At 42.1% G+C, this 48,090-nt stretch carries 51 protein-coding genes (1 of these 51 running past the window's edge); 6 read left to right on the top strand and 45 right to left on the bottom strand.

The window, feature by feature from the left end:
* On the top strand, nt 1-1,091 hold the 3' portion of the coding sequence (locus L1267_RS02950; protein WP_135923896.1) for an EAL and HDOD domain-containing protein. Its footprint begins 133 nt before the window's first position; only the last 1,091 of its 1,224 coding nucleotides appear in the window; its start codon lies beyond the left edge, outside the window; it ends in the stop codon at nt 1,089-1,091.
* Between the two features lie 66 nt (nt 1,092-1,157).
* On the opposite strand, the gene L1267_RS02955 is transcribed toward L1267_RS02950, so the two are convergent.
* The 10 genes from L1267_RS02955 to ccmA are packed head-to-tail and all read right to left on the bottom strand — an operon-like array spanning nt 1,158 to nt 8,870.
* Nucleotides 1,158-1,889 (bottom strand): MlaA family lipoprotein, encoded by a 732-nt coding sequence (locus L1267_RS02955; protein ID WP_135923895.1) that lies wholly within the window; start codon nt 1,887-1,889, stop codon nt 1,158-1,160.
* 9 nt (nt 1,890-1,898) lie between these two features.
* Complete coding sequence (gene ccmI, locus L1267_RS02960; protein ID WP_235382066.1) at nt 1,899-3,158, bottom strand: c-type cytochrome biogenesis protein CcmI; 1,260 nt, start codon at nt 3,156-3,158, stop codon at nt 1,899-1,901.
* The gene (locus L1267_RS02965; RefSeq protein WP_135923893.1) at nt 3,159-3,620 is read right to left on the bottom strand and encodes a cytochrome c-type biogenesis protein; all 462 of its coding nucleotides are present in this window, start codon (nt 3,618-3,620) and stop codon (nt 3,159-3,161) included. It lies immediately after the preceding gene.
* Nucleotides 3,617-4,189, bottom strand: coding sequence for a DsbE family thiol:disulfide interchange protein (locus L1267_RS02970; protein WP_135923892.1), 573 nt, complete (start codon nt 4,187-4,189; stop codon nt 3,617-3,619). Before L1267_RS02970 ends, L1267_RS02965 begins: the two co-directional genes overlap by 4 nt.
* The gene (locus L1267_RS02975; protein ID WP_235382067.1) at nt 4,186-6,141 is read right to left on the bottom strand and encodes a heme lyase CcmF/NrfE family subunit; all 1,956 of its coding nucleotides are present in this window, start codon (nt 6,139-6,141) and stop codon (nt 4,186-4,188) included. The genes L1267_RS02970 and L1267_RS02975 overlap by 4 nt, the downstream gene beginning before the upstream one ends.
* Before the next feature lies 1 nt (nt 6,142).
* Complete coding sequence (ccmE, locus tag L1267_RS02980) at nt 6,143-6,622, bottom strand: cytochrome c maturation protein CcmE (RefSeq protein ID WP_135923890.1); 480 nt, start codon at nt 6,620-6,622, stop codon at nt 6,143-6,145.
* Nucleotides 6,619-6,822, bottom strand: a complete 204-nt coding sequence (gene ccmD / locus L1267_RS02985) for a heme exporter protein CcmD (protein WP_054553244.1) — start codon at nt 6,820-6,822, stop codon at nt 6,619-6,621. Before ccmD ends, ccmE begins: the two co-directional genes overlap by 4 nt.
* Nucleotides 6,823-6,824: 2 nt before the next feature.
* Nucleotides 6,825-7,562 (bottom strand): heme ABC transporter permease, encoded by a 738-nt coding sequence (locus L1267_RS02990; RefSeq protein ID WP_135923889.1) that lies wholly within the window; start codon nt 7,560-7,562, stop codon nt 6,825-6,827.
* Nucleotide 7,563: 1 nt separating this feature from the next.
* Complete coding sequence (gene ccmB / locus L1267_RS02995) at nt 7,564-8,250, bottom strand: heme exporter protein CcmB (protein WP_135923888.1); 687 nt, start codon at nt 8,248-8,250, stop codon at nt 7,564-7,566.
* The gene (gene ccmA / locus L1267_RS03000; RefSeq protein ID WP_135923887.1) at nt 8,250-8,870 is read right to left on the bottom strand and encodes a cytochrome c biogenesis heme-transporting ATPase CcmA; all 621 of its coding nucleotides are present in this window, start codon (nt 8,868-8,870) and stop codon (nt 8,250-8,252) included. The genes ccmB and ccmA overlap by 1 nt, the downstream gene beginning before the upstream one ends.
* A 102-nt stretch (nt 8,871-8,972) precedes the next feature.
* Here ccmA and fliK point away from each other — a divergent pair, with 102 nt between their 5' ends.
* Together fliK and L1267_RS03010 are read left to right on the top strand one after the other, a co-directional pair.
* Nucleotides 8,973-11,606 (top strand): flagellar hook-length control protein FliK, encoded by a 2,634-nt coding sequence (gene fliK / locus L1267_RS03005; protein ID WP_235382068.1) that lies wholly within the window; start codon nt 8,973-8,975, stop codon nt 11,604-11,606.
* 5 nt (nt 11,607-11,611) lie between these two features.
* On the top strand, nt 11,612-11,920 hold the full coding sequence (locus L1267_RS03010; RefSeq protein WP_135923886.1) for an EscU/YscU/HrcU family type III secretion system export apparatus switch protein: 309 nt from the start codon (nt 11,612-11,614) through the stop codon (nt 11,918-11,920).
* Between the two features lie 30 nt (nt 11,921-11,950).
* On the opposite strand, the gene L1267_RS03015 is transcribed toward L1267_RS03010, so the two are convergent.
* From L1267_RS03015 to L1267_RS03165, 31 genes are all read right to left on the bottom strand, one after another.
* Nucleotides 11,951-12,355 carry a DUF2802 domain-containing protein gene (locus tag L1267_RS03015; RefSeq protein WP_135923880.1) on the bottom strand — a complete coding sequence of 135 codons (405 nt, stop codon included), beginning with the start codon at nt 12,353-12,355 and terminating at the stop codon, nt 11,951-11,953.
* Nucleotides 12,356-12,370: 15 nt separating this feature from the next.
* The gene (locus L1267_RS03020) at nt 12,371-12,868 is read right to left on the bottom strand and encodes a chemotaxis protein CheW (protein ID WP_054553251.1); all 498 of its coding nucleotides are present in this window, start codon (nt 12,866-12,868) and stop codon (nt 12,371-12,373) included.
* Nucleotides 12,869-12,889: 21 nt separating this feature from the next.
* Entirely contained in the window at nt 12,890-13,648 is a 759-nt protein-coding gene (locus tag L1267_RS03025; RefSeq protein ID WP_199527888.1) for a chemotaxis protein CheW, read from the bottom strand.
* Nucleotides 13,649-13,650: 2 nt separating this feature from the next.
* Entirely contained in the window at nt 13,651-14,421 is a 771-nt protein-coding gene (locus L1267_RS03030) for a ParA family protein (protein WP_135923878.1), read from the bottom strand.
* Nucleotides 14,422-14,432: 11 nt separating this feature from the next.
* Nucleotides 14,433-15,392, bottom strand: a complete 960-nt coding sequence (locus L1267_RS03035) for a flagellar motor protein MotB (protein ID WP_135923877.1) — start codon at nt 15,390-15,392, stop codon at nt 14,433-14,435.
* Between the two features lie 4 nt (nt 15,393-15,396).
* The gene (locus L1267_RS03040) at nt 15,397-16,161 is read right to left on the bottom strand and encodes a flagellar motor protein (protein ID WP_135923876.1); all 765 of its coding nucleotides are present in this window, start codon (nt 16,159-16,161) and stop codon (nt 15,397-15,399) included.
* Nucleotides 16,154-17,293, bottom strand: a complete 1,140-nt coding sequence (locus L1267_RS03045; RefSeq protein ID WP_235382069.1) for a protein-glutamate methylesterase/protein-glutamine glutaminase — start codon at nt 17,291-17,293, stop codon at nt 16,154-16,156. The genes L1267_RS03040 and L1267_RS03045 overlap by 8 nt, the downstream gene beginning before the upstream one ends.
* A 63-nt stretch (nt 17,294-17,356) precedes the next feature.
* Nucleotides 17,357-19,633 carry a chemotaxis protein CheA gene (locus L1267_RS03050; RefSeq protein WP_235382070.1) on the bottom strand — a complete coding sequence of 759 codons (2,277 nt, stop codon included), beginning with the start codon at nt 19,631-19,633 and terminating at the stop codon, nt 17,357-17,359.
* 15 nt (nt 19,634-19,648) lie between these two features.
* A complete protein-coding gene (locus tag L1267_RS03055; protein ID WP_138557430.1) occupies nt 19,649-20,416 on the bottom strand; it encodes a protein phosphatase CheZ in 768 nt (255 codons plus the stop codon).
* Nucleotides 20,417-20,433: 17 nt separating this feature from the next.
* Nucleotides 20,434-20,817, bottom strand: coding sequence for a chemotaxis response regulator CheY (gene cheY / locus L1267_RS03060; RefSeq protein WP_016708035.1), 384 nt, complete (start codon nt 20,815-20,817; stop codon nt 20,434-20,436).
* Nucleotides 20,818-20,857: 40 nt separating this feature from the next.
* A complete protein-coding gene (locus L1267_RS03065) occupies nt 20,858-21,568 on the bottom strand; it encodes an RNA polymerase sigma factor FliA (protein WP_135926251.1) in 711 nt (236 codons plus the stop codon).
* 26 nt (nt 21,569-21,594) lie between these two features.
* Entirely contained in the window at nt 21,595-22,455 is an 861-nt protein-coding gene (locus L1267_RS03070) for a MinD/ParA family ATP-binding protein (RefSeq protein WP_135923872.1), read from the bottom strand.
* Nucleotides 22,448-23,929, bottom strand: coding sequence for a flagellar biosynthesis protein FlhF (gene flhF, locus L1267_RS03075; protein ID WP_135923871.1), 1,482 nt, complete (start codon nt 23,927-23,929; stop codon nt 22,448-22,450). The genes L1267_RS03070 and flhF overlap by 8 nt, the downstream gene beginning before the upstream one ends.
* Nucleotides 23,930-23,949: 20 nt before the next feature.
* The gene (gene flhA, locus L1267_RS03080) at nt 23,950-26,061 is read right to left on the bottom strand and encodes a flagellar biosynthesis protein FlhA (protein ID WP_235382071.1); all 2,112 of its coding nucleotides are present in this window, start codon (nt 26,059-26,061) and stop codon (nt 23,950-23,952) included.
* Between the two features lie 71 nt (nt 26,062-26,132).
* Nucleotides 26,133-27,263: a flagellar biosynthesis protein FlhB gene (gene flhB / locus L1267_RS03085; protein ID WP_135923869.1), complete on the bottom strand. Its 1,131-nt coding sequence runs from the start codon at nt 27,261-27,263 to the stop codon at nt 26,133-26,135.
* Between the two features lie 9 nt (nt 27,264-27,272).
* The gene (gene fliR / locus L1267_RS03090) at nt 27,273-28,052 is read right to left on the bottom strand and encodes a flagellar biosynthetic protein FliR (RefSeq protein WP_135923868.1); all 780 of its coding nucleotides are present in this window, start codon (nt 28,050-28,052) and stop codon (nt 27,273-27,275) included.
* The gene (gene fliQ / locus L1267_RS03095; protein WP_054553264.1) at nt 28,053-28,322 is read right to left on the bottom strand and encodes a flagellar biosynthesis protein FliQ; all 270 of its coding nucleotides are present in this window, start codon (nt 28,320-28,322) and stop codon (nt 28,053-28,055) included.
* Between the two features lie 40 nt (nt 28,323-28,362).
* The gene (gene fliP / locus L1267_RS03100) at nt 28,363-29,103 is read right to left on the bottom strand and encodes a flagellar type III secretion system pore protein FliP (protein WP_135923867.1); all 741 of its coding nucleotides are present in this window, start codon (nt 29,101-29,103) and stop codon (nt 28,363-28,365) included.
* Nucleotides 29,104-29,107: 4 nt separating this feature from the next.
* On the bottom strand, nt 29,108-29,491 hold the full coding sequence (fliO, locus tag L1267_RS03105; protein ID WP_135923866.1) for a flagellar biosynthetic protein FliO: 384 nt from the start codon (nt 29,489-29,491) through the stop codon (nt 29,108-29,110).
* Entirely contained in the window at nt 29,488-29,889 is a 402-nt protein-coding gene (fliN, locus tag L1267_RS03110) for a flagellar motor switch protein FliN (protein ID WP_135923865.1), read from the bottom strand. The genes fliO and fliN overlap by 4 nt, the downstream gene beginning before the upstream one ends.
* A gap of 22 nt (nt 29,890-29,911) precedes the next feature.
* Nucleotides 29,912-31,003 carry a flagellar motor switch protein FliM gene (gene fliM, locus L1267_RS03115; RefSeq protein ID WP_135923864.1) on the bottom strand — a complete coding sequence of 364 codons (1,092 nt, stop codon included), beginning with the start codon at nt 31,001-31,003 and terminating at the stop codon, nt 29,912-29,914.
* 9 nt (nt 31,004-31,012) lie between these two features.
* Nucleotides 31,013-31,534 (bottom strand): flagellar basal body-associated protein FliL, encoded by a 522-nt coding sequence (gene fliL / locus L1267_RS03120; RefSeq protein WP_135923863.1) that lies wholly within the window; start codon nt 31,532-31,534, stop codon nt 31,013-31,015.
* Nucleotides 31,535-31,609: 75 nt separating this feature from the next.
* Nucleotides 31,610-33,823 carry a flagellar hook-length control protein FliK gene (locus L1267_RS03125; protein ID WP_235382072.1) on the bottom strand — a complete coding sequence of 738 codons (2,214 nt, stop codon included), beginning with the start codon at nt 33,821-33,823 and terminating at the stop codon, nt 31,610-31,612.
* Between the two features lie 100 nt (nt 33,824-33,923).
* A complete protein-coding gene (gene fliJ, locus L1267_RS03130; protein ID WP_063706592.1) occupies nt 33,924-34,379 on the bottom strand; it encodes a flagellar export protein FliJ in 456 nt (151 codons plus the stop codon).
* Nucleotides 34,379-35,698, bottom strand: coding sequence for a flagellar protein export ATPase FliI (gene fliI, locus L1267_RS03135; RefSeq protein ID WP_442960547.1), 1,320 nt, complete (start codon nt 35,696-35,698; stop codon nt 34,379-34,381). The genes fliJ and fliI overlap by 1 nt, the downstream gene beginning before the upstream one ends.
* Nucleotides 35,699-35,730: 32 nt before the next feature.
* A complete protein-coding gene (gene fliH / locus L1267_RS03140) occupies nt 35,731-36,549 on the bottom strand; it encodes a flagellar assembly protein FliH (protein WP_135923860.1) in 819 nt (272 codons plus the stop codon).
* A gap of 3 nt (nt 36,550-36,552) precedes the next feature.
* Nucleotides 36,553-37,593, bottom strand: a complete 1,041-nt coding sequence (gene fliG, locus L1267_RS03145) for a flagellar motor switch protein FliG (protein WP_036970138.1) — start codon at nt 37,591-37,593, stop codon at nt 36,553-36,555.
* A complete protein-coding gene (gene fliF / locus L1267_RS03150) occupies nt 37,586-39,301 on the bottom strand; it encodes a flagellar basal-body MS-ring/collar protein FliF (protein WP_235382074.1) in 1,716 nt (571 codons plus the stop codon). Before fliF ends, fliG begins: the two co-directional genes overlap by 8 nt.
* 20 nt (nt 39,302-39,321) lie before the next feature.
* Nucleotides 39,322-39,654 carry a flagellar hook-basal body complex protein FliE gene (gene fliE, locus L1267_RS03155; protein ID WP_135923858.1) on the bottom strand — a complete coding sequence of 111 codons (333 nt, stop codon included), beginning with the start codon at nt 39,652-39,654 and terminating at the stop codon, nt 39,322-39,324.
* Nucleotides 39,655-39,823: 169 nt separating this feature from the next.
* Nucleotides 39,824-41,227 carry a sigma-54-dependent transcriptional regulator gene (locus L1267_RS03160; protein ID WP_135923857.1) on the bottom strand — a complete coding sequence of 468 codons (1,404 nt, stop codon included), beginning with the start codon at nt 41,225-41,227 and terminating at the stop codon, nt 39,824-39,826.
* Nucleotides 41,224-42,336, bottom strand: a complete 1,113-nt coding sequence (locus L1267_RS03165; RefSeq protein WP_135923856.1) for a sensor histidine kinase — start codon at nt 42,334-42,336, stop codon at nt 41,224-41,226. Before L1267_RS03165 ends, L1267_RS03160 begins: the two co-directional genes overlap by 4 nt.
* A 128-nt stretch (nt 42,337-42,464) precedes the next feature.
* Between L1267_RS03165 and L1267_RS03170 the strand changes: the two genes are divergently transcribed.
* Nucleotides 42,465-43,052: a DNA-3-methyladenine glycosylase I gene (locus L1267_RS03170; RefSeq protein ID WP_135923855.1), complete on the top strand. Its 588-nt coding sequence runs from the start codon at nt 42,465-42,467 to the stop codon at nt 43,050-43,052.
* Nucleotides 43,053-43,105: 53 nt separating this feature from the next.
* Here the strand turns inward: L1267_RS03170 and L1267_RS03175 are convergent, their stop codons facing one another.
* Complete coding sequence (locus L1267_RS03175) at nt 43,106-44,545, bottom strand: sigma-54 dependent transcriptional regulator (protein WP_235382075.1); 1,440 nt, start codon at nt 44,543-44,545, stop codon at nt 43,106-43,108.
* A gap of 293 nt (nt 44,546-44,838) precedes the next feature.
* Between L1267_RS03175 and fliS the strand changes: the two genes are divergently transcribed.
* Nucleotides 44,839-45,240 (top strand): flagellar export chaperone FliS, encoded by a 402-nt coding sequence (fliS, locus tag L1267_RS03180; protein ID WP_138599045.1) that lies wholly within the window; start codon nt 44,839-44,841, stop codon nt 45,238-45,240.
* Complete coding sequence (locus L1267_RS03185) at nt 45,240-45,527, top strand: hypothetical protein (RefSeq protein WP_235382076.1); 288 nt, start codon at nt 45,240-45,242, stop codon at nt 45,525-45,527. The genes fliS and L1267_RS03185 overlap by 1 nt, the downstream gene beginning before the upstream one ends.
* An 80-nt stretch (nt 45,528-45,607) precedes the next feature.
* On the opposite strand, the gene fliD is transcribed toward L1267_RS03185, so the two are convergent.
* The 3 genes from fliD to L1267_RS03200 form a co-directional block, all read right to left on the bottom strand.
* Nucleotides 45,608-47,014, bottom strand: coding sequence for a flagellar filament capping protein FliD (gene fliD, locus L1267_RS03190; RefSeq protein WP_235382077.1), 1,407 nt, complete (start codon nt 47,012-47,014; stop codon nt 45,608-45,610).
* A gap of 40 nt (nt 47,015-47,054) precedes the next feature.
* Complete coding sequence (locus tag L1267_RS03195; protein ID WP_235382078.1) at nt 47,055-47,477, bottom strand: flagellar protein FlaG; 423 nt, start codon at nt 47,475-47,477, stop codon at nt 47,055-47,057.
* 126 nt (nt 47,478-47,603) lie between these two features.
* The coding region (locus tag L1267_RS03200) for a flagellin (RefSeq protein ID WP_268842560.1) at nt 47,604-48,090 on the bottom strand (487 nt) is incomplete at its 5' end.

Raw genomic sequence — 48,090 nt, forward strand, 5'->3', positions numbered from 1 at the left:
TTGAAGGCAGCCAATTTAACTTTGGTTTGGAAGACTTAACAGACAACAAACCTGCTTATATAAACTTTACGTTAGAAACATTACAAAAGGGTTACCCGTTATTATTAGGTAAAGACAATGTTGTAGTTGAAATTCTTGAAACTATTCAACCAGGTAAACGATTACTGGCTCTTGTCAAAGATTTGAAAGAAAGAGGCTATACGCTAGCACTTGATGATTATATTCACCAACCAGTTTGGCGTCATTTTTACCCGTATATTGATCTTATAAAAATCGATTTTCTAACCTGTACACCTGAATCTCTGCAGACGGTGATTGAAGCTATAAAGCCTCACCCACACATTAAGTTGTTGGCAGAAAAAGTTGAGACCCATGAGAAGTACCAACTGGCCATCGATATGGGTTTTAGCTACTTTCAAGGCTTCTTCTTTTCGAAACCTGAGATGGTGCAAAGCAAAACTTTACCACCGTCTGAGATGGCATTAGCTGAGCTTTTGTATGAAACATCGAGTATTGACTTAAATCTTAAAAAAATCACCGATGTATTTGAAAGAGATGTTAACTTATCTTACAAGTTACTGCGTTATTCAAACTCTGCAGCATTTAAACGTCGTGCTGAAATCAGCACCATCAAACAGGCACTTATCGTTTTAGGTAGCGAAGAAATTAAACGTTTCTTATCGCTGTTATTCGCCGCACAAGTGGCTGCAGATAAGCCTGCTGAACTCATCCGCTTATCACTCACGCGAGCTCGCTTTGCTGAGCTGTTAGCTATCAGTCATGGGCAATTACGCGATACTGGAATGGCATTTTTGACCGGTATGATGTCGCTTATGGATGCAATCTTAGATGAAGATATGCCAAGCGTAATGGGCAAATTACCGCTAACAAATGAAATTAAAGGTGCCCTTCTTCATGACGAAGGTTTATTAGCAACGTATTTACGCCTTGTGAAGTTTTACGAGCAAGCTGACTGGGAAAGTGCCAAAGAGATCCAACAACAACTCGGCCTCAAACCCGAAGAGGTGCCCGATGCATATCACGATGCATTGAACTGGTCGAATGAACAAATGTCTGTATTCGGCGACTAATGTTCGAAATGTGAATACAAAAATGCCAGCAATATAGCTGGCATTTTTTCGTTGTGGTCAACGCTATTAAAGGTTTTCTAAGAAGTCTTCATCAAAATCGTCTGGCTCTTTTTCCATTGGTGGATTGCCATCATGAAGCTCATATAATTGACGCTGGAAATAGATATCTTTAACAAATATGTACGGGTCAAGTGACTCATTTAATAGACTTTCTTGAGGTATCAAAGAAGCACGCGCTTCAACCGCTTTCAGTGCAAACACTAAAATGGTTTGAGGTGTTGTTAACGCTATTTCAGGTAATACTATGTTATCAACTACATCACCCGTTAAATTTCGTACTGTACTTGGCCCCATGCCAGGTATCATCAAGTAGGCACCATCTCCTACTCCCCACACACCTAGCGTTTGGCCAAAATCTTCATCAACGATCTCTAGCCCTAATGAAGAGGCCACATCGAAAAAGCCAAATAAGCCAACCGTCGAGTTCACTAAGAAACGCGCAAGGCTGATCCCCATATTCCCTGGTTTGCCCTGCAAACCAGCGTTAACCATATCAGTTGGTGCAGTAATATTATCAGTAAAGTTAACAATACTGCGCCTAACAGGCATAGGTGTCACTGTAACATAGCCCACCGCAGCAGGGCGCAGAATATAAGCATCAAGCACATCCATATTAAAGTCATACATAGGACGATTGAATGACTGCAATGGATCTCGCTCATCCGCTTTTTCTTCGGGTACTTGTGCGCATCCTGCAAGTACAGCAAAAAAAATTAAAAATATACTATGCCTAAACATTGGCTATCCTTAAGGTATTAACTCATTAATTAGCAACGAATATTCTTTAACGTTAGTACGCTCCAAGACATCCGACTTGCCTTCCAACTCGCCGCTAGAAGTTACCACAGTTGCATCTTTCGATAAACGCGCGGTTAAAATAATTTGCTCAACACTCGATAAATTCAGGCCATCAACCATTGCGTTAGCATCACTTAACGTCACTGTTAGTGGAAAGCTATATTCTGTCATTTTTACCACAGCTAATGGCATTTGCGGACCACTGGCTGCTTTTGCAAAAACAAATAACGTGCCGTTTTGTGGCTGTGAGTCAGCAAGTGCTGGGTCCAAATCAACTGTGATGCTAATTTCACTGTTTGAAGCATCAACTACTTCTGTATTTGTGACTTGCTCATTATTTAAATGGGCATCAATTTCAGCAATACGCTCTGCAATCATGCTATAACGAGGGTCATTTTGCTCCATGCTCGCTAGCAGTACTTCAAACGCGGTTTTAGCTTGCAGCCAATCTTTACGCTCGTAGGCAATTAGGGCCAACAATGAGATTGCATCAATATTGGTTGGCTCTGCTTTTAACACTTTTGAAAGCATAGTCGCAGCCTGAGACATGTTCGCGTCATTGCCTTCCATCAGCAGAACTTGCGAGTAGCTGATCAGCACTTGCTTGTTATCCGGATTCATTTTCAATACTTTATCAAATGACTGCTTTGCCATATCAAATTCATTTAACGACATCGCAACACGTCCAAGTAGCATCCAAGCTACTTCGTCATCACCACTTTGATCAAGTTTAGTACGCAGCGCTAATGCAAATGCTTGAAGTTCATTTGCAGTCAACGGCTCACCATTTTGCATCACAGCTCGCTCACCGTATGACTTTAGATTTGCCATTGCATCATGCCAGCCTTTTATTTGCTGCTGACTGCCAGTGTAGGCATAGAAAATAGCTGTTAAAACGATTAAAAAGCCTGCTCCTGTTAAAGCAAATATACGATTGTTACCTTTGCTGTTTAAGGCTTTTTCTGGTGATAACTCATTAAGTAAACGACGCTTTTGCTCAACAACTGCCTCGTCATGCATTTGTGCATCGATACGTTGATTTTCAAGATCGTCTTTAAGCTCATCTAAACGTTGGTAATAAATTCGGATCAATTCCGAGTTTGCATTGTGATCAAGGCGTTGAATACGTTCGCGTTTAAAAAACGGCACGACAACAAACAGCAATGCAATCAGTGTGAGTAAAACAAAAGAAGCCCACATTAATGCCATTTAGCTTTGCTCCTGACGTTGATTTTGTTCAATTAGTTTTGCAAGTAATTTCTCGTCTTGCTCAGTCCATGTTTGCTTTACTGATGCTTTACGCTGACGCAATACAATAAAGCCAAAGCCAAGCACCACAATGAGCACTGGTAAAACCCAAAGCACAAGTGTTGCTGGAGTGACAGGCGGATCGTAATGAACGAAGTAACCGTAGCGGTCAATCATATAGTCAATCACTTCGTCTTTTGTTTTGCCTTCTTTTACTAAGGCTAATACTTTATCGCGCAAGTCTTTGGCAACAACGGCGTCTGAGTCGGCAATATTCTGATTTTGACATTTAGGGCAGCGTAACTCTTTAGTTAATTCACTAAAACGCGTAGCTTGCTCTTTATCATCGAACTGGTACTTGTCTTGCTCTGCAATTGCACTAAAGGCGATCAGCAAGCTTGCTAGAAGAATAACGAATCTCATTGCTGTAATTCCTGCATTAACGGTGCAAATTTAGCACGCCAAACACGTGGATTAATATCACCGGTGTGATGAAGCAAAATTGTGCCCTGCTTATCAACTAAAAATGTTTCAGGCGCACCAGATACCCCTAAATCAAGGGCTAATGTACGCTTTAAATCCAAAATATTGAACTGATAAGGGTCGCCAGCGCGATTTAGCATGCTGGTTACATCTTCACGTAACGCATTAATATCAAACTGGCCATCAAAGTCAGGGTCATAACCTTGCTCGTAATATAAGCCAATAATCTTAACGCCCTGCTCTCTAAGCTCTGTTAAATAACCTAACTCAGCTAAACAGGTCGGGCACCATGTGCCCCACACATTCAGCAGGTATACTTCGCCTTTCAGATCGGCATCTGTCCAACGCTTTGACTCATCCATCAAATCAGGTAGGTTAAATGTTGGCATAGTCTGACCAATACGCCCTGTTTGCAGCTCACGCGGGTTTGCAAACAAGCCTTGATATAAAAACACACACAACAAAACGAAAACCAATAATGGCGCTAGCGCTAACAATTTGCGGTTCATGCTGAAGCCTCCTGCTTAGTCGATTTCTGGCGATAGCGTTTATCACCAAGCACTAAAAAGCCTGCCAGTGAAATCAAGATGCCACCGAGCCACATCCAACGAACATACGGTTTATGGTAAATACGTAACGACCACGCACCTTGGCTTAATTGCTCACCTAGCGCTAGATACAAGTCACGGGTGAAGCCTGCATCAACAGCTGCTTCTGTCATAAATTGCATGCCAATGTCATAACGGCGTTTTTCAGCATGTAAAACCGTCACTTGTTTATCGTTTTTCATCACGGTGACAACCCCAGCATGGCCACTGTAGTTAGCCCCGCGAATAGACTTAACACCGTCAAAGCGATACTGGTATTCATTTAAAGCCACTGTGTCACCCGGTTTCATTGATACATCACGCTCAACCGAGTAAGCAGAGGTTAACGTGACACCTGCAATTACAAACGCTAAACCAATGTGACCTAAAACCATTGCCCAATAGCTTAGACCTAATCGCTTAAAGCCTTCACCTATGGTTTTATGAATAGTTACTTTTGCAGCTAAATCTATCAGTGTAGTAACAAAAATCCATACTGCTAATGCGGTTGCAATAAAGGTAATTGGCGCAATTACGTCGTAGCTAGAATATAACCATGCACCGGTAACAACCACACTGACCACAGCCGATAATAACAGCTTGTTCTGTAGCATTGACCACTTGTTTTGCTTCCAGCGTAACAGCGGACCTATCCCCATTAAGATAGCAAATGGCACGAGTAAAATAGCAAACATCTTATTGAAGAATGGTTCACCTATCGAGATACTGCCTAAGCCAAGTTCTTTGTGGATCATTGGCAATAATGTACCCAACAATACAATCAGCGTTGCCACAACTAAGAAAATATTATTTAGCCAAAGCGCAACTTCACGCGAAGCAAACTTATAACGGCCTTCACTTTTCACCTGTGATACACGCAGTGCATATAGCGATAAACCACCGCCAACAACAATGGCCAAGAAAGCTAAAATAAACATGCCGCGATTAGGGTCTGACGCAAAAGCATGCACAGATACAATAATGCCCGAACGAACAATAAAGGTACCCAGTAAGCTTAACGAGAATGCTGCTATAGCTAGTAATACGGTCCAAGACTTAAATACACCACGTTTTTCTGTGGTTGATAATGAGTGCAACAACGCGGTTGCCACAAGCCAAGGCATTAGTGATGCGTTTTCAACGGGATCCCAGAACCACCAGCCACCCCAGCCGAGTTCTGAGTATGCCCACCAACTACCAATGGTAATACCGAGTGTTAAAAAGCCCCATGCAGTCATTGTCCAAGGACGAGACCACTTTGCCCAAGTATTATCAAGTTTGCCTGTAAGTAACGCCGCAATGGCGAATGAGAACGACACAGATAACCCAACATAGCCCATATAGAGCAATGGCGGGTGAATGATCATACCTGGGTCTTGCAGTAATGGGTTTAAATCGCGACCTTCAACAGGGAAATACGGTAATAAGCGCTCAAATGGGCTCGACATTAATAAGGTGTACAGCATAAAGCCAACACCTAAAAAGCCTAGCACGCCCAGTACACGAGCACGTAATACCCAAGGTAATGATTGTGAGCGCATAGCAACAACCGCTGTCCAACCTGCTTGCATCACTAACCAAAGTAAAATTGCTCCTTCATGGCCACCCCATGTTGAGGTTATTTTGTAGTACCAAGGTAAGGTGCTACTTGAGTGATAAGCAACATACGAAACGGTAAAGTCGTCGGTTAAACTGGCATAAATAAGTGCTGCAAAAGATAATAGTACGAATACGAACTGACCAATTGCCAGTGATGGGGCTGCACGCATTAACCTTAAATTGCCGGTATGCGCCCCCCACAAAGGAAAAATACACAGTAGAACACTGAGCACCATGGCCAGTGTTAAAGAAAAATAACCGAGTTCTGGGATCATATTAATTGCCGTTATCTAAGTTATAGGTCGGTTTTTCGTGTTTGATACCCTTCACAGCTTCTGCGACTTCTGCTGGCATGTATTCTTCATCATGCTTTGCAAGTACCTCAAAGGCATCAATTTCATTCGCTTTCACTAACACGCCCTGCGCCACAATCCCTTGGCCTTCACGGAATAAGTCCGGCAAAATTCCTTGATAATTAATTGTCACCATAGGGCCCGTATCGATTAACTTAAAGCTTACCTTTAAGCTTGATTCGTCACGGACAACTGAGCCTGGCACAACCATGCCGCCGATACGTAGTTTTTGCCCAATATGCGGTTTTTCTTTATTAGGCCCTTTTCCATCAACCAATTCACTTGGTGTATAGAATAAATTAATGTTTTCTTGCAGTGCATACAGCACTAAACCAATCGTTGCACCCACACCAAAAATAATGGCTACAACCGCTAATAAACGCTTTTTACGTCTTGGATTCATTGCCCTGCCTCTTGCTTCGCTTTCTTAATGCGCTCTTCACGTTGTGCTTGCTGCTTTACTGAAGAGAAAATACGTTTTGTGTCGTTTAACGAACTAAATAAAATACCAAGTAAAATTAATGCACAGCTGCCAAACGACAGCCAAACATAAAAGCCATAGCCACCCATGGCAATAAAATCTGCAAAAGAATCAAACTGCATGATTAACCTCGCTCAAGCATATCACGCACCCAAGGGCGGTGCTTTTCACGTTGTAAAATTTCGTTCTTAAGACGTATTAACGTCACCGTACCGACGAACGCTGCGAATGCCACAATATTCACCATCAGTGGCCAAAACATGCTTGGATCAATGGCTTTAGTATCAAACTTTGTAATGGTTGCACCTTGATGCAAGGTATTCCACCACTCAACCGAGAAGTGAATAATCGGTAAATTGATCACCCCGACAATCGCTAAAATACAGGCTGCCCGACCCGCCGCTTTTTTATCTTCAAAAGCATGATAAAGCGATAACACACCAAGGTATAAAAATAACAGAATGAGCTCAGAGGTTAGGCGTGCATCCCACACCCACCAAGCGCCCCACATAGGTTTACCCCATGCAGCACCGGTAATTAATGCTATCGCTGTCACACATGCCCCAACAGGTGCAATTGCAATCACTGCGAGTTCTGCATTACGTAATTGCCATACTAGTGCGATCACTGCAGCAATCGCCATAGAAGAGTAAGCGCCCATAGATAAAATAGCTGAAGGCACATGGATAAAAATAATTCGGTAGCTGTCTTTTTGTTGGTAATCGGCTGGGGCATAAGCAAGCCCCCAGACCCATCCAACAATCATACAGACCACCGTAACGACGGCGAAATAAGGCAGTAAGGTGTTACACAATTGGTAAGCACGATCTGCTTTTGCGTAGGGATGTAACCACTTCCACATATTAACTTACACTCACTTTCAATGCTGACGATATGGCAATTGGCGCCGCTATAATCGCTACGATTAGCATGGCACCAAGAATTGCAAGCTGTCCGCTATAGGCAAGCTCCATAGAGCTGGTATCGATAGCCGAGGTTGCAAAAATTAGTACAGGGATATACAAAGGCAAAACAAGTAAACTCATTAAAATGCCACCTTTTTGTAATCCCACAGTCAGTCCAGCACCAATGGCGCCAATGAAACTCAGCAATGGCGTCCCTAACAATAACGTCAGAACGGTTGCTAACAGCGCTGAACTTTCTAAATTCAATAATAAAGCAAATACCGGAGTCATAAGCACAAGAGGCAGCCCCGTAATCACCCAATGAGCCGCAACTTTAGCAAGAACGGTCAGTGGTAATGGGTATGCCGAAGCGATTAACTGCTCTAATGTTCCGTCGTGATAATCATCACGAAATAACTTATCTAAACCTAACATGGTCGAGAGTAATGCTGCGACCCAAATAATGCCTGGCGCCATACGAGCAAGTAGACCGGGCTCAGGGCCAATTGCTAACGGAAAAAGTGTAATTACAATAAGAAAAAACAAGATAGGGTTAACGATTTCAGCACGCTGACGAAACGCTAATTTAAGATCTTTAGAAAAAACCGCAGAGAATAGTTGCCAATACGAGTGCTGCTTTACCATCAGTGGCGATACTCCAAAGTCACTGTTTTAAGGTCACTAAAATGTGCCGTTAAATCTTGGTGGGTGGTTAATAAAATAGCTCCACCCGCATTAAGATGCTCAACAAATCGCTCTTGCAAAAACGCCACCCCACTTTTATCAAGCGCAGTAAAAGGCTCATCTAATATCCACAGTTTGGCGTTATTTAACCAAAGACGAACCAATGCAACACGACGCTGTTGTCCTGCTGATAACATGCGCACAGGTACGTCTTCAAGACCCACTAGACCTATCTTAGCTAAGACCGGATATAAGTCTTGCTTGCTATCATAGCCGTTTATTTTCAGCCAAAAAGCAAGGTTCTCAAGTGCCGTAAGTTGACTATTTACACCTGTCTTATGACCGATAAATAATAACTCATCAGCAAATTCATCATAGTATTTTGCGATAGAACGTTGTTGCCATAATACCTCACCTTCATCAGGCATAGCGAAACCTGCGATAATACGCAATAATGATGTTTTACCAGCCCCATTTGGACCAGCTAACTGCATAATTTGCCCAGATTTTAAGCTGAAATTAAGATCCGCAAACAAACAACGATCTTGCTTGATGCAGGTGACGGCCTTAATGTGTAACAAGATGACGATTCTCTATACCCAAAATTAGGCGTTAGTCTACCATAATGATAGGGTAATACGAATATTGCTTTAAAACGATTAACTTATATTTGATCTAAAATAATGAATAAACAAAGCCAGTTGACTCTCAGCACCCAGCTTAATATTGACCCTAAAAGTATTAGCAGTGCTTCACAACATTCATCAAGCGAGGCACTAAAAATGCTCGCTGATCAGAGTCTAACTGCCCGTAATATCGTGATTAGCAAACACAGTGTGCAGATGGATGTATTAATCAACAATGCATGGCAAACATTGCGTTTATCTACTGAGCAAGAAAATCCCAAAACTGAACGATTCTTATCGGCAAACATCCAATTAAGTAATGATGGCAAAGGGCTCACTATTACACCTCTGCCTATCACAATTACACTGGGTAAAAGTCAGCAAATGCAAGCACTTCTTAACTTGTTCACACAGGGGAATGCAAATACAAACATGCCCTACCCGGCAACTATTGCCAGCAATCAGCCAATATTGCAACTGCCATCACTAAAAACAGAGTTTGCCCTTAACAACACCTTGGCAACACTGTTAAAAACTGAAGCGCCACTCAAAGCAATCTTGTTGCCAGCTACAAATCAGCAAAATAGTTTTAACTTAAACATCATTAATCGCTTTGGGGATTCACTGCATCAACAAAGTGTTAGCCAACAAAAAGTCGCTGATTTAGTCGCTAAACTAGTCCCAGAAATAGACTTAAAACTCACCGGCCAACAGCTACAATTGAGTTTAGCAACCAAACAAAATAGCGAGTTAACGCTGCCACTTGCAGCAATCCCCCCAAAACAAGCAAAACAAATTCAAGCGCATTGGCAATTTAATCCTCATACGCTAAAACTGCTATCACAGCGCGTAAAAGAGACCATTGAACTTGTCAACAAAGCGCCTATACAACATTTGTTATTAAAAAACTCACTCTCAGATACATTTACACATGCTCTTAAAAGCCAACCACTTGACAGTAAGACAACGCCTTTGGCTCCATCAAGTAGTAATGATTCACCAATACGCTCTTGGTTAAAAGACAGTTTTGCCGATTTGAAAACCCGTATTAGTGATGCAGTGCGTTACTTTGAGCGTTTACCAGCAACAACAAAATCAACAGCTAACTTATCTGTTAGTCAAACGCCGGGCATAAGCAACAGTGTAAGCCAGCTAGGGTATAATGCTAAACAAATCAATATAATTAAGCTCGCGTCTTTAGACCCAAATTGGTCGAGGTTAATGCACCCTAACTCGCCTTTAAAACAACAGCCGGGCCCACTTTTGCCTACCATCAATAACAATGTGCAGTTGCCCGCCACAAAGTCTGCTGGCGAACAACCTATGTTGCCTGTCAGCTTTAATAAGTCGGCGCCGCTAATTCAATTGTTTCAGCAACTTAAAGTAAGTCTTGAACCATTAATAAATACGCCCGCAATCAATGACAAAGCAGCACTCATTAGTAGCGCTCAAATAGCCGAAAAGCCTCCTACAACTTCAGCGGCAAATGCTATAAATAAGGCGAACTCTATACCCGCTCAAGCTTCAAACATCGCCACTAATATTGATAACGCAGTATCGAAAGACAATCCAGCGCTTGCAACTAAGGCGATTAAACAAACTGTGAGTGGTGATCAGTTGCAATCCTTAGCGAGAATAAAGGGCGTAATTACAGAGCAAACGACAAATCATTTAAAAGTTAAAGCGGAACTGCCTGCATCAATAACAAATCAGGTTTCTTCTCTCGCTCCTTTTTTAGCAGCAAAAGAGCCTAATTTACGCCAACCCCTACTCGCTATTAGGCCTATTGAAGCTGCACTAATAGCCAAGTTAGTGCCAATGCCACAGAGTCAAAAGCCCACAAGCACGCCACTACCTGTGCAGTTGAGTGAAAAGTTAGTCGCTCTTAGTGAGCAAAGTACGTCTTCTTCTGTTGATCTAAATAGGTTAGTTAATCAAGCATTTAACCGCATGATTTCAAGTCAAAACATACACCCAGCAACGATCGAGCGTGAACTACTAAGTATACTTAGACCAGCATCTTTAACACCACAAAACCAACAAGCAAGTTTTAATCAAGGTCTAGAGCAACTAGCAGTAACCGCTTTGGCTGCACCTATTATTAATCAGGCCCCCACTAATTTAAACTTTAACAACCAAACAGGTCTTGATGCTTTATTGCAAGTGCTAGTACCCAATTTTAAAGCCGTTAATGGCAGTAAGTTACTGGAGCAATTACAACAACCCAATTTGCAAGCCTTAGCGGGTGAGTTAAGCCAAGTAAAGAATACTCTCACGCAAGTACAAACGACGCCGATAAACCAACAGCAAGATAGTAACCCGCTTGCACAATTTTTCTTACCGATGAAACTCCCAGCAGAGGCAGGGCAAACAGAAATCAGCTTAGGCCAATATAAAAAGCCGAGCAAAAACAAGCTTGAAAGTAAAAATGTATGGTTTGTTAGGCTAAACTTTGACTATGCGCAGCTTGGTAAATTACAAGTTACCGCAGAGGTTATGGACACAGCGGTAGATTGCCAATTATTAGCCTCTTCACAAGAGGTCACGGCTCTTGCACATCCGCATTTAGAAACGCTGCGTCATAAGCTAGCAAGCCATGGTCTAAATGTTGGTGAGCTTAATTTGCAACAAGGTACGCCAAGTCATCAAGCCTTTTACAAGTCACATGCGATTATTAACATCAAGGTCTAAATTTTATGAGCGAACAATATCAACATAAATCTGCTATTGGCCTACTTTACGAAGCGGGCAGTTCGCCACGAGTAACCAGTAAAGGCTTTGGTGAACTTGCTGACGAAATTGTTAAACTTGCCGAACAAAAAGGCATTTTAATACATCAAGACGCTGACTTAGCACAAACCTTATCGCACCTTGAGTTAGGTGAAGAAATACCAAAAGAGCTTTACTATGTCATTGCTGAATTAATTGCATTTTCGTATGTATTGCGTGGTAAATTTCCACCGGGTTGGCAAGATTTTCAGGGTAAGCTCAACATTCAAGCTTAGGGCTTAGAAGTGTTCCAATAAAAAAGCGCCTCATTGGGCGCCTTTTTGTTTATGAAGAGACATAAGAAGTTCAGCTTCGGCTCTGGGTAACTCGCATTCACGAATTATTTCTTCTAAATCAGCACCTAGCTCAACCATTTTAACCGCTCGCGAATAGATTTTCGCATTCGGGTCATCATATTTTTGTGCGTCTTGTAGTTGCTCAAGTTCTCTACTTTTTTCTTCAACAGCTACAACACGTTTGCCAATACTGAGCATTCCCGCACGCATTTCTGCAACTTCACTGCGTAATATACTCAATTGTTGTTGAGCATCTTGCAGCTGTTTTTGCTTAGCCTGAATTGCGGCAGCTTGTTTATTGTTATTGACAAAAATAAGCCCCAAACACACTAAAACTAGTAAGATTGAGGCACCAAACAAAGAGTATAACAGCATATAGTTTCCAAGCGTTTATAGTGCGCTCAGCTCGTCCCACTCATCGTCATTTAAAAGCTTGTTAAGGTCTACCAAGATCAATAACTCACCATCACGGTTTGATACACCTTGAATAAACTTAGCACTTTCTTCTGTGCCAATATTTGGCGCACTGTCAATTTCTGAGCTGCGTAAGTAAACCACTTCAGCGACACTATCAACTAAAATACCAATAACTTGTTTTTCAGCTTCGATGATGACAATACGTGAGTTGTCGGTAACTTCTGCGCCCATCAAACCAAAACGTGCACGGGTGTCGATCACTGTTACAACATTACCGCGAAGGTTAATAATACCCAACACATACGAAGGTGCGCCTGGAACAGGAGCAATCTCGGTATAGCGAAGCACCTCTTGTACTTGCATTACGTTAATGCCGTACGTTTCTTCTTCAAGCTTAAAGGTTACCCACTGTAACACTTCATCGTTGCTATCAGCATTTTTATTAGCTGACAGTAGTCTTTCTTCACTCATGCTATTACTCCGTAAAAATAGTTACTGCTCACGGCTGTCTAAGCCCTGCTCTAGCAATTGATATAAATTTTCAACGTCAATCAAGGCGCACATTTTCTCTTTGATAACACCGGCTAACCATGGCCGCTTACCTGATTTTGCTCGCCATTTTACATCTTCTTTTTGAAGCGTAATATTATTTACGAGCTTTTCTGCCAATAATCCCCATTGACTATCACCTAAAGTGATTAAATACTGATAATTTAATGCTTGTTCTAATCTTTCATCATATTTTTCTGGCATAACCCAACGTGCAGTATCAACAACATTGAGCTTTTCATCTCGGTTAAGCATTACGCCTTTAAACCATTTTGGTTTACCAAACAATTGGTTAACCTCTGTCAGTTGATGAATTCCCCCTAATGCTTTTAGTGGTACTGCTAAGGTTAAACCTGCAACTTCAAAAAACAGTGCCTGAAACTCGCCATCAAAGTAATCTTCTTGGCGCTCAGACGATGTCTTAGCAATAATATCTGCATTAGATTCTGCAACTATATCTTTGATATTAGCTTGGTTCTCGGTTTTCTCAAGCTCTTTAGTTGACTCAACACTCGGTAAAGGCGGTTCAGCAGCAATTACTGTGGAGGTAATCTTTTCTTCTTGCTTTTGTTCAGGCTCATTAACCTGCTCGAGTAATTTAGCTACGGGTTCAAGATTCTGCTCGCTAGGTTCATCTTCACACAGCAAAGCACCCAAATATTGGGTCATCACTTTTTCATTAGCAAATAAATGCTTACTCATCATTAACCTTGTGCAACTAAATAATCAAGCAAGGCGCGATAGGCAAATACACCTCGAGAACGAGGGCAAAATTGAATCGGCACTTGTTGTGCTAAACTAGCATCTCTAAATTTTGTATCGACTGGGACAACACCCGACCATACTTTGTCTTTGTAATTATCCTGCAGAGTTTTATACGCTTCAAGTGATGCTTTAGTCCGTTTGTCGTACATTGTAGGAATAATAGTATATTGATACTGCTTTGACTGCGATGTTTGCATTAATTCCATCGTCCGCATCATTCGGTCAAGGCCTTTAAGAGCCAAAAACTCAGTCTGTACTGGCACCAAAATACGCTCACTGGCTGCCAAGGCGTTAACCATCAACACCCCTAGTACTGGTGGGCAGTCAATAATTGCATAGTCATAATGGTCACTAATTTTTGCCAGCGCTTTCTTAAGAATTAAGCCCATACCATTCTTATTACCCATGCTTCTATCAAGTGTCGCAATTGCCATAGTGGCAGGTAAAATATCAAGGTTTTCTAATGTTGAAGGGCATAACGCTTGCAAAATTTCTTCACTTGCCATGCTGTTGCCGCGTGCAAAAATATCATACACGCTAACCTCAAGCTCTTCAGAATCAATACCAAAATAATAAGTTAAAGATGCATGTGGATCGGTATCAATAAGTAAAACACGCTTACCTTGTAATGCAAGAATACCCGCAAGGCTGACAGCTGTTGTTGTTTTCCCTACGCCACCTTTTTGATTTGCTACTGTCCAAACTTTCACATCACACCTTATTATTGTTCATTGCGCGTGGTTATTCGAATGCCACCATGAGGTAATTGAATCACTTTAATGGTGTTATCATTGCTTGGCAACTCAATTTCAGGAGCTTGTTGCTGCGGCTTTTCAGTGTCTTCATCACTAGGGGTTGTCGGTTCTGGTGGTAAACCATATTTAGAAAGCGCAACCACCACTTTACGGTTTTCAGCTCGGCCTTGTTCTGTATCGTTACTCGCAAACGGTGAATATTGTCCGTAGCCTTCAATCGCCATACGTGCAGGGTTGATACCTAAGTTTTCAAGTTCAACTAGCACAGAAGTGGCACGTGCAACCGACAATTCCCAGTTAGAACGAAACATTTCATTGCGAATACCTTCGTTATCGGTATAACCACGTACACGAATATAGTTATCTACAGGGGCAATTATATCTTTGACTAAGCTTACAACTTGCTTGGCTCGTTGCTGAGCCACCGCACTTCCAGAAGAGAACAGCATACCCGAACTCAATTCTATAATTAGCCAATCTTGATGTAACTCAAGACTTGCCTCACCATCGCGAATTTCATCTATCAGTGCAGACTGTAACTTGGTAAGAAGGCTATCGAGTGGTTTACCTAGGTGCTTCTTATCAATATTACTGGTCTCACTTTGCCCATCAAGTAGCTCTGGGCCTTGTTCATCTTTACGGATGCTTTCTCCGTATAAAATATCATTTTCGGGACTGACTCGGTCAGTCAAAATACCCGTGCCGTTGACACCTGTTCCAACTTGCTGCTGCTGACGGGCTGATTTTTCAAAAACTTGTTCAAGAGAATCTGAGAGGATTTGGAAATCTTCATTTTTACTAATTGCGATCGCGTACATCACCACAAAAAACGCAAACATAATAGTCATATAATCTGCGTATGAAACCAACCAACGTTCAGTATGCTGACTTTTTTGAGTGTTTTGACGCAAGCGACGGCGCAACATGATATTACTCGTCAACTAAACTTGGGCGATCAACACGGTACGCCTCAAGTTTAAGTTCAATATTTAGTGGGCTTTCGCCTTGAGAGATTGCAATAATACCTTCAGCAAGTAACTCATGATAAAGCATTTTTTGTTCAATTTGCTGCTTCAGCTTGTTCGCCATAGGTAAAAACAACAGATTTGCTAAGCCAACACCATAAATGGTAGCGATAAAGGCGGTTGCTACACCAGCACCTAGTTTTTCAGGATCAGTAATAAATTGCATTGCTTGTATTAGGCCTAATACGGCACCTAAAATACCGATTGTCGGGCTGTAACCCCCCATCGCTTCATACACTCTGCTAACTTCAAGCAAGCGCTCACGTTCAAGCATTAAGTCGATTTCTAGCGTATCTCTAAGTCTATTCTCATCAATACCGTCGACTAATAAGTTCAACCCTTTTGCCGCGTAGGGGTCTGAATGAGCAAGTGCTTCAGACTCTAATGATAAATAGCCCTCTTGCCTCGCTTTATGTGACCAGCGTTTTACTTGCTCAATGGCGGCGTCGATATCATGATATGGAGGAAAAAAAACCCAATGACTAATTTTAAGTGTTTTTGCAAAAACACTGCCTGGGGTTTGGAGCATCACCGCACCTAAGGTACCGCCAAGTACGATAACTAGCGCAGGCCCGTTGAATAAGGCTGTTACCACTCCTCCTTCTAGCGCATAACCAAAGGCAATTGCGCTGACAGCAACGATTAAACCAAGAAAGGAAAGCTTATCCACAGCCAGTCTCTCGCGTTAAACGAGCCGCAACATCATTTAATGCAAGACTTTCACTGGCAAGGCCTGCATTAGCAACAGCTTGAGGCATACCATATACGACACTCGTTTTTTCGTCTTGAGCCCAAATTGTCGCACCTGCTTGCTTGAGCATGCGGGCACCATCTCGGCCATCAGCCCCCATTCCCGTTAACACGACAGCTAATACATCTGCCCCGTACGCTTTGGCTGCACTGGCAAAAGTAACATCTACACTTGGTTTATAAGTAATACGAGGACTACCGTCTTCAAACACGCGTAGCGTACGTGAGCTGCCACGTCCTTCTACCAGCATTTGCTGACCGCCCGGAGCTAAATAAGCTGTGCCAGCAACCAGTTTATCGCCTTGCTGTGCTTCTTTTACGTTAATTTTACACAAGCCGTTTAGCCGTGCTGCAAATGCCGGAGTAAACGCCGCAGGCATATGTTGGATAAGTAAAATAGGATGCGGAAAATTAGCAGGTAATTGCGTCAAAATAGTTTGCAATGCCACAGGGCCACCCGTTGACGTACCAATTGCGACCAACTGATATTGTTTACCAGAAGCCCGAATGTTACTTGCTGCAGATGGCGATGAAGAGCCCGCAGTCGGTGTTGAACGACTAAAACTGCGATCTGGCTGTACAATACCGCTGCTGCGTGAACTGGTAGAAGTTGACGGTCTTACAACAGGTGCTGGGCGGGTAAATCGAGAGATTCTACGACGGCCAATCTCTTTTACTTTATTTTGTAATAATGCAATTGCATCTTCATTATTACGTGCAATGTCTTCAAATTTCTTTGGTAAGAAATCAAGCGCACCGGCATCTAATGCATCAAGAGTGGCTGTTGCACCATCACGAGTAAGCGATGAAAACATTAAAATAGGCGTGGGTGTGGCTGCCATAATTTCTTTAACGGCACTTATGCCATCAAGTACAGGCATTTCCACATCCATGGTAATTACATCAGGCTTTAGTTCTCGGGCCTTATCAACCGCTTCGCGCCCATTTACTGCAAACCCTATTACCTGAATATTGCTGTCTTGCTCTAATATTTCGCTCACTCTACGGCGAAAAAAGCTTGAATCATCAACAACTAATACTTTGACTGCCATTGGCACTCTCTTGTTATTTATCGTATTTAATGCAGCCTATTGGCTGCAAATTACTATTTCTTATTAGCCAACGTAGTGCTTGAGCATACTCGGTACATCTAAAATTAACGCAATGCCACCATCTGATGTGATTGTTGCACCAGCCATACCAGGTGTACCTTGAAGTAATGCATCAAGAGGTTTAATTACGACCTCTTCTTGACCAATCAATGAGTCAACAACAAACCCTACTTGCTTGGTACCAATTTGCACAATCACCACGTGACCTTCTGCTTTTCGCTCTTGGCGGTTGGCTCCTTTCACTAACCAGTGTTGTAAATAGAAAAGCGGAATCGCTTTTTTACGCACAATAATTGTTAGCTGACCATCAACAACGTTAGTTTTAGTTAAATCAAGATGGAAAATTTCGCTAACACCTGCAAGTGGTAATGCGAAAGTTTGCTCACCAACCACAACCATAAGGGTCGGTAAGATAGCCAGTGTTAATGGCACCTTGATTTCAAGCGCAGTACCTACTCCCAATTCTGATTGGATATTAACCGAGCCATTAAGCTGGGTGATCTTCGTTTTTACTACATCCATGCCTACACCACGGCCTGAAATGTCAGAGATCTCTTCTTTCGTTGAGAAACCCGGTGCAAAAATTAGATTATAAGCCTCGGTGTCAGATAAACGACTTGCTTGATCATGGTCAATAACCCCTTTGCTAATCGCTATTTTCTTCAGCTTTTCAGCATCCATACCTGCACCATCATCACGAATGGTCAGTAAGATATGGTCACCTTCTTGAGATGCCGATAAAGTAACAGTACCTGTGCGAGGTTTACCCGCAGCTTCACGCACTTCTGGCATTTCAATACCATGGTCAACAGAGTTACGCACTAAGTGCACCAATGGATCTGCTAACGCTTCTACAAGGTTTTTATCTAAATCTGTTTCTTCACCAACCAGCTGCAGATTAATATCTTTTTTCAAGCTACGTGCTAAGTCTCGTACTACGCGAGGGAAGCGACCAAATACCTTTTTAATTGGTTGCATGCGGGTTTTCATAACCGCACCTTGCAAGTCTGCTGTAACCACATCAAGGTTTGAAATAGCTTTGCCCATTGACTCACTGTTTGTGTTATTAGCAAGGCTCACTAATCGATTGCGCACTAATACAAGCTCGCCCACCATGTTCATAATTTCATCTAGGCGTTTTGTATCAACACGTACAGTGGTTTCGGCCTGAGGTGGCGGCGCTTTTTTCGGTGCAGCAGCAGACTCAGGCGCTTTAGCTGGTGCAGGAGTCGCTTTACTTGGTGCTGCTGGTTTACTCGGTGCAGCTTGTTGTGGCGCAGCTTTAGCAACAGGTTTCTCTGCTTGCGTTGGTTTCTTTGGCTCTACGTTCGGTGCGGCTGTTGGGGTGCTTTCAAGTGACTTTGGTGCACTCCCTTTGCCATGTAATTCGTCAAGTAATGCTTCAAATTCATCATCACTGATCTCGTCATCACCATCACTACTTACACTGGTGGTGCTAGGAACAGCAGGTTTTGGAGCTTCAGGTTGAGGGGTATCGGGTTGTTTAACTTCACCAAAACTTCCCACACCATGAAGTTCGTCTAATAAGCTATCAAACTCATCGTCGGTAATGTCATCACTATCATTGCTGCTTGAATCGAGAGTTGCAGCTGCAGGTCCTTGACCTTTACCATGTAACTCATCAAGTAAACTTTCAAATTCGTCTTCAGTGATTTCATCAATATTCTGTGAAGCACTCTCTTGGGCTAAACCACCACCATCAAATAGCATATCAAAAGCAAACGGGTCGCTTTCATCAATATTATCAGTGTTTATGTCGGCTGTTACATCAGTGGTATCAACAACAGGTTCTTCTACTACTGGCTCTTCAGGTGCAGGGGTTGTGTCTTCAATAACACTTGTGTCTTCTCCTGCAAGCTCTTCTGCTGTTGGTGGCTGACTTAACTTATGAAGTACATCAAGTAGAGCAGGATCGGCAGGCTCTGGTTGCTCACGATTTTGAATAGTTGAGAACATTTCGTTGATGGTATCAAGAGCTTGAAGAATAACATCCATTAATTCAGGTGTTACACTACGCACACCTTGGCGAAGTAAATCGAAGACATTTTCTGCACCATGACAAGCGTCAACAAGCTCTGTCATACTCAAGAAACCTGCCCCACCTTTTACAGTGTGGAAACCTCTAAAAATTGCGTTAAGTAAGTCTTTGTCTTCTGGGTTGTTCTCAAGCTGAACCAATTGTTCTGACAAAAGCTCTAGAATTTCCCCTGCTTCAACAAGGAAATCCTGTAAAATATCTTCATCGACTTCAAAGCTCATGCAGTTACTCTCCTCTTAGAAGCCCAAACTTGATAATAGGTCATCAACTTCATCTTGTCCTGAGACAACATCATCACGTGACTCTGCATCAATAATTGGCCCTTCAGGACCTGCTAGCGTATCGCTTGTTGCAGGTGCTTGTTCTGTGGCCTGTTTTTCTTGTTTTTGCTGACCATCTTCTTGACTGCCGAATACAGTTAAGAGATTAATTAAACTGTCTTCAACTTCTCGTACTAGTTCAATAACACGGCGAATTACCTGACCAGTTAAATCTTGGTAGTCTTGTGCCATAAGCACATTGGTCATCAAGCCTTGTAATTCATCAGTTTTAGCATGAGAGTTGTTCATGAACTTATCTAAGCTATGGCATAAGGTTTTAAACTCACCAAGCTCAATTTCTCGGTTCATCAATCGATCCCACGTGGGCTTGATTGTTGCAATTTCATCAGCAAGTTGTTGTGCAATAGGTAAACTTGCCTCAACAGCATCCATGGTTTTATTTGCTGCATTTTCTGTCATTTCCATGACATAGTTTAATCGCTGTTTAGCGTCGGGTATCGCATCGGTAGTTAAATCGGCGAGACGAGTATCAAGATCAAAGTTCTTTAACGCTTCATGCAGTTGACGCGTCAATTTACCGACTTCGGCAAACAACTCTGATTGTTCTTTTGATGCGGCTTCAAGAATTAGCTTATCTGCCTTTTCTTGTTCACCTTTTTCAAGATACTCAACAAGTTGACGAGCTTGCTCTAAACTTATATGAGGCGCAGCAGGTGCTGACATAAGCCTCTCCCCTTAGATTAACCTAAACGTTCAAACACTTTTTCCAATTTGGTTTTAAGTGTCGCAGCAGTAAATGGTTTAACAATGTAGCCATTAACACCTGCTTGAGCAGCAGCAACAATTTGTTCTTTTTTCGCTTCAGCTGTTACCATTAAAACAGGAATGTGTTTAAGGCTATCATCGGCACGTATAGCACGTAACAAGTCAATACCTTGCATGCCAGGCATATTCCAATCTGTTACAACAAAATCAAATTCTTGATTTTGTAGCATTGGTAATGCTGTTGAACCATCATCAGCTTCCTGCACATTGGTAAAACCTAAATCCCTTAATAGATTTTTAATGATACGTCTCATTGTAGAAAAATCGTCAACAACAAGAATCTTCATGTTTTTATCCAAAACATCCTCCGGTGAGGTTTGAACCTATATTTACTTACTACTAATTAATCCAGTCATTGATTTTTGCTTTGAGCTTAATCATCGCCTGACCATGTATTTGACTCACACGCGACTCGCTAACATCGAGTATGTGTCCTATTTCTTTCAAGTTCATTTCATCGTTGTAATACAAAGACAAAACAAGGGCATCTCTTTCTGGTAACGATTGGATAGCCGTTAATAGAGACTGGTTAAACCGCTCATTTTTAACGTTATTAAACGGTTTGTCTAGTGCTAAATCATGACCCATTGGTGTTATTACGTCTTCATCAACACCTAAATCCTCGATACCTAATACTTTACTAGAATTAACGTCATGTAGAATATGATGGTACTCATCTAGTGTAATATCAAGTTTTTCAGCAACTTCTGTGTCTTTGGGCTCGCGGTTTAGGGTACTTTCTAATTCAGCAATTGTTTCTGCGACTAGACGTGCATTTCGATGCACAGAGCGTGGTGCCCAATCGCCTCGACGGATTTCATCAAGCATTGCACCGCGAATTCTGATACCTGCAAAGGTTTCAAAACTTGCACCTTTACTAGCGTCGAAGTTTTTTGACGCCTCAATAAGGCCGATCATGCCTGACTGAATTAAATCATCGAGCTGAACACTAGCAGGTAAACGAGCAATCAAATGACACGCCACTTTTTTGACTAAAGAGGCGTGCTTTTCAACAATCGCATTTAAATTCTGTGCTGATTGATATCCCATCGCTTTATTCACCGATGTTGTCATAGTTAGCCGTTTACTAGTTTCTCAATAAAAAATTCTAAGTGACCAGACGGTTGGTTAGGGATCGGCCACTTAACTGCTTTCGTTGCTAATGTTTTAAACGCCACCGCTGCTGGTGAGTTTGGAAATAACTCAACGATAACCTTTTGACGTCGCGTAGATTTACGCATATTTTCGTCATAGGGAATCGTTGCGACTAATTCCATAGAAACATCTAAAAAACGATCCGTTACTTTTGAAAGTTTAGCAAATAATTCTTGCCCTTCACGCATGCTACGCACCATGTTGGCAACAATTTTAAATTTATATACACCATGCTCTCGGCTTAACACTTTAATAAGCGCGTAGGCATCTGTAATTGAGGTAGGTTCATCACATACAACCACAACGACATCTTGTGCTGCACGTGAAAAGCTTAATACCATGTCCGAAATACCTGCGGCGGTATCGACAATTAAAATATCAAACTCGGTGTTTAATTCGCTAAAAGCGCGAATAAGGCCTGCATGCTCAGAAGGAGTTAACTCCACCATGCTTTGCGAGCCAGACGTTGCTGGCACAATTTTAATACCAGCAGGGCCTTCTACAAGAATTTCATCAAGCTCACATTCGCCAGATAAAACATGAGATAAATTACGTTCAACACGTAAACCAAGCATCACGTCGCAGTTTGCCAATCCTAAATCGGCATCCAATACTAATACGCGGTTTCCTTGCTGACCTAATGCAATTGCAGTGTTGAGTGATACATTCGTTTTGCCCACACCACCTTTGCCGCCAGTAACAGCGATAACTTTAACGCCACTATTATTATTTTGATTCATTTTGCGCAGGCCGCTTGCTTGATCTAATACTGTGTTAATCATACATCCCTACTGTGTTCGACGCTACTGCTTGACGTCGTGAATGTTGTGCTTTTGCTCGTTTTAAATACAATTGTTCAGCTTTTTTCACTAGTTTTTCAGCATTCGCTACGCGAATATCTTCTGGAACACGCTGACCATTAGTAAGATACCCTATTGGCAGGCGATTTTGAATCGCTATGCTAATAATCTCACCTAAACTCAACGATTCATCCAATTTAGTGAAGATACAGCCACTTAGCTGAACCTTTTTAAAGTGTCTTACGGTTTCTTGTAGCACATTAATTTGTGCTGTAGCACTCAACACTAAATAACTACGAATATCAACTCGCTGATTACGCATTAAGGTATTAAGTTGCTCAGTTAAGCGTAAATCACGTTGGCTCATACCTGCAGTGTCTATTAATACTAGACGCTTATTTCGTAAATGGTATAGCACTTCAGCCAATTCATTGGCATCTTTTACTTGCTTCACACCACAACCAATAATACGGCCATAAGTTGCAAGTTGCTCGTAGGCACCAATACGGTAAGTATCAGTCGTGATAAGCGCCACTTTATCGGCACCATATTTTTGTGCACCAAGTGCTGCGAGTTTTGCAACAGTGGTTGTTTTACCAACACCTGTAGGGCCAACTAAAGCGAATACACCACCTTGACGCAGGATTTCGTTATTCGTTGTATGCATTTGGTTTTCAACCATTTGCAGAAGTGCTTGCCAAGCTTGTTGACGTGATACATCGTCAGGAATAAAACAGGCCATTTGCTCTGCAACGTCACGCTCAATACCCATACCAGCTAAACGGTCAATCATACACGCACGAGTCGGATCGCGACGCGCCATATCTTGTTGCATTAAGCCTGATACTTGATGTTCAAGTAATTGACGAATGGCATTCATTTCTTCGCGCATTGTCGCAATTTCAGATTGGTTTGCCGGCGCTGCTTGTTTGCGCTCTGTAGGTGTATCAAGATCATCAAACCCTGAGTCTAAGTCATCATCAAAACCTAAACTGTGCGCTTGTGTTTGCATACGTGGAGCAGCTTGCTCTTGATAGCGTGGTTTTGGAGCATATTCAGGACGAGGTTGATCATAACTTTGCTCTTTAGGTTGATAGTGTTCACTCGTATCAATACCTGACTGACTGAACATTGACGCCAGCTCTGGCGAACGAGGGCGTGGGGCTTGACGCTCTAGTAACGCTTGTAAGCTATCGGCAACTTTTGCTTGCGGCTCAGGCTTGGCACGCATTGGCTCAGGTTTGACGAAGTTATGCTGTGGCGCAGGTGCTGATTGCACTGGCGCTGGGTTTGCTTCTGCTTTCGGGGCTGCTTTGTCATAATCAACAGCTGCAACGATTTCAACGCCGTTGGCTAGCTTTTTGTTTGACATAATTACCGCATCAACACCTAACTCGTCTTTCACTTCCTTGAGTGCTGTACGCATATCTTTGGCAAAAAAACGTTTAATTTTCATGGTTCAACCCCTTTACTATCCTATTGTTGGCCTACTGAGCTGACAATCTTAATCTGTCTTTCGTCTGGTACCTCTTGGTAAGACATCACCCTTAAACCTGGGATGGTGTACTTAACGAAGCGAGATAACACAGTACGTAACATTCCTGACGTTAACAGTATCGAAGGTTCACCGGCCATTTCTTGGTTTTGATGCGCTTCGTTCAATGATTGTTGAAGTCGCTCTGCAAGGCCTGGCTCAATTCCGGCACCTTCGTCACCTGCATTCTGAAGTGACTGATGCAACATCTGTTCCAACTCAGGCGCCAAGGTTATGACAGGGATTTCTGAAGACATACCAACGGCGTCTTGAACAATTAGTCTGCGCAGTGAAATTCGCACTGCAGCCGTTAGTACATCAGGGTCTTGGCTACGTGGGCCATATTCAACAAGGGTCTGTACAATTGAGCGCATATCGCGAATTGCCACCCCTTCGTTTAGTAAATTTTGTAGCACTTTTACGATTGTTGTGAGTGGTAATACGTCAGGAACCAGTCCTTCAACCAAACGAGGATGACTCTTCGCTAACATATCTAATAAGTTTTGCACTTCTTCATGGCCAAGTAGTAACGCTGCACTGTTAGTAAGTAACTGACTAATATGAGTCGCAACAACAGTTGCTGAGTCGACTACGGTGTAGCCTAATGATTGCGCTTCATCTTTTTGATCTGGTTTGATCCATACCGCATCTAAACCAAATGCAGGGTCTTTAGTAGCCACGCCTTTGATTGGGCCAAATACTTGACCAGGATTGATCGCGAGCTCATCGCCATGCTTAAGCTCGCCCTCGCCGCTTGAAACACCCATCATCGTGATTCTGTAAGCGTTAGGGTCAAGTTCTAAGTTATCGCGAATGTGCACAGGAGGCACCAAGAAGCCAAGCTCCTGAGACAGCTTTTTACGCACACCTTTGATACGATTTAACAGTTCACCACCTTGAGATTGGTCAACAAGTGGAATTAAGCGATAACCTACTTCTAAACCAATCACATCAACTTGCTGTACATCATCCCAGCCAAGTTCTTTTTGTTCTTGTTTGTTAGCAACACCCGTACCCGGTGCACCGCCATTAGCTTCTTGCTCTGCTTTCTCAGCTGCAGCTTTAAGTTTTTGCTGTTGCGTGTAATACGCTAAATAACCTAACAATGCACCTAAGCTTAAAAATGCAATATGTGGCATGCCCGGTACTAAGCCCATAATGATTAGGATACCAGAGGCAATGAATAACGATTTTTCATTACCCAATTGCGTTTTAAACTGATCGCCCATGTTGTGCGATTCATTTTGACGGGTTACAACAATCGCGGTGCCGATTGATAATAATAGCGAAGGTAATTGCGCAACAAGACCATCACCAATGGTTAGAAGAGTGTAAACTTCCATTGCTCGACCAAAAGTAAGATCATGCTGGATCATACCAACAAATAAACCACCAACAATGTTAATAACCAAGATGACAATACCAGCAATCGCATCACCTTTTACGAATTTACTCGCACCATCCATCGAGCCATAGAAATCGGCTTCGCGAGTTACTTCTTCACGGCGTTCACGGGCTTGTTCAGCACTAATGAAACCAGCGTTTAAGTCAGCATCAATTGCCATTTGTTTACCTGGCATTGCGTCAAGGGTGAAACGAGCTGACACTTCAGAAATACGGCCAGCACCTTTAGTGATAACCACAAAGTTAATGATGATAAGAATAAGGAAGACGACTAAACCAACCGCATAGTTACCACCGATAACCACCGAGCCAAAGGCCTCGATTACTTTACCCGCAGCGTCCCCACCATTATGACCTTCAAGCAATACCACACGGGTACTGGCTACATTCAGTGCTAAGCGCATGATGGTTGCAATCAGAAGTACCGCTGGGAACATACCAAACTCAAGCGGTTTCATGGTGTACACAGTAACAAGTAACACCACTAGAGCTAACGCGATATTAAACGAAAAAAGAATATCTAAAAGAAATGGAGGCAGGGGTAAAATAACCATACCCAAGGCTGCAAGTACCAGCAGTGGCGTACCGACACCCTTAGCATATTCTTTTTTATCTCTGTTAAGTTGTTGTAATACCGCTTTAAATTCCATAATTCAACAATTTCAAAAAATTGACACTACACGGAATTTGCAATAACTATTCCAAGTTATATGGCTAGGAATTAATATTTGTAACCATCTGGAATCGGTAACTTTTTGTCGAGTGGAACAGGCCGTTTACCACGCCCTTTTTGGAAGCGTTTTAACTGGAATACATAAGCGAGAACCTGAGCAACTGCAGTGAACAGCTGATCCGGAATTTGCTGGCCCACATCGGTGGTGTGATAAAGCGCACGAGTAAGCATTGGAGACTCAACAATAGGCACATCGTTTCCTTTACCAACCTTACGAATTTGCATAGCAAGTTCATCAACCCCTTTAGCAAGCACAATAGGCGCTCCGGCTTTGGCTGTATCATATTTTAGCGCCACAGAGTAATGAGTCGGGTTGGTAACAATAACATCGGCATCGGGGACATCTTGCATCATGCGCCTTTGCGACATTTCACGCTGTGTACGGCGAATACGCGCTTTAATTTGTGGGTCACCCTCTGAGTTTTTGTATTCGTCTTTTACTTCTTGTAGGGTCATTTTCAGCTCTTTATGATGCTTGTGGCTTTGATATGGAGCATCAATCGCTGCGATGATTATCAATGTGCAGGTCAATCCTAAAAACATCCAAGAGAGGATCTCAAGCGCATGAATAAAATTACTGGGTGCGCTTTCTTGGCTCAAATGAAGTATTTCATCAAAAAAGGTATTAATTAAAAACACCGCAAAGCCTGCAACCACTGCAAACTTCAAAATGGATTTAACAAGCTCTACGCCAGCTTGAGGGCCAAGCATACGTTTAATACCTTTCGCAGGCGACATTTTACTCGCTTTTGGTGCTGCGGCTTCCCAGCTAAAATTAAATCCGCCTAGCAAGGTATTTCCTATAAAACCAGCAATGACAATGATAAAAACGAACATCGCCATAGGGAAAATCAACGCATCAGCAACAATTCCCCACACAGAGAACATTTTAGTTGTGTCGTAGGTTTCATTGCGATTCAGGCTCAATAATCGGCCCATAATGTTGTACAAACCTTTGCCGATTTCAGGACCATAAATTAGTAACGAAATTGCTGAGAAAATAAGTACAAACATAGTGCCGAGCTCTTTTGAGCGCGCTACTTGGCCTTTTTTCTTGGCATCTTCTATTTTTTTCCCGGTGGGTTCTTCGGTTTTTTCTTGACCTGAATCTTCAGCCATGGCTCGCTCCTAAGGTGTACAACCAACAAGGCTGCACATTAACTCAACCATTTTTAACCACTGAAACTCAAACTGAGTCATAAAGTTACCAAGCGTTGCCCAAATAATCACAAGCCCAGCAACAAGAGTAAACGGGAAACCTATAGAAAAGATATTAAGTTGCGGTGCTGCACGGGTCATTACACCAAACGACATGTTAATAACCAGCATAGCTGTTAGTGGTGCCAAGGCAAGTACTAAGGCTGTGGTAAACATCCAACCGCCCCAAGTAACGATATCCCAGTAATGATCCACTGCCCACCAATTACCATCGATTGGCAATACCTCAAAGCTATGAATAACCATTTGAATCATCATCAAATGACCGTTAAACACAAAGAACAGCAAAGTAGCCAAAATGAGATAAAACTGGCCCACTGCTGGAACATTCATACCGTTTGACGGGTCAACGACCGACGCAAAACCAAGACCGGTTTGCATTGCTAGTATTTGTCCGGCAAGAACAAAGGTATTGAGCAGTAAGACTGAAGCAAAGCCAATCGCAACACCAATCAGCATTTGCTGTATCACGACTAATATCATTTCAAATGAGAAAAGATTATTAAAGCTTGCCTGCGGCAACATAGGTACAGCAACAAACGTTACTACAATAGCTAAACCTAGTTTAATTCGTGTGGGAACGTTTTTCGCGCCAAGACCAGCCATAATCATGATCATTGAGCTTATGCGGACCAACGGCAGTAGAAAATCACTGAGCCATTGAATTATGACTGCAAATGGAAACTCCATTTAGCCTGCAATCTCCGGTATCGACATCACTAAACGCGTAAAGTAATCCATAAGCTCTTGAGTAAACCAATGGCCCCCGATAATAAGTGCACTTATGGTAATTAACAAACGCGGTAAGAAGCTTAAGGTTTGCTCATTGATTGATGTTGCCGCTTGGAAAACTGCCACTACAAGACCAACTAATAAGCCTGGCACCACGATTGCTGACACTAACTTTATGACTAAAAACAGCGCGTCACTGAGTATATCGACAAAAATTTCTGGTTCCATTTTGTCTCTCCTACCTAATTATGTGCTTGTAATTGCATGGCTACACCCCAAGCCCAAAGCTCTTCGCCAATGTGCCCATCACAAGGCTCCAACCATCTACTAGCACAAACAGCATAATCTTAAAGGGTAAGGACACAATCATAGGTGAGAGCATCATCATACCCATGGCCATTAATACCGAGGCGACAACTAAATCAACTATCAAAAACGGGATGAAGAACATAAAACCAATGATAAAGGCCGTTTGCAATTCGCTGGTAACAAACGCAGGAATTAAAACAATTAGCGGGGTATCTTCTGGTGAATCTAATTTATCGTAGCCGGCAATTTTTGCGAAGGTTTCTAAATCTTTTATGCGAACTTGCGAGAGCATAAAAGCTTTCATTGGCTCTTTTGCAAGCTCCAATGCTTGTGTAGAAGTAACCTGTTCATTTAAATAAGGCTCAATTGCACGTTCGTTTACCTGCTGATAGATAGGAGCCATTATAAAAATACTTAAGAACAGTGACATACCAAGCAATATCTGATTCGATGGAGTTTGTTGTAAACCAATAGCCTGACGCAAAATAGCAAGTACAACTATGATACGTGTAAATGAGGTCATCATGATGACTGCGGCAGGAATGAAGCTCAGCGCAGTCATAATCGCTAACACTTGCAGCGTTACCGAGTAATCTTGCGAGCCATCAGGGTTAGTGGTGATAGTGAGCGCTTCGACACCTTCTGCATTGACGGAAGGTAAAAACAACACACTTGCTAAAATAACGAGCCACTTGATCATAGCGTTAATTCTTTTTATTAGAAGGTGATTGTGGGTTTAATAGTTTGCCAAATCGTTTTGCTAGTTCTGGCAATTCTTTTTCTTTTAAGGGTGTTTCAAGCTTATGTAAGTAATTAATACTGTGAGGTGTCACACCAATTAAGTGTTGAGCGTTATCTATTTCAATTACCATTAATCGCTCACGTGAGCCTAACGGTAAACTTCGGACAACTTTAAACTCATCACTGTTAGCGAGATTCGGATTAAGCTTTTTTACAAAAAAGGCTAATCCAATAATAACAACCAACACCAAAAGCAAAGACATCACCATAGACAGAAGATCTGCCGTCGGTGATGCCGTTGGAAACACAGTGCTCGACGCACTCGATAAAGCGATAAGTGCGTTCATCGTAACTTTTTAATACGCTCTACTTGGCTAATCACATCCGTTAAGCGAATACCAAACTTGTCGTTTACAACGACCACTTCACCATGCGCAATTAGCGTACCATTAACCAACACATCAAGCGGTTCACCTGCAACCCGATCAAGTTCAACCACAGAACCTTGGTTTAATTGCAATAAGTTACGAATATTGATTTTTGAACGACCGACCTCCATCGAAATAGTCACCGGAATGTCTAAGATGGTATCAAGCTTTCGTTTTTCGTCACTTGAGAGCTCATGCCTTTCATCTTTTAATTCATCAAGCTCTGCCACAGAAGCATCACTTGTGGCATTTTCGGCTTCCTCAGCTTCGGCTAAGGCCGCAGCCCATTCGTCCATTGTATCTTGATCATCACTCATTATATTTAACCTTATAAATCGACTACCAGTCTAAATCGACACCATCAGAAAGGTGTAGATCTTCTTCTAGTTCTGCTAATTCTGCATCTGAATCCAGTTTTTTGCCACCTTTTGTGAACACATGAAGCTCAGACTTAACTGATTCAGGGCGTTTAATTTTTTCGCTAATTTGTAGAGCAACATTATCTCTAGAGCGGCCCATTTTTGCTCTAAATGTCGGTAACTCTTCAACAAACACAGTGATATGCTCTGGCATTTCAACCGGAATAATATCACCCGCTTTAAGCTCCATAATCTGCTGTAGCGTTAAATCTATTTCGAGAAGCTGTGTTGATAAGTCAACCTCAACATCCATAATTTCGTCGCGCAGTGCTTTACTCCAGCGTAAATCAGTATCTTCTGTATCTGATTGCACACCGGCATCAAGTAATTCACGGATAGGTTCAAGCATTGAGTAAGGCAAGGCGATGTGAAAATCACCACCACCGCCATCAAGTTCAATGTGAAATGAACTGATAACAACCACTTCTGTTGGGCTAACGATATTGGCCATGGCTGGGTTTACTTCTGAGTCTAAATACTCAAACGACACATCCATTACCGGCGCCCATGCTTCTTTATAATCTTCGAAGATAATTTTAAGCAGCATTTGCACGATACGGCGTTCTGTTGGGGTAAATTCGCGGCCTTCAATTTTAGCATGGTAACGACCATCACCCCCAAAGAAGTTATCCACCAAAATAAACACCAAGCGTGCTTCCATGGTGATAAGCCCTGTGCCTTTTAACGGACGAAAACGCACCATATTCAAGCTTGTAGGAACAAATAAGGTATGAATATATTCACCGAATTTGATCATTTGTACGCCGTTAATCGAGACTTCAGCGGTGCGGCGCATCATATTGAATAAGCTAATGCGCATGTGACGCGCAAAACGTTCATTCACGATTTCCAGCGTCGGCATTCGACCACGTACGATACGATCTTGTGAAGAAAAATCATATTGCAGTGTATTACTGTCTAAGTCATCACCTTCGTGAATATCTTCCTCATCGACTTCATCAACACCATGTAAGAGCGCATCAATTTCGTCTTGAGATAATAAATCGCTCACGCTGACCCCTTATTGCATCACAAAGCCGGTAAACAGTACCCGCTCGATCACTTTGCTGCCTTCCACATCATTTAAAGCAGATTGCACTTTTTCAAGTGCTGCAACACGAACAGACTCTTTACCTTCACTGGTACCTAGCTCATCCGCTGTCGTTGTTGACAGTACGCTTAATAAGGTACTTTCAATGAGTGGAATATGCTTTTTAGCCGTTTCTTCATTTACTTCGCCACGTACTAAAAGCTGCACTTTAATTTGCACAATACGGTCACGACTAGCGCCCGGTACATTGAAAACAAAAGGACGAGGCATAGCAACATACAAAGCAGAGCCAATTTCAGCAGAACTTGAAGGTGCCGCGGCTTCTGCTGCCGTTGTTTCGTCGGCAAGACTTTCTACTGGTTCTTCACCACCCATAAATAAAAAGTAGCCTGCTGCAGCAGCCACTATCACAACGACCGCAGCAATGATAATTATGAGCTTCTTTTTACCTTTACCTGTATCTTCTATTTCTAAATTTGCTTCTTCGGCCATTGTCACTTCCTTAAGCGTTACAACAGTTAGGAAATATACTCATTGTAACTATTTTATTTCTTATAATAGCAGGACTTATGCATAGTAATCTATTGATGATGAAGATTGTTGTCGAGAAGTTTCTGCACTTTGTGCTGTTACCTCTTGTTGCTGCTCTTCATTGTGCTGATTACCAGCTAACTGGCCTTGACCAGGCTCTCCATCCTGCTGCTCAGGGCTACCTTGCTGAATACTACTTTCACCTAGCTCTATTCCCTGCTGAGCAAGCATTTCGCGTAGTCGCGGCATAGATTGTTCAAGCGCTTCTTTAGCTTGCTGGTTTTGTACTACAAAGTTTATTTGTGCCTGCTCTGCGTCACTGCGGATACGTATTTGCATACTGCCCATTTCAGGCGGATCAAGACGGATTTCAGCTTCTTTATTATTAATATTTAACAAAGCACTGACTCGTTCCTGAAGCATTTTCGCGGCATCACTTTTAATGATATTAATCGCTTGCATAACCCCAGGATCTACACTCACCGACTTGCTCTGTGCTTGCTGAGTTGTTTGCGTCTGCATAATATGCGCATCTATTGCATTTTCATGATGATGCTGAGCAATATCATGTGCTGTTGGCTGAATCGACGTCGCCACAGGCGACGTTAACTGATTTAATAACTGAGTAACTCGCGGGGTACTAACCTCCTGCGAACGTTCAGCATTAAGCTTAATATCTTGCTCAGCTGATGACTCTTCAGAATTATTTACGTTACCTACCGCAGGGGCTAACTTTTCAGCTCGCGTAGGTGTTGTATTACTATTCTCTACCGCGCTTGCATTGGCTGAAGTAACCGGCGTAGTTAGATTTGTTTTCTCGGTAGTGTTAACAGCCTCTGAAAGCCAAGCCTTAGCTGCTGTTAGTTTTTCAAATTGGCTAGTACCAGCTGTGACTGTTTGTAGTTGTGCATTAACCTTGTTCAACAGCGCTTGTTGCTCATCTTTTGTCAATGCAGCCAGTTGCTTTTCAACACCTACAGGCAATTTAAAGTCACTTGTTTTTTGCTCAGATAACTTAACATCTTGCTGTATTTGCGACTCATCAGCCGTTAATTGTGAGGCTTGATTTTGCGTGACTTGCAACGGTGTAGTTTTGTTCATCAATTCTGTAAGCAAGTTTTTAATAGTTTCAGCGTCTTTTGAGTCTAACTTGTGATCTGTCTTTAACTGATTAATTTGTTGTTCAAGCTGTTGTTGCTGCTCGTGGGTAAGTGATAAACCTTTTGCAAATTCACTGACAGCTTTACCATCACCGCTTTGCACCTTAGCAAACAAACTGATAATTGATTTATCTGTTACAGAATTTTCTATCCCTTGGTTAACTTTAGGTGAATCAAGGTTTTGCTCAGTAGAGGAAGCAGTTTTGGCATTAGTGACTTCTGCAACCACTGAGCTTGCGACACTAGCTTGGTTATTTTGAGCGGCGAGCTGTGCTGATGTTGGTTTTTGAGCATCAGCCTCTCCCGTAGCCTTTAACAGACTATTAAGGCTATTTTTTTCCGAGAGGTTTGCTTTTGTCTCTTTAGCTGATTCTGACTGTTGCGGCACTGTATTTGGCGTATCAGCTGCAGAAACAGTCAGTTTTTTATCGATTAATGGGCTATCAGTATCAGACGTTTTTGCATCTTTCTGCGGTATTTCAGTACCAGCTTTTAACTGATTATCGACAGCTGTCGCAACTTTTGATTTATGTAATACGCTCGCAGCAGTATTGTTGATATCAGAATTGCCAGCAGACTTATCAGCATCAGACATAGAGTTCATTGGTGATGGAATTATTGGAGTAACAGAATCACCAGAGACTGGCTTTTTAGCAGTTACATCATCGCCTAACTCATTATCTTCAATAAGTTTATTAACCCGTGTACTCATCGCTTGGGCTGCATTAATTTGCGAAAGTAATGAGTTTTCTTCATTTAGGCTTGAGTCTGTTTGTGACTCATCTTGCTCTTTTGTTACAGTCTCATTCGTATTCTTTTTGCTATCGCTTTCATCTGCTGTGGCTGATTCGTGGTCATTGTCTGTATCGACAGTCAGCTCTTCAGACTCTTGCTCACTTTTTTCAAGACGAGAATACTCGTTGTCATTTTTAGATTGAGAGGTTGTTTGGGCATTTGCCGCTTCACTTGCTTCTGTTAATGACGTTAAAAAGCGTAACCCTGAAGCTGTATCGTAAGACTCCGTCTCTTTGCTAGAAAAACCAGTACCTTGCTCAGTTTTAACCTGCAAATTGATATCACTGATCGCCATAATTCACCTAAAAAGAAAGAGGCAATTTGCCGCCGCAAGTGCCAAAATTAATGCTTCTGATTAAGTAAATGCAATTAACATGCCTAAAAAGGTTAGGATTTTAGAGAAGTGCGTTTTTAAGCTGACGTTGATAAAACTGATTTGAAGCAAATTCGTCCAACATTTTTTGCTCCGCTTTTGCCACTAGCATCGCTTGCTTTTCAGCTTGTTTCTCAATTAACTTTGCCACCGCTTTTGCTTTCACTTGCTGTTTTAACCACAAGGCTTTGCGCTGCGTAACAACTTGCTTTGCAGTATTAACAGTGCTTGCTTGCTGGCGAATCGCTTCTTCTATTTTGGCAATAAAGGCATGGTATTGGCTAAACCCAGCGCTAGACAAACCTGAGCGCCCTTTCAAATGTAACTGCTGAGAATACTCCATGCGAAAGTTATTTAGCCCTTGCAGTTTTTGTTGATTACTTTGTAAGTGCTGCTGCGCTTTTAAGTAATCCATACGTAACGATTCTTCTTTATCGCTCTCAAGTTTTAACAATAAATCAAGTTTACTTTTAGCCATTAGCCTTGTCCTAATAACTGCGCAAGACCTTGCAGACCATCATCATAACTAATAACGTCTTTCATGCCTTGCTGAAGGAATTGATTGACTCGCGGCATCATATTGATTGCTTGGTCGAGCATAGGGTCGGTGCCTTTTTGATAGGCCCCTAACGTGATCATGTCTTTGTTCTGTTGATACATTGAATACACTTGCTTAAGCACTCGCGCTTGCTGCATATGCGCTTCTGAAACAACCTGTGGCATAACACGTGAAATTGATTTTTCGATATCAATAGCCGGGTAATGACCACTGTCGGCTAAATCCCGAGATAAAACAATGTGACCATCTAAAATAGCACGGGCAGAGTCTGCAATTGGGTCTTGCATATCATCGCCCTCACTGAGCACGGTGAAAAATGCCGTAATCGCACCTTGCCCTTCACCACCATTACCAGCACGCTCCACCAGCGCAGGCAGTTTAGCAAATACTGAAGGCGGGTAACCTTTGGTTGCAGGCGGCTCGCCAACCGCTAAAGCGATTTCACGTTGTGCCATGGCATAACGGGTAACAGAGTCCAGTAACAACAATACGTTAAGACCTTGATCACGAAAATATTCAGCAATGGTTACTGCACTTTCGCAACCTTTTAAACGCATTAATGGTGAAGCATCGGCCGGAGCAGCTACTACAACTGAACGTTTACGACCTTCAACACCTAAAATCTCTTCAATAAATTCTTTTACCTCGCGGCCACGTTCACCCACCAAACCGACCACAATCACATCAGCCTCAGAGCCACGTGTCATCATCCCAAGTAGCACTGACTTACCAACACCAGAGCCTGCAAATAGCCCCATACGCTGGCCTTGACCTACGGTAATAACAGAGTTGATAGCCCGTACACCTACATCCATAGGCTGGCTAATTGGACGTCTTGCAAGGGGGTTTATGGAATTTTGAGCAAATTTAAGATGGTGCTCAGCATTAATCGCCCCTAAACCATCGAGTGGACGACCAAGACCATCAACGACACGCCCAAGCAAACTCATACCCACAGGTAAACCAGTTTCATTCATCTGTGGGATCACTCGTGCCCCAGGCAACACACCAGAAATATGGTCATTGGGCATTAAATACAAAGTTTGGTCGTTAAAGCCAACCACTTCTGCATCAACAAAGCCATTTATCGTCTCAATTTTACATTGACTACCAACCGGCGCTCTGAGCCCTTTCGCTTCGAGTGTTAAACCAACAACACGCGTCAAAATACCAGCAACAGCTGGTTTTGGGGATTTGATATGTTTTTCGTAGCGTTTTAAACGATCGCTAAGGGTCATTGCGTGAGTACTCATAAAGAGCCTAATAAATGTTATATACCACTGCTATGCAAAAAGTTTTCCAACGTTTCTTTGACGCGAGTTTTAACTGTCATATCCAAAGACGACTGCGGGGTTTTAATTTCACAACCACCACGTTCTAAGGTCGGCTCTGCAACTAACTGCCAGTGATTATCTGCAATAGTTTGTTCGCCATAACTTTGTGTAATTAATGCTATGTCATCAGGATGTAAGTGAATACGTACTTTCGCTTGTTCTTCGCCTAATGCGTCAATGGCCTGCTTTAATGCATGCAAGATGACTTCTGGTGAAGTTTTAATTTCTTGGTAAACTAATACCTCAGTTAGCATGACCGCTAACTGCACCAACTGCTTCTCTGCACTTTCATCAACTTTTGCTAATGGTTGAGATAAGCTATCAAGCAAACTTCTCAGTGTAGTTAACTGCTCTTCTAAAATTGGCTTTATTTCTTCTTGGCCTTGCTCTTTGCCTAGTTCAACGCCTTCTTTGAAGCCTGCTTCTTTGCCTTCATGAGCCCCTTTTTCAAAGCCATCAATATAACCTTGCTCATGACCTTGCTTAAGCCCTTCCTCGTAAGCATCTTGGCGAATTTTTTCAAGCTCTGCCATGGTCAGAGCAGGAATTTCCGGCTCTTCGGGCTGTTCTTCTACCGCTTGTTTTTGACGCTCCTTGCGGTACATGTCAGCTAAAGGCGTACCATAGGCAGTTGAACGTCCAGCCAACTTTCTGGTGTCTTGTGCAACATCAGGAATTGGCCAGTTTTCAAGAAGTTCATCCACTGCTTCACTAGGGTGAATTGGCCGACCTTTATGTAAAGAAGGTTTAGACATGGTTTATAGGAACTCCTCACCACCGCCGCCGCCAAGCATTATTTCGCCTGAGTCAGCTAAACGACGTGCTGTCGACAAGATTTCTTTTTGTGCGGCTTCAACTTCACTGATACGCACAGGTCCCATCGCCTCAAGGTCATCAGCTAATAGCTCAGCAGCACGTTTCGACATGTTACTTAAAATCTTCTCTTTCAGTGCTTCATCTGTTCCTTTAATTGCTTTCATAAGTACATCTTGTTGTACTTCACGAAGAATTGCTTGAATGCCTCGGTCTTCAACATCCATTAAGTTTTCAAATACAAACATGAGATCTTGGATTTGCTGCGACATTTCTTCGTCATGCTCACGGATCGAATCCATCAACTGACCTTCAATATTGGTATCTAGGTAGTTCATGATATCTGCCGCTGCTTTCAAGCCGCCCATTTTCGCAGCTTGCGCACCTGCTTGACCTGCGAACTGTTTCTCCATGATTTCGTTTAGCTCTTGGAGTGCTGCTGGTTGAACTTCTTCAAGGTTAGCAATACGCATGGTTAAATCTAAGCGCACTTTTTCAGGAAATTGCGACAAGATTTCAGCTGATTGCTCAGGCTCTAAATACGATAAAACAATAGTTTGAATCTGCGGGTGCTCATTACGAATAATATTCGCTACTTGTTTTGAGTCCATCCACTTCAGTGAATCAAGGCCTTTGGCGCCAGAACCCATAACAATTTGGTCAATAAGGCTGGCAGCCTTATCTTCACCAAGTGCCGCTGTAAGCGCTTTTTTGATAAAGTCTTCAGATTGGAAACCTATGGTGCTGAAGCTTTGAATTTGCTCAATAAACAAGTTGTGAACAGCGCTAATTTTCGCTTGTGATAAATCATCCAGCGCCGCCATCGCCATACCTACTTTTTGTACTTGCTTAGGCTCTAAATGTTTTAGAATTTGCGCAGCATCTTCTTCCGATAAACTCAGCAATAAAATAGCTGCTTTATCGACACCGTCTAATTTATCAACATCAAACGCCGGTGGTAGTTGTTTTTGTTCTTGATCAGTCATCTTCAGTTAACCACGCTTTCACCACTTGAGAAGACAGTTCTGGTTCATTAGCAACCAATGCACGAACTGCTTTGAGTAAATCTTCATCGCCATGTAAATCTGGCAGCTGTAGTGTACCATCACTTGAGAATCCTACAGCAGCAGAGTCAAAGTCTTTATTTAGCATATCTAGCGTGCTATCACCAATATCTACACCCGCACTTAACGCATCTTCATCATACTCTTCAAGTGTATCGTCTGGGTAGATTAAGCGTTTCAGCATTGGTTTAACAACAGCCAAGATAAGTACGATAATAACCAAGGCACCTAACGCTAAGCGAAGCATTTTCATGAACCAGTCTTGTTCCCACAGCGGCACTTCAATCGCCATTTCTGTGTTTTCACGAACAAACGGAACTGTGACCACTTCAAGTGCATCACCACGTTGCATATCAAAGCCTACACCACCTTGTAGTAAACGACGAATATTTGACAATGCTTCGACAGAACGAGGCACCATAGTCGTTTCACCGTTTTCACCAACTTCTGGTACGTAATCAACAGCGACTGATACGCTAATACGACGAATAACACCTGTTTGCTGACGCTTATGAGAAATCGTGGTATCTAACTCGTAGTTGCGTGTTGCTTCTTTGTGAGAACGGCTAGGGTTAGTCGCTGAGCCTGCACTGCCTTGACCAGCAATTTCAGGAATATTTGAGTTTGCAGGTGGCTGATTTGTAAGCGCACCAGGAATACCTACAGCAAGACCGCCGATGTTATTTTCTTCGAAAGTCGTTTCGCTGCGCACAGCGGGTAAGTCTGGGTTATAGCGTTTTTGAGTTTCTTCTACTGCACTAAAGTCCATATTTAAATCAACTTGTGCAGTGTAGTTACCTAAACCAACCACTGGAATGAGAATACTGTCGATTTTATTTAAGTACTCTTCTTCACGCTTGCGCTCTATTTCATACTCTTTACGAGAACGTGCAGCGAGTGAGTTTTGTGAGCCTGAGTTTAGTAAGCGACCATTTTGATCGGTAACAGTAACACGCTCTGGCGATAAACCTTGTACCGCTGAGGCAACAATATCAACAACTGAGTCAACTTCTTCACCATCAAGCGTACGGCCGCGTTTAAGTGTTAAAACCACTGTAGCTGAAGGTTGTTTTTCGCGACGAGCAAATACGTTTTCTTTTGGAATAGCTAAAAGTACTTTGGCGCGAGTAACATTTTTTAGCTCTTCGATAGTGCGAGCAAGTTGTTGCTCACGACCATGTTTTAAACGTTCACGTTCTAGGCGTTGGCTTACACCAAATCCCATATCTTGCATGATGATGTCAGTACCTGAGCTTGGCGCTTGCTCAAGGCCTTCACGAGCCATCAATAACTTAATGTTTTGGTACTCACCTTCTTCAACAGAGATGACATTACCATCGAGTTCGTAATCAATCTTTTGCGCGTCTAAAAAGTCTAGCGTTTGAATAAGCTCTTCCGTTGGCATTTTACCAAGCGGACGCATATCTGGCTGACGTGCCCAAATGATAATAAAAATTGCGATAGCCAAACAAATTGCCAAAGCAATCACTAAAGTTACCTGGCGTAAAACATCTACACCGTTTAAGGCACTTAAGTAGCCTGACTTTTGCTCTTGTTGATCATCGGTATCGTTTGAATCGATACCGCCGCCGGCTAGGGCTAGATCAGTTGATTGATTAGATTGCGCCACGATAATTCTCCACTACCTAGTTACACAGGCATGTTCATGATTTCTTTATATGCTTCAACAAGTTTATTACGAACCTGTACCGTTGCTTCGAATGCAACTGATGATTTTTGTGAAGCAATCATCACATCTGCAAGCGATACACTACGATCACCCATTTCAAGAGCGGTCACTTTTTGCTTGGCTTCTTGTTGCAAGCCATTCACTGTATCTAATGCATTGGTAAGTAGATCACCAAATTGTGCCGTTGATGTAGGCTGTGTCTGAGTTGGTAAATTTGTAATTGAGTTACTACGGCTAGCTTCAAGGGCCATAGATTGCATTTCTTGAAATAATGCGCTGTTTTGAACTTTCATAATACTCTCTGACAATACAGTTTACTTATAAACTGATAAAGCACAAACCGTGCCACAAAATAAAACCAACATTTTCAATGGCTTATACAATTCATTTTGCTTGTCAGAGTTTTGACAGCAAACAAGCCCACATGCTGTGAGCTTGTTTGACACTGTTTTGGCAGGGGGATTAGGCTGGCAGTGCAATCCCAAGATCGCGCATCTGCGCTAGCTTATATCGCAAGGTGCGAGGGCTAATACCTAAGGTCTCAGCCACCTCTTTTCGCTTACCATTACAGCGTGCGAGGGTTTCTAAAATAATACGATGCTCTTTGTCTTTAAGCTCGTCTTTGTAATTACCTTGCTCACTCACCTGTGGCACTGTATCTAAATTAACTTCAACGGGTTGCTCTTGATACACCGGTGCATTGTGCGGTGGCGTAGCAACTGACTTTATCTCTACCGTTAGTAACTCTTCAATGAAGACATCATCTTCATGAATGCTGTTACCATCACATAATATCAGCGCACGCTGAATAACATTATCAAGCTCTCGCACATTACCCGGCCAAGCATGTGTTAGCAGCTTTTGCTTAGCTGACTCGGTCAACATAGCAATGGGTTCTTTACTTTTCAGGCAATGGCGCTCAATTAAATGCTCTGCCAATACAACAATGTCGCCCGGGCGTTCTGCTAATGGTTTCCACATCAGCGGGAACACATTTAAGCGATAATATAAATCTTCTCTAAATAGATTTTCACTCACCGCTTCTTTTAAATCACGGTTACTCGTAGCTAAGACACGAACATCAAGCTCAATCGTTTTACGGCCGCCTAAGCGCTCTACTTCACGCTCTTGTAGTACACGCAGTAATTTTGCTTGCAGACCTAAATCCATCTCGGTGATCTCATCAAGTAAGATGGTACCGCCTTGTGCTTGTTCAAATTTACCAGGGCAGGCCTGAATGGCACCGGTAAACGCGCCTTTTTCGTAACCAAATAAGGTTGCTTCAAGCATATTTTCAGGAATAGCGGCACAGTTAATGGCAACAAAGGGAGCATCTGCACGATTCGATTTATCATGAATATAGCGGGCTAACACTTCTTTACCTGAACCACTTGGGCCAAGAACCATAACACTGGCATCTGAACGCGCTACTTTGCTCGCAAGTTCGAGTAACTTAATACTCGATGGATCTGCAACAATTGGCCCGTCTGTTTCTTTTTCCTTTTCAGGTAAATAACGACTGACCATATTAAGCAATACTTCTGGGGCAAATGGTTTTGCCATGTAATCAATCGCACCTAAACGCATCGCTTCAACTGCATCATCAATGGTGGCATAAGCTGTCATCATAAGTACAGGTAGTTCAGGGTAGTTGAGCTTAATACTGCGAAGTAAATCAAGGCCACTCATCGCGCCCATTTGTACATCGCTGACCACTAATGAATACGTGCCTTGTTTTAAAAGCACCATTGCTTGCTCAGCACTATCTGCTGCGATGCAATCAATTCCTGACATTTCGAGTGTATCAATCAAAGCTTCTCGTAAGCCTGCGTCGTCTTCAACGACTAAAATTGCGTTCGTATTCATTTTGCCTCCGCTGACGTAAATTCTGCACTTATTGGCAGGATCAAGCTAAAACATGCCCCCCCATGGGCATTATTAGTCACTTCAACCCGTCCTTGGTGCGCATTAGCGACTGAACTCACAACAGCAAGTCCAAGCCCTGTGCCTTGGCTTTTTGTAGTAAAGAAAGGTTCAAATAATTTCTCGGCCTGACTCATATCTACGCCAGGACCGTTGTCACTTACACTGATGCGAACACTATTATCATTTGCGGTGTCGCGCTCAGCACTAAGCGATACTTCTGCATGTTTGCCAATTATTTGAATACTGTTATGAATTAAGTTTTGAATCGCACTGGCAAGTGCGGTTTTATTACCCACAATCTCAATGTCTGGTTCTGGCAAGTTAACGGCTAAGGTACTTTGGTTTTGTGCAACCATTGCATCCGCCCCCGCTTTTACTTCATTGAGTAACTGTTGCATCGAGACACTTTCAACAACTTGCTGTTCGCCACTTTTTGCAAATAACAGCATGTCATTTACTTGGGTTTCTAAATCTTTTAAACGTGACATTAATTTAGTATGAAAATTACCACGCGAGCTTTCTGGTAAACGCTTTGAACCCAAGTTTGCGGCATAAAGCATAGCGGCTGACAACGGCGTTCTGACCTGATGAGCAAGCGAAGCAACCATTTTACCAAGCGCACTTAAGCGCTGCATATGTGCTACTCGTTTTTGTAAACGCCTAGTTTCTGTTAAATCTGTCATTAAAATTAACTGCCCTGGCTCAGGTGCAAGCGCAGTAATATCAAGCTTTATTAAACGCCCATCTTTGAGTGATACCTCATGACCATCATCTTGCTTTGGTCGAAATGAGCGCTGAATAACGCTAAACCATTTTTCACCTTCAAGCGGTTCACCCAGCATATCAATAGCAATTTGATTTGCTTTTGCAATCATGCCTCGACCATCTAAAACCACAACGCCCGCAGGCATAGTATGCACTAAATGACTTAGCCAACTAGCTTGCTGGCGAAGCTCACTCAACTCGCCAACATACTCTTCTTGCTGTAAGCATGGGTTATATTGATTAGCTGTGATAAATTGTGGTTTTAATACATGTGCCAAGGCCATAATCGATACTCAAAAAATCGTGTCTACACAGCTAAATGCACAATTCATACCATAATTATTTTTGTTTTATTTCAATAAATTAAAATCAAAATAAACACCGACAAAAAAATGACATTTGCGAGGGAACAATGCAAAAAGAACACCACTGTCGCTGCCCGTGGCTCGACACCAGCAAAGAAGATTATGTGGCCTACCACGACCAAGAATGGGGGGTGCCATTATATGATGATCACCGTTTGTTTGAGTTTATAACCTTAGAGTCAGCACAAGCCGGGCTTAGTTGGTATACCATACTTAAAAAGCGTGATGGCTATCGCAGCGCCTTTAAAAACTTTGTTGTTGAAGAGGTTGCCAAAATGACTGAGGACGACGTCGAGCGGTTAATGCAGTTTGATGGCATTATTCGTAATCGAGCCAAGATCGCCGCGACTATCAATAACGCGCAGCGTTTTATTGAAATTCAAAAAGAGTTTGGTAGTTTCTCAAACTACCAATGGCAGTTTGTAGGTGGTAAGCCTTTGGTAAACAACCTAGATAAACTAGAGGATTACCCGGCTATTACTGAAGCCTCCACAGCATTTGCCAAAGATTTAAAAAAGCGTGGTTTTAAGTTTTTAGGCCCAACGACTGTGTATGCGCATATGCAGGCCTGCGGTATGGTGAATGATCACAGTAATGATTGTTTTAGAAAAGCCGAAATAGTGAGTGAATATTAGCCGCAAATCTGCAGAAACATGCTTTATGTAGAGAGCGTTAAACCTACCGCGAGTTAATCTCGCGATAGGTTATACTTTTTCATCTTCTCAACGAGAGTTGTACGGCGAACACCTAAGATTTCTGCCGCACGCGCTACGACATAATCATAGCGCTCTAATGCTTGGCTAATTAAGCTGATTTCAAGCTCAGCAAGGTACTCTTTCAGCTCAATGCCTTCATCGGGTAATAAACCAGAATCAACTGTTGTTGCTGGCGTATCAAGCTCTTCGTCTTCGTAATCACTAAAGCCTGTGCTAAAAATATCGTTGAAAGCATCTCGTTCCATCAGCTCTTCAGGGTACTCAGGCTCATAGGCTTCGACCTCAATGTAACGATATTTAGCTGGTAGGTCTGGCACATCAACCACTTTATCAGGGAACATAATGACCATGCGCTCCACTAAGTTGGCTAGCTCACGGATATTTCCCGGCCATGCATGCTCTTTTAAGCTTTGAATTGCCCGTTCGGTGAATTTTGCTGTTGTGCCACTTTGCTCATTCACACGGCGCATTAACTCTTTTAAAAGTAGAGGAATGTCGTCAGCACGCTCACTTAGCGAAGGGTTTTCAATTGGAAACACGTTTAAGCGATAAAAAAGGTCTTCGCGGAAGTCGCCCTTTTCAATCATCTCTTCAAGATTACGATGGGTAGCAGCAATAATTCGTACATCAGCTTGAATAGGCTTTGTCCCACCTACTCGTTCATAACTGCGCTCTTGTAATACTCGTAAAAGCTTAACCTGCATTTGCAGTGGCATGTCACCAATTTCATCTAAAAACAGTGTACCGCCTTGTGCTAATTCAAAACGCCCTTTTCGCGCTGAAATTGCCCCAGTAAACGCCCCTTTTTCGTGACCAAATAACTCACTTTCAAGTAACTCACCAGGAATAGCACCGCAGTTTACTGGCACAAATGGCCCGCTATTTCGTTTAGATAGTAGGTGAACGTTTCGTGCTACCACCTCTTTACCTGTGCCAGACTCACCTAAAATAAGTACATTGGCATCGGTTTTAGCCACCTGCTCAATTAAAAAACGAACATCTTTTACAGCATCAGTTTCACCAACAAGTCCATCAAACGATTTTTGCGACTTAGACTGTTTATGAGCACCAGGCAGCATACGCTGATATTGCTGACAGTCATGCAATAACTGAGTGGTTACGTCATGATTGAAAGGCTCACATATCAAGCCTACAACATTAGCAATACTAAGAAGGGGTTTGAGGGTTTCACCTATTAACAAAAATGGAATAGCTGGAAACTGTTTGATCACAGCTTCATGATTAAGCTGCTGTAGAGCACCAAGAATGACCATGCATTCTTGCTGTTGATGTTTTTCACAAAAAGACTGTAACGAAGTCTCATCAACTAATTGTGCAGTTTCACCAATGAAGGTAAGTGCTGCATGTAAACCTATCGCACGATTATTATTATTGTCTAAAATTAAGATCATTATTGGCGAACCACAGTTACCACGAGGTTAGTTAATTTCTAAATTGTAAGCGAGTTTAGGAGGGATGCAAGCGCTAAGCGGCAATTTATTGACATCAACGCCAAAAAATAGTCACTTAGCACTAAAATTTAATACTAAAGAATTAACTTACAAATTTAGCCTGTTTGAATTTTAAAATATTCTATACTCGTTGCTATAATCTCTATAGAAATGCACAAAGAAAGATAATATCAATGGCATTAATATTGCTTATCTACTTTTATGAATCAGTGTTTTTAATATAGGATTTTCTCATGGCACACATATCGATAAAAAAGTACAGTCAAGTTAGCGTTAGCAACATTAATGAAATGTCTCCTTATGAGCAGATCAATTTGATTTTCAGTAACATTATCGGACGTTTAGCAGCAACTAAAGGCTTTATTGAGCGTAAAGAATTTGAAAAAAAAGGTGAAAACATTTCTACCTGCATTTTATTATTCGGTGCTCTACAAGATGCACTCAATTTTGAGCATGGAGGGGATATCTCTAGCAACCTACTATCGCTGTACGACTTTTGCCAACGCAGGTTAACTGAAGCAAATGTAAACAACGACATTGCAGCAGTAGATGATGTTATCCGTATCGTTAAAGAAATAAAAGAAGGGTGGGATTCTATTCCGCTCGAAGAGCGCATACCTAAAGCTGAGCAATAATGCCGAATTTTAACGCTCTGAATGCATTACTCATTGCATTGTCAGAGCACATAGATAAAACAGATATTGAGCTGGCAAGCCAAACGTTAATAGCTATTGACCAAGAGTTAAAGCATTGGTGTGAGAGTGAAACACCACCTCAAGAAAAAGAGTTATTAGCTATACAAGCCAAAATTTTAACTGCTACAGCTAAACTTAAAAACGCCAGAGACAAAACTCAGGCTGAGCTGATCAACCAGCGTAAATCACATAAAGCTATTTCAAAATATCAAGCAACTAAACGCTAATTAGCGTTTAGTTGCTTGATAAATTATTATTTCTACAAAAGGTAACACCCAAATACAGGCAAGAAAACATACTAATTCAACTATTTATTTTGCTTAACAACCCCTGGCATATTATCAAGCTGCGCTTGCACATAGCTACTGGTTGAGTTCATCTGGGCGACAAGTAAATCCATGCTATTGTACTGTGCGTATAAACGAGACTCTAACGACTCCATTTTTCTTGCAAAATCAATGCGCTCATCATCTAAACCATCTAACTGAGTCTGTTTACTGTCGATTCTGTTTTGAACAATACCATCTGAATCCGTATAAAAACTCATTAGCTCATCAAAAGATTGCGCAAAGCCGCCTTCATCGCCCTCACCCAAAAAGAACTCTTGAACTAAGTCTACATCGGCTTCTACTTGTTCGTTTAGGCGTTCGGTATCTAGGCTTAATTTGCCGTAACGGTCTGCTTCAACCCCAAGCTTAGATAACGACAAACTACTGCCATCACTCAAGCTAACTTCACTGGTTAATTGCTGACGAAGTTTTGACATTACGCCGCGAAGCATAGAGTCACCGGCCATCACACCTGCACCGCTTTCACCTGATTTACCTAAATTATTACTCAGTTCAAGTAATTCGTTATAGCTTTCTATAAAGCTATTTAAACCGGCTTTAATATTATTATTATTTTCTGTAATTTTAAGGGTACTATCGTCGTCATCAGTGCCATGGGCTTTTTTAGCGGTGATCGTTACACCATCAATAACATTTGCAAACTCGTTATCACTGCTTGTAACTGTTAAATTACCATCTATGGTAATTGAAGCGTCTGTTGCAGCAATCACCTCGTTGATGTTTGTAACCCCTGAACCGGTGTCATAGGCTAGAGCCGATAAACCTGCCGCGTCAGTATTATTGCCATCAGCATCAGTTGCTGTAACTTTTATTGCGTTTTCAACACCACTGTTTTTTGCTGATAAAACTAAATGCTGGCCATTATCGTCGGTGATAATCGTTGCTGTTACACTGTCGTTGTCTTTACTGTCGTTAATCGCATCACGAATTTCAGACAAAGTTGCAGTATCTGACACATCAATATCAAAACTATTCTCACCGGACGCTATAGTTAACGTACCTTCACCTACTGCTGCATCTTCTGCAAATGCACTTGACATCAATTTATGTTCAGTCGCAAGGTTGTTTACTTTTACATTGTAACCACCAGGCTCCGCATCTTTGTCAGAGCTTAGAGTTACAAAATCATCACTACCAGAAATACTGCGCTTTTGGTAGTTATCAACTTCGCCTAGTGCCTCCATCGAGGTTTGCAGTTTTTCAAGCGCTGACTTTAACGCGCCTGCAGCTGAGATATCTGTTGTAAGGGTTGCTTCTTTATTATTTAAACGCGATGTAAAAGGGGTGCGCTCAGCATTAACTAACGCATCAACAATATCTGATACTGCTAAACCTGAACCTAAACCATTAAATGAAATAGCCATAACACTTCCTCACATTACACATTTAACTTAACAAAAAACTTTAAACAGTTTGATCAATTAAAAAACCCGCAGTTTCAGAAAGCTTAGCCACTAAGCTCAACACTTCTTCAGATGGGTATTGCTTAATTAACTCACCACTGTTTTTATCAACCACTTTAATAACATCACGGCCCGATTCTTCATCTACTTGAAACTGCAAACTACGATTCATTTCGCCCATGAAGTCCTGCAATTGTTGCGCCATTTTCTCAAGCTGTTCGCGGCCTAGCTCGTCTTTTTCAGCACTTTCGTCCAATTTACGCTGCATTTGTTGATAATTTTGCTCTGTTTGCTGTTGTTGTGTATTTTCCGTTTTATTTGATTCATCAACCGCTGTTGCTGTCAGTTGCGGGCTCGCAGCTAGCTTATCATCCGCTTTTTGTGGAGCCACTGCAAAATCAGGGCTTTGGGTTATTGCACTCATAACGCCTCCTTAAACATTTTACCCTATAGCTAATGCAACAAAAGGAGATTAGCGTAAGCCAATCTCCTTTTTATTTTAGTTAACTAATGCTGACTTAACCATTAGTTGTTGTAACTAATCACACTATTAACCAATTAAGCTAAGCGCTGCTTGTGGTAACTGGTTCGCTTGCGACAAGATTGATGTACCCGCTTGTTGCAAGATTTGGTTTTTAGTCATTTGCGCAGTTTCTGTTGCAAAGTCAGTATCTTGAATACGACTACGTGAAGCAGATACGTTTTCAGAAATGTTTGCAAGGTTACTGATTGTGTGACCAAAACGGTTTTGTATCGCACCAAGGTCTGCACGCTGGCTATCTATTTGTGCTATGGCAGCATCAATAATCGCTAACGCATCTTGTGAGCCTGTTTGCGTTCTGATATCAACTTCATCCACACCAACTGATGTACTATTAATTGTATTATCAACATTCGCAGCTGCAACTAATGCATCATCATTACCTGTAACTGTAAATGATTTAGATGAATTTAGCTGTATAGCACCTAAAACACGAGTAGAGTCTGTTCCTGAACCATCATTTGCAGTATCAGCCGTTAATGTTACTGGCGCCGCA

The sequence above is a fragment of the Pseudoalteromonas sp. OFAV1 genome (assembly GCF_021532595.1).
GTDB classification, from domain to species: Bacteria; Pseudomonadota; Gammaproteobacteria; order Enterobacterales; family Alteromonadaceae; genus Pseudoalteromonas; species Pseudoalteromonas lipolytica_C.

Excerpts from the sequence above, each read along its gene's own strand:
- L1267_RS02955 (WP_135923895.1), bottom strand. The coding sequence starts at position 1,889 with ATGTTTAGGCATAGTATATTTTTAATTTTTTTTGCTGTACTTGCAGGA.
- ccmI (WP_235382066.1), bottom strand. The coding sequence starts at position 3,158 with ATGGCATTAATGTGGGCTTCTTTTGTTTTACTCACACTGATTGCATTG.
- L1267_RS02965 (WP_135923893.1), bottom strand. The coding sequence starts at position 3,620 with ATGAGATTCGTTATTCTTCTAGCAAGCTTGCTGATCGCCTTTAGTGCA.
- L1267_RS02970 (WP_135923892.1), bottom strand. The coding sequence starts at position 4,189 with ATGAACCGCAAATTGTTAGCGCTAGCGCCATTATTGGTTTTCGTTTTG.
- L1267_RS02975 (WP_235382067.1), bottom strand. The coding sequence starts at position 6,141 with ATGATCCCAGAACTCGGTTATTTTTCTTTAACACTGGCCATGGTGCTC.
- ccmE (WP_135923890.1), bottom strand. The coding sequence starts at position 6,622 with ATGAATCCAAGACGTAAAAAGCGTTTATTAGCGGTTGTAGCCATTATT.
- ccmD (WP_054553244.1), bottom strand. The coding sequence starts at position 6,822 with ATGCAGTTTGATTCTTTTGCAGATTTTATTGCCATGGGTGGCTATGGC.
- L1267_RS02990 (WP_135923889.1), bottom strand. The coding sequence starts at position 7,562 with ATGTGGAAGTGGTTACATCCCTACGCAAAAGCAGATCGTGCTTACCAA.
- ccmB (WP_135923888.1), bottom strand. The coding sequence starts at position 8,250 with ATGGTAAAGCAGCACTCGTATTGGCAACTATTCTCTGCGGTTTTTTCT.
- fliK (WP_235382068.1), top strand. The coding sequence starts at position 8,973 with ATGAATAAACAAAGCCAGTTGACTCTCAGCACCCAGCTTAATATTGAC.
- L1267_RS03010 (WP_135923886.1), top strand. The coding sequence starts at position 11,612 with ATGAGCGAACAATATCAACATAAATCTGCTATTGGCCTACTTTACGAA.
- L1267_RS03015 (WP_135923880.1), bottom strand. The coding sequence starts at position 12,355 with ATGCTGTTATACTCTTTGTTTGGTGCCTCAATCTTACTAGTTTTAGTG.
- L1267_RS03020 (WP_054553251.1), bottom strand. The coding sequence starts at position 12,868 with ATGAGTGAAGAAAGACTACTGTCAGCTAATAAAAATGCTGATAGCAAC.
- L1267_RS03025 (WP_199527888.1), bottom strand. The coding sequence starts at position 13,648 with ATGAGTAAGCATTTATTTGCTAATGAAAAAGTGATGACCCAATATTTG.
- L1267_RS03035 (WP_135923877.1), bottom strand. The coding sequence starts at position 15,392 with ATGTTGCGCCGTCGCTTGCGTCAAAACACTCAAAAAAGTCAGCATACT.
- L1267_RS03045 (WP_235382069.1), bottom strand. The coding sequence starts at position 17,293 with ATGGCAGTCAAAGTATTAGTTGTTGATGATTCAAGCTTTTTTCGCCGT.
- L1267_RS03050 (WP_235382070.1), bottom strand. The coding sequence starts at position 19,633 with ATGAGCTTTGAAGTCGATGAAGATATTTTACAGGATTTCCTTGTTGAA.
- L1267_RS03055 (WP_138557430.1), bottom strand. The coding sequence starts at position 20,416 with ATGTCAGCACCTGCTGCGCCTCATATAAGTTTAGAGCAAGCTCGTCAA.
- L1267_RS03065 (WP_135926251.1), bottom strand. The coding sequence starts at position 21,568 with ATGGGATATCAATCAGCACAGAATTTAAATGCGATTGTTGAAAAGCAC.
- L1267_RS03070 (WP_135923872.1), bottom strand. The coding sequence starts at position 22,455 with ATGATTAACACAGTATTAGATCAAGCAAGCGGCCTGCGCAAAATGAAT.
- flhF (WP_135923871.1), bottom strand. The coding sequence starts at position 23,929 with ATGAAAATTAAACGTTTTTTTGCCAAAGATATGCGTACAGCACTCAAG.
- flhA (WP_235382071.1), bottom strand. The coding sequence starts at position 26,061 with ATGGAATTTAAAGCGGTATTACAACAACTTAACAGAGATAAAAAAGAA.
- flhB (WP_135923869.1), bottom strand. The coding sequence starts at position 27,263 with ATGGCTGAAGATTCAGGTCAAGAAAAAACCGAAGAACCCACCGGGAAA.
- fliR (WP_135923868.1), bottom strand. The coding sequence starts at position 28,052 with ATGGAGTTTCCATTTGCAGTCATAATTCAATGGCTCAGTGATTTTCTA.
- fliQ (WP_054553264.1), bottom strand. The coding sequence starts at position 28,322 with ATGGAACCAGAAATTTTTGTCGATATACTCAGTGACGCGCTGTTTTTA.
- fliP (WP_135923867.1), bottom strand. The coding sequence starts at position 29,103 with ATGATCAAGTGGCTCGTTATTTTAGCAAGTGTGTTGTTTTTACCTTCC.
- fliO (WP_135923866.1), bottom strand. The coding sequence starts at position 29,491 with ATGAACGCACTTATCGCTTTATCGAGTGCGTCGAGCACTGTGTTTCCA.
- fliN (WP_135923865.1), bottom strand. The coding sequence starts at position 29,889 with ATGAGTGATGATCAAGATACAATGGACGAATGGGCTGCGGCCTTAGCC.
- fliL (WP_135923863.1), bottom strand. The coding sequence starts at position 31,534 with ATGGCCGAAGAAGCAAATTTAGAAATAGAAGATACAGGTAAAGGTAAA.
- L1267_RS03125 (WP_235382072.1), bottom strand. The coding sequence starts at position 33,823 with ATGGCGATCAGTGATATCAATTTGCAGGTTAAAACTGAGCAAGGTACT.
- fliJ (WP_063706592.1), bottom strand. The coding sequence starts at position 34,379 with ATGGCTAAAAGTAAACTTGATTTATTGTTAAAACTTGAGAGCGATAAA.
- fliI (WP_442960547.1), bottom strand. The coding sequence starts at position 35,698 with ATGACCCTTAGCGATCGTTTAAAACGCTACGAAAAACATATCAAATCC.
- fliH (WP_135923860.1), bottom strand. The coding sequence starts at position 36,549 with ATGTCTAAACCTTCTTTACATAAAGGTCGGCCAATTCACCCTAGTGAA.
- fliG (WP_036970138.1), bottom strand. The coding sequence starts at position 37,593 with ATGACTGATCAAGAACAAAAACAACTACCACCGGCGTTTGATGTTGAT.
- fliE (WP_135923858.1), bottom strand. The coding sequence starts at position 39,654 with ATGAAAGTTCAAAACAGCGCATTATTTCAAGAAATGCAATCTATGGCC.
- L1267_RS03160 (WP_135923857.1), bottom strand. The coding sequence starts at position 41,227 with ATGAATACGAACGCAATTTTAGTCGTTGAAGACGACGCAGGCTTACGA.
- L1267_RS03165 (WP_135923856.1), bottom strand. The coding sequence starts at position 42,336 with ATGGCCTTGGCACATGTATTAAAACCACAATTTATCACAGCTAATCAA.
- L1267_RS03170 (WP_135923855.1), top strand. The coding sequence starts at position 42,465 with ATGCAAAAAGAACACCACTGTCGCTGCCCGTGGCTCGACACCAGCAAA.
- L1267_RS03175 (WP_235382075.1), bottom strand. The coding sequence starts at position 44,545 with ATGATCTTAATTTTAGACAATAATAATAATCGTGCGATAGGTTTACAT.
- fliS (WP_138599045.1), top strand. The coding sequence starts at position 44,839 with ATGGCACACATATCGATAAAAAAGTACAGTCAAGTTAGCGTTAGCAAC.
- L1267_RS03185 (WP_235382076.1), top strand. The coding sequence starts at position 45,240 with ATGCCGAATTTTAACGCTCTGAATGCATTACTCATTGCATTGTCAGAG.
- fliD (WP_235382077.1), bottom strand. The coding sequence starts at position 47,014 with ATGGCTATTTCATTTAATGGTTTAGGTTCAGGTTTAGCAGTATCAGAT.
- L1267_RS03195 (WP_235382078.1), bottom strand. The coding sequence starts at position 47,477 with ATGAGTGCAATAACCCAAAGCCCTGATTTTGCAGTGGCTCCACAAAAA.